Source organism: Bacteroides sp. ET489, from assembly GCF_030518095.1.
In the GTDB taxonomy this organism is placed as follows: domain Bacteria; phylum Bacteroidota; class Bacteroidia; order Bacteroidales; family Bacteroidaceae; genus Bacteroides; species Bacteroides ndongoniae.
Genome location: NZ_JAULLJ010000009.1, coordinates 1 through 57,671 on the forward strand (window position 1 = coordinate 1; position 57,671 = coordinate 57,671).

Annotated in this window: 43 protein-coding genes and 1 tRNA gene (1 of these 44 running past the window's edge); 8 read left to right on the forward strand and 36 right to left on the reverse strand. The window is 48.2% G+C overall.

Going from position 1 to position 57,671, the window contains the following annotated elements; all coding sequences use genetic code 11:
* The first annotated feature begins 26 nt into the window (after positions 1-26).
* The 3 genes from Q3C19_RS06970 to Q3C19_RS06980 are packed head-to-tail and all read left to right on the forward strand — an operon-like array spanning position 27 to position 2,151.
* Complete coding sequence (locus Q3C19_RS06970; protein WP_302728183.1) at positions 27-473, forward strand: hypothetical protein; 447 nt, start codon at positions 27-29, stop codon at positions 471-473.
* A gap of 18 nt (positions 474-491) precedes the next feature.
* The gene (locus Q3C19_RS06975; RefSeq protein ID WP_302728185.1) at positions 492-1,559 is read left to right on the forward strand and encodes a sensor histidine kinase; all 1,068 of its coding nucleotides are present in this window, start codon (positions 492-494) and stop codon (positions 1,557-1,559) included.
* Positions 1,525-2,151: a response regulator transcription factor gene (locus Q3C19_RS06980; RefSeq protein WP_302728187.1), complete on the forward strand. Its 627-nt coding sequence runs from the start codon at positions 1,525-1,527 to the stop codon at positions 2,149-2,151. Before Q3C19_RS06975 ends, Q3C19_RS06980 begins: the two co-directional genes overlap by 35 nt.
* A 95-nt stretch (positions 2,152-2,246) precedes the next feature.
* Here Q3C19_RS06980 and Q3C19_RS06985 read toward each other — a convergent pair whose 3' ends face one another.
* From Q3C19_RS06985 to Q3C19_RS06995, 3 genes are all read right to left on the reverse strand, one after another.
* Complete coding sequence (locus Q3C19_RS06985; protein WP_302728189.1) at positions 2,247-3,482, reverse strand: DUF4861 domain-containing protein; 1,236 nt, start codon at positions 3,480-3,482, stop codon at positions 2,247-2,249.
* 132 nt (positions 3,483-3,614) lie between these two features.
* Positions 3,615-4,418 carry a gluconate 5-dehydrogenase gene (locus Q3C19_RS06990; RefSeq protein WP_022162778.1) on the reverse strand — a complete coding sequence of 268 codons (804 nt, stop codon included), beginning with the start codon at positions 4,416-4,418 and terminating at the stop codon, positions 3,615-3,617.
* 409 nt (positions 4,419-4,827) lie between these two features.
* The gene (locus tag Q3C19_RS06995; RefSeq protein ID WP_302728191.1) at positions 4,828-5,031 is read right to left on the reverse strand and encodes a hypothetical protein; all 204 of its coding nucleotides are present in this window, start codon (positions 5,029-5,031) and stop codon (positions 4,828-4,830) included.
* 325 nt (positions 5,032-5,356) lie between these two features.
* On the opposite strand from Q3C19_RS06995, the gene Q3C19_RS07000 reads away from it, so the two are divergent.
* Positions 5,357-6,727, forward strand: a complete 1,371-nt coding sequence (locus tag Q3C19_RS07000; protein WP_302728193.1) for a leucine-rich repeat domain-containing protein — start codon at positions 5,357-5,359, stop codon at positions 6,725-6,727.
* 70 nt (positions 6,728-6,797) lie between these two features.
* Here the strand turns inward: Q3C19_RS07000 and Q3C19_RS07005 are convergent.
* A tRNA-Gln gene (locus tag Q3C19_RS07005) sits at positions 6,798-6,868 on the reverse strand.
* A gap of 150 nt (positions 6,869-7,018) precedes the next feature.
* Here Q3C19_RS07005 and Q3C19_RS07010 point away from each other — a divergent pair.
* Positions 7,019-10,273: a S41 family peptidase gene (locus tag Q3C19_RS07010; protein WP_302728195.1), complete on the forward strand. Its 3,255-nt coding sequence runs from the start codon at positions 7,019-7,021 to the stop codon at positions 10,271-10,273.
* 93 nt (positions 10,274-10,366) lie between these two features.
* Here Q3C19_RS07010 and Q3C19_RS07015 read toward each other — a convergent pair whose 3' ends face one another.
* The 21 genes from Q3C19_RS07015 to Q3C19_RS07115 all read right to left on the reverse strand — a co-directional run bounded on the left by Q3C19_RS07015 (position 10,367) and on the right by Q3C19_RS07115 (position 32,181).
* A complete protein-coding gene (locus Q3C19_RS07015) occupies positions 10,367-12,394 on the reverse strand; it encodes an NPCBM/NEW2 domain-containing protein (RefSeq protein ID WP_302728197.1) in 2,028 nt (675 codons plus the stop codon).
* 23 nt (positions 12,395-12,417) lie between these two features.
* Positions 12,418-13,779: a glycoside hydrolase family 43 protein gene (locus tag Q3C19_RS07020; protein ID WP_277121360.1), complete on the reverse strand. Its 1,362-nt coding sequence runs from the start codon at positions 13,777-13,779 to the stop codon at positions 12,418-12,420.
* A gap of 384 nt (positions 13,780-14,163) precedes the next feature.
* Positions 14,164-15,456: a tyrosine--tRNA ligase gene (gene tyrS / locus Q3C19_RS07025; protein ID WP_277121359.1), complete on the reverse strand. Its 1,293-nt coding sequence runs from the start codon at positions 15,454-15,456 to the stop codon at positions 14,164-14,166.
* Between the two features lie 79 nt (positions 15,457-15,535).
* A complete protein-coding gene (locus Q3C19_RS07030; RefSeq protein WP_277121358.1) occupies positions 15,536-16,180 on the reverse strand; it encodes a TatD family hydrolase in 645 nt (214 codons plus the stop codon).
* A 27-nt stretch (positions 16,181-16,207) separates the two neighbouring features.
* The gene (gene yidD, locus Q3C19_RS07035) at positions 16,208-16,429 is read right to left on the reverse strand and encodes a membrane protein insertion efficiency factor YidD (RefSeq protein WP_083380841.1); all 222 of its coding nucleotides are present in this window, start codon (positions 16,427-16,429) and stop codon (positions 16,208-16,210) included.
* Entirely contained in the window at positions 16,426-16,803 is a 378-nt protein-coding gene (gene rnpA / locus Q3C19_RS07040; protein ID WP_022163358.1) for a ribonuclease P protein component, read from the reverse strand. Before rnpA ends, yidD begins: the two co-directional genes overlap by 4 nt.
* A 162-nt stretch (positions 16,804-16,965) precedes the next feature.
* Positions 16,966-17,718 carry a uroporphyrinogen-III synthase gene (locus Q3C19_RS07045; protein ID WP_022163359.1) on the reverse strand — a complete coding sequence of 251 codons (753 nt, stop codon included), beginning with the start codon at positions 17,716-17,718 and terminating at the stop codon, positions 16,966-16,968.
* A gap of 4 nt (positions 17,719-17,722) precedes the next feature.
* The gene (locus tag Q3C19_RS07050) at positions 17,723-18,451 is read right to left on the reverse strand and encodes a DUF4271 domain-containing protein (protein WP_022163360.1); all 729 of its coding nucleotides are present in this window, start codon (positions 18,449-18,451) and stop codon (positions 17,723-17,725) included.
* Entirely contained in the window at positions 18,448-19,035 is a 588-nt protein-coding gene (locus Q3C19_RS07055; RefSeq protein WP_302728201.1) for a TIGR00730 family Rossman fold protein, read from the reverse strand. The genes Q3C19_RS07050 and Q3C19_RS07055 overlap by 4 nt, the downstream gene beginning before the upstream one ends.
* Positions 19,036-19,115: 80 nt before the next feature.
* A complete protein-coding gene (locus Q3C19_RS07060; RefSeq protein WP_302728203.1) occupies positions 19,116-19,625 on the reverse strand; it encodes an RNA polymerase sigma factor in 510 nt (169 codons plus the stop codon).
* A gap of 305 nt (positions 19,626-19,930) precedes the next feature.
* The gene (gene metK, locus Q3C19_RS07065) at positions 19,931-21,223 is read right to left on the reverse strand and encodes a methionine adenosyltransferase (RefSeq protein WP_302728205.1); all 1,293 of its coding nucleotides are present in this window, start codon (positions 21,221-21,223) and stop codon (positions 19,931-19,933) included.
* 266 nt (positions 21,224-21,489) lie between these two features.
* Positions 21,490-23,370, reverse strand: a complete 1,881-nt coding sequence (locus tag Q3C19_RS07070; protein ID WP_277121355.1) for a DUF3857 domain-containing protein — start codon at positions 23,368-23,370, stop codon at positions 21,490-21,492.
* 5 nt (positions 23,371-23,375) lie between these two features.
* Positions 23,376-25,409, reverse strand: coding sequence for a DUF3857 domain-containing protein (locus Q3C19_RS07075; protein ID WP_302728208.1), 2,034 nt, complete (start codon positions 25,407-25,409; stop codon positions 23,376-23,378).
* A 175-nt stretch (positions 25,410-25,584) separates the two neighbouring features.
* Positions 25,585-26,613 carry an endonuclease/exonuclease/phosphatase family protein gene (locus Q3C19_RS07080; protein WP_302728210.1) on the reverse strand — a complete coding sequence of 343 codons (1,029 nt, stop codon included), beginning with the start codon at positions 26,611-26,613 and terminating at the stop codon, positions 25,585-25,587.
* A gap of 27 nt (positions 26,614-26,640) precedes the next feature.
* Positions 26,641-27,105, reverse strand: coding sequence for a 2-amino-4-hydroxy-6-hydroxymethyldihydropteridine diphosphokinase (gene folK / locus Q3C19_RS07085; protein ID WP_302728332.1), 465 nt, complete (start codon positions 27,103-27,105; stop codon positions 26,641-26,643).
* A gap of 169 nt (positions 27,106-27,274) precedes the next feature.
* Entirely contained in the window at positions 27,275-28,333 is a 1,059-nt protein-coding gene (gene queA / locus Q3C19_RS07090; RefSeq protein ID WP_022164338.1) for a tRNA preQ1(34) S-adenosylmethionine ribosyltransferase-isomerase QueA, read from the reverse strand.
* 23 nt (positions 28,334-28,356) lie between these two features.
* Positions 28,357-29,109: a tRNA pseudouridine(55) synthase TruB gene (gene truB, locus Q3C19_RS07095; protein ID WP_022164337.1), complete on the reverse strand. Its 753-nt coding sequence runs from the start codon at positions 29,107-29,109 to the stop codon at positions 28,357-28,359.
* A 6-nt stretch (positions 29,110-29,115) separates the two neighbouring features.
* Positions 29,116-29,970, reverse strand: a complete 855-nt coding sequence (locus tag Q3C19_RS07100; RefSeq protein WP_071148552.1) for an undecaprenyl-diphosphate phosphatase — start codon at positions 29,968-29,970, stop codon at positions 29,116-29,118.
* Between the two features lie 5 nt (positions 29,971-29,975).
* The gene (locus tag Q3C19_RS07105) at positions 29,976-30,236 is read right to left on the reverse strand and encodes a DUF3098 domain-containing protein (protein WP_022164335.1); all 261 of its coding nucleotides are present in this window, start codon (positions 30,234-30,236) and stop codon (positions 29,976-29,978) included.
* Between the two features lie 118 nt (positions 30,237-30,354).
* The gene (locus Q3C19_RS07110) at positions 30,355-31,236 is read right to left on the reverse strand and encodes an ABC transporter permease (protein WP_022164334.1); all 882 of its coding nucleotides are present in this window, start codon (positions 31,234-31,236) and stop codon (positions 30,355-30,357) included.
* A gap of 33 nt (positions 31,237-31,269) precedes the next feature.
* Entirely contained in the window at positions 31,270-32,181 is a 912-nt protein-coding gene (locus Q3C19_RS07115) for a class I SAM-dependent methyltransferase (protein WP_302728215.1), read from the reverse strand.
* 539 nt (positions 32,182-32,720) lie between these two features.
* Between Q3C19_RS07115 and Q3C19_RS07120 the strand changes: the two genes are divergently transcribed.
* Positions 32,721-33,584: an AraC family transcriptional regulator gene (locus Q3C19_RS07120; RefSeq protein WP_302728217.1), complete on the forward strand. Its 864-nt coding sequence runs from the start codon at positions 32,721-32,723 to the stop codon at positions 33,582-33,584.
* A gap of 237 nt (positions 33,585-33,821) precedes the next feature.
* Here Q3C19_RS07120 and Q3C19_RS07125 read toward each other — a convergent pair whose 3' ends face one another.
* The 9 genes from Q3C19_RS07125 to Q3C19_RS07165 all read right to left on the reverse strand — a co-directional run bounded on the left by Q3C19_RS07125 (position 33,822) and on the right by Q3C19_RS07165 (position 53,898).
* The gene (locus Q3C19_RS07125; RefSeq protein ID WP_302728219.1) at positions 33,822-36,452 is read right to left on the reverse strand and encodes a TonB-dependent receptor; all 2,631 of its coding nucleotides are present in this window, start codon (positions 36,450-36,452) and stop codon (positions 33,822-33,824) included.
* A 67-nt stretch (positions 36,453-36,519) separates the two neighbouring features.
* Positions 36,520-39,171 (reverse strand): TonB-dependent receptor, encoded by a 2,652-nt coding sequence (locus Q3C19_RS07130; RefSeq protein ID WP_302728221.1) that lies wholly within the window; start codon positions 39,169-39,171, stop codon positions 36,520-36,522.
* 345 nt (positions 39,172-39,516) lie between these two features.
* Positions 39,517-40,443 (reverse strand): DUF4361 domain-containing protein, encoded by a 927-nt coding sequence (locus Q3C19_RS07135; protein ID WP_302728223.1) that lies wholly within the window; start codon positions 40,441-40,443, stop codon positions 39,517-39,519.
* A 40-nt stretch (positions 40,444-40,483) separates the two neighbouring features.
* Positions 40,484-42,493 (reverse strand): RagB/SusD family nutrient uptake outer membrane protein, encoded by a 2,010-nt coding sequence (locus Q3C19_RS07140; RefSeq protein WP_302728225.1) that lies wholly within the window; start codon positions 42,491-42,493, stop codon positions 40,484-40,486.
* Between the two features lie 18 nt (positions 42,494-42,511).
* Positions 42,512-45,598: a TonB-dependent receptor gene (locus Q3C19_RS07145; protein ID WP_287641346.1), complete on the reverse strand. Its 3,087-nt coding sequence runs from the start codon at positions 45,596-45,598 to the stop codon at positions 42,512-42,514.
* 60 nt (positions 45,599-45,658) lie between these two features.
* On the reverse strand, positions 45,659-46,942 hold the full coding sequence (locus tag Q3C19_RS07150) for an IPT/TIG domain-containing protein (RefSeq protein WP_302728226.1): 1,284 nt from the start codon (positions 46,940-46,942) through the stop codon (positions 45,659-45,661).
* Between the two features lie 837 nt (positions 46,943-47,779).
* The gene (locus Q3C19_RS07155) at positions 47,780-49,864 is read right to left on the reverse strand and encodes an alpha-L-fucosidase (protein WP_302728227.1); all 2,085 of its coding nucleotides are present in this window, start codon (positions 49,862-49,864) and stop codon (positions 47,780-47,782) included.
* 359 nt (positions 49,865-50,223) lie between these two features.
* Entirely contained in the window at positions 50,224-52,083 is a 1,860-nt protein-coding gene (locus Q3C19_RS07160) for a glycoside hydrolase family 127 protein (protein WP_302728228.1), read from the reverse strand.
* A gap of 36 nt (positions 52,084-52,119) precedes the next feature.
* Positions 52,120-53,898 carry a glycoside hydrolase family 43 protein gene (locus Q3C19_RS07165; RefSeq protein WP_302728229.1) on the reverse strand — a complete coding sequence of 593 codons (1,779 nt, stop codon included), beginning with the start codon at positions 53,896-53,898 and terminating at the stop codon, positions 52,120-52,122.
* Between the two features lie 343 nt (positions 53,899-54,241).
* Between Q3C19_RS07165 and Q3C19_RS07170 the strand changes: the two genes are divergently transcribed.
* The gene (locus Q3C19_RS07170; RefSeq protein WP_071148197.1) at positions 54,242-55,918 is read left to right on the forward strand and encodes a SulP family inorganic anion transporter; all 1,677 of its coding nucleotides are present in this window, start codon (positions 54,242-54,244) and stop codon (positions 55,916-55,918) included.
* An 89-nt stretch (positions 55,919-56,007) separates the two neighbouring features.
* On the opposite strand, the gene Q3C19_RS07175 is transcribed toward Q3C19_RS07170, so the two are convergent.
* A complete protein-coding gene (locus Q3C19_RS07175; RefSeq protein ID WP_022164320.1) occupies positions 56,008-56,811 on the reverse strand; it encodes a M48 family metallopeptidase in 804 nt (267 codons plus the stop codon).
* 25 nt (positions 56,812-56,836) lie between these two features.
* Positions 56,837-57,277, reverse strand: coding sequence for a DUF3592 domain-containing protein (locus Q3C19_RS07180; RefSeq protein ID WP_277120947.1), 441 nt, complete (start codon positions 57,275-57,277; stop codon positions 56,837-56,839).
* A 254-nt stretch (positions 57,278-57,531) separates the two neighbouring features.
* Here Q3C19_RS07180 and Q3C19_RS07185 point away from each other — a divergent pair, with 254 nt between their 5' ends.
* On the forward strand, positions 57,532-57,671 hold the 5' end (the start) of the coding sequence (locus tag Q3C19_RS07185; RefSeq protein ID WP_302728231.1) for an ATP-binding protein. It continues 1,411 nt past the right edge of the window; the window shows 140 of its 1,551 coding nt (coding positions 1-140); it begins with the start codon at positions 57,532-57,534; its stop codon lies off the right edge, out of view.

The following is a 57,671-nucleotide window of genomic DNA, read 5'->3' on the forward strand; positions in this document are numbered from 1 at the left end:
TTGATTCACATTTTTGTTATTAAAATGTGTCTACCTATATCAGTACAAGACACGAAGCAGCCCTGAAATACAAAGATGAAAGCTGGATCACACATATTTATAATAATGTATCGGTGTTCTATTTCAACATCCGGCAACTAAGCGAAGCCGAGAAGTACAACGAACTGGCCATCCAGCACGTATCCAAAACCGATGACGCTTACGTCAACTTTTCGGCCTGGCAACTTGGAGCCGGTATCAAAGCCGAACTGAACAAAATAGAGAAAGCCGAACAATTCATCCGCAAAGCCTGGCAGATAGCCTGCAACGCCGGCGAGAATGCCGCAAGCCTAAAGATAAGGTGCATGCCCTCGATATTAAGGGTATTCGAACGACAGGAAAAGCCCGACTCCGTAGACTACTACCTGCAAATGGGCAACCGGCTGCTGGCCGACATCCCTGCCAACTCCGTTCCTGCCATCGGATTCATATAGGTGCGTGCCTCGACCGAAATGAACAGAAAAAACTACAGCAAAGCCCTGAACGACCTGTTGTGGCTGCGGAACAGAAATATAGGAAGCGAACCCAAAACCCTGCTCACACAGATAGCACAATGCTACGACGCCACCGGAAACCATCAACTGGCCTACGCTTACATGGATAGCGCGCGCATGTGGACCGATACCCTGGCACAGCACAATCTGACGCAACAGATGGCAGAGTTCAACGTAAAGTACCAGACACAGGAGAAAGAGCTGCAAATAGCCCACCTGCAACAGGAAAAACTGGAGCACGAAACCTTCTTGCTGAAAATCACCGTGGCAGCGGGATGCCTGCTGACCCTGGCCTTCATAGTCCTGCTGATACTGTATTACAAAAAACGGATAGCCGACAAAAAAATAGAACTGCTGAAGCAGGAAAACGAACTGAACTCGGCCAAACGCTACATCGAAGGTCTGGAAGCCGAATGCAAATATTTTGCCAAAGAACTGCACGACGGCATTGCCAACGATCTGCTGGGACTGCAAATGAAGATAGAAAGCTCTGCTACAGCCGATAACCTCCAGAAACTGGGCAGTTTCGTAAGTCAACTGAGGAACAACGTACGCAACATTTCGCACGAACTGATGCCGCCCGAATTCGATCAGCTCAGTCTGGACGAGATACTCGGCCATTATGCTGCCAGCCTGACCGAGAACACTGGCAGGCACATTGCGTACACACCGACCGCCGGCAATGCATCGCGCCTCATCCCCAACCGCACGGCCTACGAACTGTACCGCATCGTTCAGGAACTGACCATGAACGCCGTCAAGCATACCGATGCCAGCCGCATAGACATCAACTTGCAAGCGGAAAGCCGGACAAGATATACCTTGCGGATAACCGACAACGGCACTCCGTACACAAGCCAATCGCCCCACAACGGCAGAGGAATAGGGCTGCGCACGGTAGACGACCGCATCAAGGCCATCCATGCACAAGTCAGCCAACAGGCATCGGACGGAAACAACTGTTTTACCTTACAACTGGAAATACCACAAAATGAACAAGAAGAAATACAAACTACTGGTCGTTGACGACCATCCCATCGTAGCGGAAGGGATCGTAGCCCTGGCATCGCGACAGGAAAACGTAGTATGCAAAAGTGCCGACTGCCTCGAAGAGCTGAAACAGGCTGCTAGCAACGAGCGTTTCGACCTTTGCATCATCGACCTGGAGCTGCCCGGCAGCAACGGATTTAAGGCCATCGAGTACCTGCACAGCCAGATGCCCGAATGCCGCATACTGATTTACACCATGCACGAAGAACCGTGGACCGTTGCCCAACTTTCCGATGTAGACATCGACGGAGCCGTCTCGAAGAATGACAGCATTGGCGAACTGGACACCGCCATCCGGCAAATCAGGGAAGGCGAACGCTACTTCAGCCGTGCGTTTGCCGAACTGAAACAGGACGATCCGAAACACGACATACATAAGGTACCTGTACTGTCGAAACGCGAGAAAGAAGTACTGACCTATCTCTCACAAGGACTCAGCACGGCACAGATAGCCCAGATGCTGTTTCTGAGCGTCAACACGGTGCAGACCTACCGCAAACGCCTGCTCGAAAAGCTGGAAGCTAAAAACGTGGCCGAGCTGGTGTGCAAAGGGAAGACACTTTTCTGAAAACAGAAAGGTGTGCCAAAATTAATATTCTTAATTTGGCACACCCTCGTTCTATCCAAGCACATCTTTGGGCAAGCACAAAGCCGCCTGTGCTTTTATTTTATTTCTACCTTCAGCGGATTACGCAACCGTTGGGCGAAGTCGGCCATATACTTGTTCCAGGCTTCGGGCGTCTTGATGTCGGCCTTATCCCAGGCGAAACCCCAGTAATAGACATACTCCGAACCGGGCTCGTAGTCGCTCACGGCTAGTACGTGTCCGTCGGCATTGTTACGCATCTTCTTTTCCTCGGGCGAGAAAAGCACGGTCTTCATCGATTTCACGTCGGCAGGGAAAGCCGCACCCATTAGTATCTTGCCGTTGTCCGGTCCGGTGGTAGGATCGACGTAAGTCATGTAGCCGCCCTCGGCCGAAGTAGTTACAGCTCCATTGGGCTCGTGAAGCACAATACCGGTAACGACGGGCATTGTCTCCTTCAGGCTGGTGTACGAAACAGCTGTGCGGTTGAGGTGCGAACCTGCATCGAGTGTGATGACACGGGTTTCGACTACAGTCGTGTCGCCCTTCACGGTCAGCGGATTGAATTCCAACTTCACGGTGAAACGCAGCGGGCCGTTGTCCAGCACTTCGCCTGTCTTATAGCACCAGGGATAAATAATGGTATCGTTCACCATCAGCGCAGCCACTCCGGCACCCAGTGTGGGGCCTACGGCGTAGCAGTCCATGCCATAACCGTGGTCTACGTGGTAAGAGAAAGTCTTCACCAGTTCGTCGGCAGCTTTCTTGTCGGTCTTGCGCAGTTCGTTCACCTTCTTCCACGATTCGGGATTCAACTCGCTGGCATAGAGGTCTTCCAGAATGGGTTCGGTAGTGTTGTACTTCGTAAAGAGGTCGTAGCCGAAGCCTTTCTCGCCACGAGCCTGCAAGGCAGGACCGTAGGCACGGAAACCTACAAGGTCGTTCTCCCAGGCCATGTCGTCGGCACGTTCGGGATATTGGCGTCCGCAGGCCTTCACGTCTACTTCGGCGGGTGTACCCGGCTCGATGGTATAGGCGGCTGTTGCGCCCGAAGCTACTGTGACGGGGAAGATGAGTTTACCGTCGTAGGTAATCTGATAGGGTATTTGTTCACCTTCCTTGTCCAGCACGACAATCTGAGCCGTATCGGCCAGTTTCAGCAGGTCGGAAACTTCGCTCATCGACACTTCCACCATCTCGCCCGCACGTTCGGTGGGCAGGGGATTGGTTACGGTGACAGTCAGCGTACTTTTGCTGTCGGCACATGCAAAGCAGAAGAATGCCGACATACAGAGCAGGAATATTTTTTTCATACGTAATGTCTTTTTCGTTTAGCAAACAATGAGGCGGAGACGGGTTACAACTTCCGGTTGTGCCGTCGGTGCCTAAAAGAAAGAGGATGTGCCCACACAGGACACACCCTCTGTTGTTTGTTGTTTCTTCGTTTATTTAGGCTGTTTGCCAATGTAAGCCAGGATACCGCCATCTACATAAAGGATGTGTCCGTTGACTGCATTCGAAGCTTCAGAAGCCAGGAATACGGCAGGACCAGTCAGTTCCTGCGGATCGAGCCAGCGGCCTGCAGGAGTCTTGGCGCAGATGAACGAATCGAACGGGTGACGGCTGCCATCGGGTTGCTTTTCGCGAAGCGGAGCTGTCTGCGGAGTAGCGATGTAACCCGGGCCGATACCATTACATTGGATGTTGTATTCGCCATATTCAGAGCAGATGTTGCGGGTCAGCATCTTCAAGCCACCCTTAGCTGCTGCGTAAGCCGATACGGTTTCGCGTCCCAGTTCGGACATCATAGAGCAGATGTTGATAATCTTACCGTGGCCTTTCTTCATCATGGCAGGCAGTACGGCCTTCGATACGATGAAGGGAGCGTTCAGGTCGATGTCGATTACGCGGCGGAAATCGGCTGCTTCCATCTCGTGCATAGGCACGCGGCGGATGATACCGGCATTGTTTACAAGGATGTCAATCGTACCTACTTCTTTTTCAATCTGGGCAACCATAGCCTGTACTGCAGGTTCGTCGGTAACGTCGCACACATAACCATGTACCTTGATACCCTTCTCAGCGTATGCGGCCAGACCTTTATTTACCAATTCCTGATTGATATCGTTGAAGCAAATAGTTGCACCTTGTTCTGCAAAAGCAGAAGCGATGGCAAAACCGATACCGTAAGAAGCACCTGTAACGAGGGCTACTTTACCTTCCAATGAAAAATTCAAATACTGATTCATAATGATAAATATTAAGTTTAAGTAAACAAGTTCGTCTTGTTGCGTACACCGTTTGCGTACACAATGCAAATGTAGCAAAAGTAAACGAAGACTGTGCACAATTTCGTGCGAAAACTGTGCCAATATCGTACAAATGGAGGAAAGTTTAACGATTAAGGAAGATAAGATACAATAAGTATCCCCCGGAAGGCGATGCCGGAAAACTCCCTGTCCGGAGGTAGATATACGGTTGGGAAACGGTTCGGAGCAAGTATACAATATGTCGCCGTTATGGTTGGCAGTAGCTCGTTCTGTCAGCAAAAACAGCATCCGGCTGCCACATCCATTTTTCATTATCGCCAAACTACGCATCGGGCAGTCAGAAACAAGTGCTGGTTTTGCATAAACATACGTCGGGAACAGCCCGATTTCACATATTTATGCCCGAAAATGCCTGTCCGCCGCACGAACAACGCTTGTGCCGTTCGGGCAGATTGCTTGTGCGGCTCGCGAACAATGCTTGTATGGCTCGGCCAGATTGCTTGTGGTGTTCGTCCGAACCGGTTGCGGCGACGAAAAACTCCGTTTTTCGGACGAATTCAGGACGTTTTTTCTCTATTTCAATTGTAAACATTTCGCTACCCATCTAAGCATCAGCCGAATACAGAAAATCGCTTTAAAATTTTCGGTCTTCCTGTCCGTCGGGTCGAAAAAACGCATTCTCGGCAAACAGAAAATACAAAGTGTCAAAACGATATATGTTATACAACATGTGCCACCCCCTTTTTCTTTTCTGTAATTGTCGTATCTTTGCGCCCTCTCTCTCAAACCGGTTCCTCTCGCCCGACGGCAGGAGGCAACCTACACCCGTCATGCAACAAACTATGCCGCACCCTCTGCTCTGACGCTGTAGAGTGAACAATCCGTATTATCCATTCTCAACAACAACCAGAGCCATTATGAACAAGATTACATTTCTGTCCGTAGCCCTGCTGACCTTTTGCCTGCTGCTCCAGAGCTGCGGCAAGGATGAGCCCGTAGAGCGCCGCGGCACACCTATCATCGAAGTCATCGTCCGCAATCCCCAAGGAGAACCGCAGGCGGACAAAACCGTCAAAGTATTCAACGCTTCCGACTACGAAACCTTTAAGAACAATCCGCAGACCAAAGCCTTGCTCGAAAGCCGGACCGACAAGGAAGGCAAGGCACGCTTTACGCTCGATGCCGAAGAGTGGTTTAAAGGTAGCCGCTCGGCACAAGACCTGTACGTCGTGGTCGAAGAAAACTACGACGTCCGCAACTACCGCTGGTGGAGCCAACTGGTAACCGTCCGCCCGGGCCGGAGACGCATAGTTCGCATGGAGACAGGCGACGAAGCCGAACACATCAGCCCCGATAGCCCGACCCGTCACAAATACCTGCTTATCAGTGACGGGGTAGTCACCGGACTACGCGACTCCAGCGTCACCCACCTCGTTTTTCCGGCCGAAGTCCGGAGCATCGCCGACGGCGCATTCCGCGACTCCCGCATCGAGTCCGTCGTGCTGAACGAGGGGTTGGAGTCCATCGGCACACAGGCTTTCGCGGGCAGCCGGCAACTGTCGGCCGTTACCCTGCCCAGTTCGCTGAAAACCATCGGCTCGCACGCTTTCGAAGACTGCATCGCCCTGACCGGCATCGACCTTTCCGCCACCGCCCTGCGCCGCATCGAAGACGAAACTTTCCGCGAAAGCGGTCTGAAGGTCGCCACACTGCCCCAGGCACTGGAAAGCATCGGGGCACAAGCCTTCATGGCAACCCGTCTCGAATCGGTCAGTCTGCCCCCTGCCCTGCGCAGCGTGGAAGACGGCGCGTTCAGAGAGATTGCCACGTTGCGCACCGTTACCCTGCCCGACGGCATACAGCAGATAGGCAGTTACGCCTTCTACCGTTGCACCCGGCTCGTCACCGTCAAAAGCCACGGCACAGCCACGACCTACGACGGCATCATTCACGAAGCCGCCTTCAGCGACTGCACCGCCCTGCAACACATCGCCCTGCCTCAAAGCCTCGCCAGCCTGAAGGGATGGACGTTCAGCGGATGCGAACAACTGAAAGAAATCACGCTGCCTGCCCACGTAAAGGAAATAGGTGACTACGCCCTGCGCACCGGCTTTGCCCTCGCCACCCTGCGCTTCGAAGGAAAGGAACCGCCCACACTGGGCAACAACGTCCTGCCCTTCCTTGGCCAACTCTCCGCCCTGATTGTTCCCCAAGGCCGGACAGAGGCCTACCGTACACGCTGGGAGGCCTACCCGAGTTATCACAATAAAATAAAAGAAGAAGGCTGATACTCCACCGGAGCACAAAAAAAGAAAACCCTCAAGAGCATCTGCTCTTAAGGGTTTCCTACGTTGGATGTTGGACTACCAGGATTCGAACCTGGACAAACAGAACCAAAACCTGTTGTGCTACCATTACACCATAGTCCAAACTTCAGGTGCTTTCTGTTAAAAAGCGGTGCAAAGATATGGGTTTTACAAATATGCTCCAAATTATTTATCTGTTTTTTTAGTCCGTTTCCCTATTTTCCTTATTTTTGCCCTTTATAGAACAAGTATTCATTTCAATTCTATCTTTTTATGAAAAAACTGACATGCTATCTGCTGCTGGGTATGGCAGCTACAGCTACCGCCTGGGGCGGGACTCCGTTGTGGATGCGCGACGTACGCATCTCGCCCGACGGCACCCAGATCGCCTTCTGCTACAAAGGCGACCTCTACAAAGTGAATGCACAGGGAGGCGAAGCCGTGCGGCTCACCTCACAAAGCTCTTACGAATCATCGCCCGTATGGTCGCCCGACGGCAAGCAAATCGCCTTTGCCAGCGACCGCTATGGCAATATGGATGTATTTGTAATGCCCGCCGACGGCGGAAGTGCCAAACGACTGACCTATAACTCGGCTTCCGAAGTACCCACCGCCTTCTCGCCCGACGGCAAGAAAGTCTACTTCAACGCCGCCCTTCAGGACCCGGCTTCGAGTGCCCTCTTCCCCACCTCGGCCATGACCGAACTTTATGCCGTTCCCGCAGCAGGCGGACGTACCGAACAGATATTGGCCACGCCTGCCGAAATGATTAACTTCCTGCCACAGGCCGACGGTTCCTTCCTCTACCAGGACCGCAAAGGCTTTGAGGACGAATGGCGCAAGCATCATACCTCGTCCGTCACCCGCGACATCTGGCGCTACGACGCCGCCACCGGCCGTCACACCAATCTGACCAACCGCCCCGGCGAAGACCGCAATCCCATTCTGGCCGATAACGGCACCGACGTCTTCTTCCTGAGCGAACGCAACGGCGGCAGCTTCAACGTATGGCGCATGAAGATAGACAACCCGCAGGAAGCCCAGCCCGTCACCACCTTCAAGACCCACCCCGTACGCTTCCTTTCGCAAGCCAAGGGTACCCTCTGCTATACTTACGACGGCGAAATCTACACACAGACTCCCGACGGCCGGCCGCAGAAGGTGAAAATCAGTCTGACCGGTGACGACACCGACGCCGTGGCACGCCTCAACTTCAGCAGCGGAGCCACTTCGACCACGCCTTCGGCCGACGGCGAACAGGTGGCCTTCCTGATACGCGGTGAAGTGTTTGTCACTTCGGCCGACTATGCCACTACCAAGCAGATTACCCACACCGCTGCCGCCGAAGCCGACGTCTGCTTCGCTCCCGACGGTCGCACCCTGGCCTATGCCAGCGAGCGCAGCGGTAACTGGCAACTCTACTTAGCCAAGATAGCCCGCAAGGAAGACCCCAACTTTGCCAACGCCACCCTGATCGACGAAGAAGTGCTGCTGCCCTCCACCACCGTAGAGCGTACCATGCCTACCTTCTCGCCCGACGGCAAGGAACTGGCCTTCATCGAAGACCGCAATCGCCTGATGGTTCTTAACCTCGACACCAAAAAGGTACGCCAGATTACCGACGGCTCCACATGGTACAACACTTCCGGCGGATTCAACTACCAGTGGTCGCCCGACGGAAAATGGTTCGCCCTCGAATTCATCGGTAATGGGCACGACCCCTATACCGACATAGGTCTGGTGAGTGCCGACGGCAAGGGAGAAATCTTCAACCTGACTGGCAGCGGCTACTTCAGCTCGTCACCCCACTGGGTAATGGACGGTAATGCCATTCTCTTCAGTACCGAACGCTATGGTATGCGCAACCACGCTTCATGGGGTTCGCTCGAAGATGCCATGCTGGTATTCCTCAACCAGGACGCCTACGACAAGTTCCGCCTCAGCAAGGAGGACTACGAACTTCAGAAGAAAGAGCAGGAAGAAGCCGATAAAGACAAGAAGAAAGAAAGCAAAGAAGCCGATAAGGACAAAAAAGACAAGAAAGAAGCCGACAAGAAGGAAGAAACGAAACTCATCACAGTGGAACTGGACGGCATCGAGGACCGTATCGTGCGCCTCACGCCCAACTCTTCAAACCTGGGTGATGCCATCCTTTCGGCCGACGGCGAAAGCCTTTACTACATGTCGGCCTTCGAAGGCGGCTACGACCTCTGGAAGATGGACCTGCGCAAGCGCGATACCAAGCTGCTGAAGAAGATGGACGCAGGTTGGGCATCGCTCACACTGGATAAGAAGGGCGACAACCTCTTCATCCTGAGCGGACGCAGCATGCAGAAGATGAACACCAAGAACGATAAACTGGAATCCATCACCTACCGCGCCGAAATGAAGATGAACCTGGCCGACGAACGTACCTACATGTTCGATCACGTTTATAAGCAGGAAAAGAAACGCTTCTACAACCTGAACATGCACGGTGTAGACTGGGATAAGATGGCAGAAGACTACCGCAAATTCCTGCCCCACATCAGCAACAACTACGACTTTGCCGAGCTGCTGAGCGAATGGCTGGGCGAACTGAACGTATCGCACACGGGCGGACGCTACTATCCGTCGCTCGCTACCGACGCTACTGCCAACCTGGGTCTGCTCTATAGCTGGACCGACCGTGGCGAAGGCTTGCTGATAGACGAAGTAGTGGAAAAAGGTCCCTTTGATACCGCCAAGTCCAAAGTAAAGGCAGGCGACCGCATCGAGAAGATAGACGGACAAACGCTCGACGCCAACACCGACATCAGCCAGTTGCTGAACGGCAAGGCCGGTCGCAAGATACTTGTATCCTTCTACAGCCCCGCTACAGGCGAACGCTGGGACGAGGTGGTGAAACCCATCACCAGTGGCTCACTGAACAGCCTGCTCTATCGCCGCTGGGTAAAACAGCGTGCAGCCGACGTAGAACGCTGGTCGGGCGGACGTCTGGGCTACGTACACATCCAGTCGATGGACGACGGCAGTTTCCGCAACATCTATTCGGACATCCTGGGTAAGTATAACAAGTGCGAAGGCATCGTCATCGACACCCGCTTCAACGGCGGCGGACGTCTGCACGAAGACATCGAAGTGTTGTTCAGCGGACAGAAATACTTCACACAGGTGGTGCGCGGACGCGAAGCCTGCGACATGCCCAGCCGCCGCTGGAACAAGCCCAGCATCATGCTGCAGTGCGAGGCCAACTACTCCAACGCTCACGGTACGCCCTGGGTGTACAGCCACCGGAAACTGGGTAAACTGGTAGGCGCTCCCGTACCGGGTACCATGACCAGTGTGTCGTGGGAAACGCTTCAGGACCGTTCGCTGGTATTCGGTATCCCCGTTGTAGGCTATCGCCTGCCCGACGGCTCCTATCTGGAAAACTCCCAGTTGAAACCCGACATTCTGGTACTGAATGCTCCCGAAACCATCGTCAAAGGTGAAGACACGCAGCTGAAAGCCGCCGTGGACGAACTGCTGAAAGAAATCGGAAAATAAACCGGCACATCCGTTGCCAGGCATACTGTTATAAGAAAAGAGGCTGCACCCCGCCGGGATGCAGTCTCTTTTGTATTTCCAAAGGACTGGTTATCAGCGTCCTTTCCGGAACTTATAAAGCAGTACACCATGAGCCGGGACTTCCAGTTCCAATGCTTCTTCTGATGTATTGAGCACTTTAATATCCTTCTGTCTCCAAAGGTCGCGAACCGTCTGCTTGCCCGATATGCCCAGCTTGTCGAAATCGCGGAAAGAAAGACTGGCCTTCTCGCGGTCGAAGTTGCAGAAGCCGACGGCTTTTCCGCCATCCTCCAAATCCTTCACATAAATGCGCAGGTCGCCGATGGAGTGTACGCAAGTGGCCTGTTTACCCAACGGGTCCTGGTTGACGGCAATCACTTCGTTATTGGTCAGCAGGCTGTAAGTAAAGTCATCCAGCTTCTCTAGGTCGCAACCTATCAGCAACGGGGCAGAGAACAGGCTCCACAGACTGATGTGCAGATACTGTTCATCGGGCTTCAGCTTTGTCGGATGAGCATTTCCCCATCCTACAATGCCCACTACCAACATATCAGGGTCATTCCAACTGCCGGGCTTTGCCCAAGCCGCCGAACGGTCTTGCGACAAAGCGATGCCTTTGACGCTTTCCCACGTATCGGTAATGTCATTGGTAGTACGCCAGCATTGTCCGCCAACGGCATTTCCCCACTTCCAGACATCGCCCATACCATATTGGCACAGGTTGTAAACGATGTCCCGAGGCTGCTGACGCAAGTAGTCGCCCATAATCTTGAACGGTTTTCTTCCTAAAATTGAGTCGCCACCTCCCTGAAACTCCAGCGAACCTACGCTATAGGGATCTTTATCCAAATCACGGTCGAGCACACCGCCGTAGCTGCACCAGTCGTACTTCAAGTAATCGATACCCCACTTGGCATACATCTCGGCGTCCTGTTTCTCGTATCCGTAACTGCCAGCACAGCCGCCACAAGTCCACGGGCCGGGCGAAGAGTATATGCCGGTCTTCAGTCCCAGCGAATGAACGTAATCGGTCAGCTCCTTCATGTCGGGGAACTTGGCATTGGGCAAGATGTATCCATTGTCGTCGCGTAACTTGCCGCCTCTGGTCGGATCGTTGGGATCGCGGTGGTGCTGCCACGAATCATCTATGTTGATGTAGGTCCATCCATAATTGATCAGTCCGCTTTCTACCATGGCTCTTGCAGCCTTTTTAATCTTCTCGGCAGAAACTTCGTGACCGAAGCAATTCCAGCTGTTCCAGCCCATCGGGGGAGTCAGCGCAATCCGGTCGCCGCACTCGATGCAGAACTTCTTCTTATCCGTACCTTTTTTGTTTTTTGCTTTCAAGGTTACTTCATACGTACCGGGCTTTGTCAGCTTGCCGGTTATCAGTCCTGTCTCCGGATTGATTTCCAGTCCATCAGGCAGTCCGGATGCCGAAAACTTCATCGGCCGGTCGCCCGTAGTGGCCACCAGGAACTGAAAGGGTGAACCGGGACGTACGCCGAACACCGGTGCACAATTTATTCTCGGAGTGGCAGGAGCAGGAGGAGTCAATATGTAAGGCTCCGTTGCTATAAACTTCAGGGTTGGGAAACTATCTGATCCCTTCGACAAAATCTTTGCATCGGCCCAGTCGGCATGGTCGTAATGCGGACCGTCACCGCCTTCCTTCACCAACAGTTCCAGCCGTTTTACGCCGTCCAGCGAAACAGAACATTCTTTGGGAGCATCGCCCACCCTGACTATTCCACTGGTCCACAACTGTGCACCGTCGCCTATCACGATGAACTCGGCCGCATTCTTGCGCTCCAGTACTTCATCATCCAAACCTACCTGGGCGGTAAAACGGGTTGCCCCACCATCCAGCTGGATAGCCACCTCGCTGACAGAGTGAGTTCCCACTCCACGTTCAAAGGTTTGCCCACCAATGGTAAGTTTTCGTCCGTCAATCGACTTGTTCTTCATCGGCATGCCATATCCCTGAGTCATGGCTGTCAGATCCAAATCGTCCAGCCATACAGTCTTCGACTGGGCACAGGCAGCCATCGTATTTGCCAATACCAGACTGGCAACAATCAAAAGTCTTTTAGTCTTCATACATTTGGTCATGTATCGGTAAATTATTTCTGTGCTTGAAACATCCAGTAGTCGAAATACATCAGACGACCGGGCTTCTTACCTTTACAAACAAAATAAAGGTCGTGTACACCACTCACCTTGGCCACGTCCGAAGACACCAGTGCCCAACGGTTATCGCCTCCCGTCATGGGAACTTTTACGGTAGTCAGCAAGTCACCCTGCGGACTATCCAAACGAACTTCCATCGTTACGCCTCCATTGTGAGTTGTTCCTACGCGGGCCATAAACTTCGATGCTCCCTCTTTACGGAAATCAACGCCTTTCACCTTAATATACGCTCCATCGTTCATGGCATTGACAAATACGCCTACTTCTTTATTCTGGCCAGCCTTCATGCCTTCCGAGAAAGCCATGGTCTCAGCCTCAGTCTTCCGATAGGGATTCAAGTTTTCCAGTTCCTTCTCTATACCCGCCGTCATCTTCATGGGTACAAATGACCCGTCTTTGTTGAATTCTGCTTTCTGCACACAAACGGAACGGGTAAACCCCCCACCGCCCGGCAGTGCACCGTTGTGATAGAACAGATAGGTAGAACCTTTATAATCAACAATACCCGGATGGTTGGTAAAACTGCCACCCTCGGTAGGCATCAGCGTACCACCATACTTCCAGGGGCCAACAGGACTCTTACTCATCGAATATCCCAAGTGCTCGGGAATGGGGCCTCCTGCCCAAAGCAGATAATACCAATCATTGTGTTTGTACAACCAGGGACCTTCTTCGTACAGTGTCGGGCGTTCGGCCACGTTTCCTTCCCGCTTGCCGAAAGACTCTTCGGTCATCGGCACCCGGACAATGTCGCCCGAATACGAAATCATGTCCTCATTCAGTTTCACATAGTAACAGAAAGGATTACCCCAATACAGATAAGCCTGCCCGTCATCATCAATCATGACCGTAGGGTCAATGTCTCCCTTTCCGCTGCTTACCAACGGTTTGCCCAACGCATCGTAGAAAGGTCCGTACGGACTGTCTGCCACAGCCACACCGATGGCACCTCCTCCTTTGTTCATCGTGACAGGTACATAAGCATAGAACTTTCCGTCACGCTCCACGCATTGCATGGCCCAGGCATCACCCTTCGCCCAACTGAAAGTCTTGTACGAAAGTACTGCTCCGTGATCGGTCCAGTTCACCATGTCGGTGGTAGTGTACAGTTTCCAGTCATTCATCACAAACCATGTGGAAGCATCTTCGTCATGGCTGGTATAAAGATATAACGTACCGTCGTATGCCATTGGTGCAGGGTCGGCCGTGTAGTGTGTTTGCACAATCGGATTCTGGGCATAAGTTGACGCAGCCAGCAGTCCGATGGATAAAAATAAAAATCCTTTTTTCATCATAGCTTAATGGATAATATAAAGTTTAACATATGGATTCTCTCTAAGATGATTCAGAAATAAGGGAAACAATTATTGATTGAATAAATAACTTTAAAAAGAATGATTATTACTAATATTAAAGGTTGCATTTAAGCGTTTATCGCCGTGTTTCTGTGGCTAAAGTTACACAGATTTATGATATTAGTGGCAAAAAAACACTAAAAAATAAACTTGCACCATGAAAATTGTATCTCAGCCATATTATATCCCTTGATTAAGACGAATAACCCAACCTGTTCCCACCATATATAATATCCATTAGCAACCTGTAAAAACATAAAAAACCGCCATTGAGGACAGATTCCTCAATGGCGGTTCATCTTTTCTATAAAGGATCTTATAGGTTTACTTTGCAATAATCAGGTAATAGTTCTTCTTACCACGTTGAACCAACAGATACTTATCATCCAACAGATCAGCAGTAGTAATTACCTGGTCAAAAGCAGTCAGTTTCTCCTTATTCAGCGAAACGCCACCACCTTGTACCAGCTTACGCATCTCACCCTTCGAAGAGAATACTGCAGCATTCTCAACAAACAAATCAACAGCTTTCACGCCGGCAGCCAAAGCATCGCGGGATACCTCAAACTGAGGAACACCTTCGAATACAGAAAGAAGCGTCTGCTCGTCCAGTTTCTTCAAAGCCTCCGACGTACCACCGCCGAACAGGATATTCGAAGCTTCAACTGCTGCATTGTAGTCTTCTTCAGAGTGTACCATGATTGTCACTTCCTTAGCCAGACGCTTCTGCAAAGCACGCAAATGCGGAGCTTGCTGATGCTCGGCAATAAGAGCTTCTATTTCCTCTTTACCTATCGAAGTGAAGATCTTAATATATTTCTCAGCATCCACATCGCTGACATTCAGCCAGAACTGATAGAACTTATAGGGAGAAGTATAACGAGGATCAAGCCAGATATTACCACTTTCAGTTTTACCAAACTTACCGCCGTCGGCTTTTGTAATCAAAGGACAGGTCAAAGCATACACTTCACCACCATTCGTACGACGTATCAGTTCGGCACCGGTTGTAATGTTTCCCCACTGATCACTTCCACCCATCTGAAGCTTGCAGTTCTTGGTTTCGTACAAGTGCAGAAAGTCGTAACCTTGCAACAGCTGGTAAGTGAATTCCGTAAACGAAAGTCCGTCACGTGCCTCACCATTCAGTCGTTTCTGTACCGACTCCTTTGCCATCATATAGTTCACAGTAATGTGTTTTCCTACTTCACGGGCAAAGTCAAGGAATGTAAAGTCCTTCATCCAGTCATAATTGTTCACCAATTCGGCATGATTGGGAGCATCAGAATCAAAATCCAAAAACTTGGAAAGCTGCTTTTTGATACATTCCTGATTATGACGCAATGTCTCCTCATCGAGCAGATTACGTTCCTGCGATTTACCCGAGGGATCGCCAATCATTCCCGTAGCACCTCCAATCAGTGCCAGCGGCTTGTGTCCACAACGCTGGAAATGACGCAGTATCATCACACCGCACAAGTGTCCGATGTGCAGAGAATCGGCTGTAGGGTCGATGCCCAAATAAGCCGTAACCATTTCTTTAGATAATAACTCTTCCGTACCCGGCATCATTGTGTGGAGCATGCCACGCCATCTTAATTCTTCTACAAAATTCATCGAATGATTGATTGTTTAATGATTTGATTTATAGTTATACTTTTCGCAAAAGTACGACCTTTCTTCGAAGTAACAAAACTTAATGTCCAAAAAAGACACGATGTATATTACAAGAAACAGCTTCTCGAAGTTCGCTACAGGACAGGCCTCGCAGGCGAGCAGCCTCTTCGTACAGGCTGGCAATGGAAACTTCGCTTTCGTCCGTCTCCAAAAACAATCGGTCAAGAGGTATCTGCCTCAAGGTTTCTGCCTGGTACCTGGCACCGAACGAAAGGTACAGACCGTGGCGAACCAAATCCTGGGCCAGCTGTACCTTCCCACGGAAGCCATGAATAATCCAAGGCACACGAGGCTTCAGCTCGCGCTTCAGCTGTATCAGTTCGGCCTGTGCCTTCACTGCATGAATGACCAGCGGTTTGCATACTGCTTCGGCCACACCAGCCTGATAACGGAAAATATCCGTCTGGCAGTCGAGTGATACGCGAGACAAATGGTCGATACCGGCCTCACCCACAGCCAAAACACGCGGGTGAGATGCCATCTCCTCAAAACTGCAACAGAAAGAATCAGCCTGCCACTCACATTCGTCTGCATACCAAGGATGAACGCCCACGGAATACCACTCATCCTGCAATGGCGCAAACATATGAGGCTGACAACTGACAATGGCCTGTCCCGCTTCAGCCGGAAGTTTATGGGTATGTATGTCTATAGGAAGTATCATGGCAGAACTGAAAAGACATCCCTCCTCCTAAGGCACAGGATCATAGCCTGATCCTCCCCAGGGATGGCAACGCAAAATACGCCGTATAGCCAGATACAATCCCTTAAAAGGGCCATGCTTCTTGATAGCCTCTACTGCATATTGCGAACAGGTAGGAGTAAAACGGCACGAAGGAGACAGCATAGGCGATATGCACCGCTGATAAAAATAAATAGGAAGTAACAATAACCAAGACAGAAGCCTTTTCATAACTTCTCGGCTATACGCGACAAGGCAATCTTCATACGTTCTTCGATGACCGAAGACGGAACCAGCTCGTCCGACAAATAGATAAACGCAACCGCCAAACGGGTCTGACTGCCAGATAATGCATCGGACAGCAAGTGTTTGTTCAACCGATAGGCCTCACGGATCTGACGTTTCACCCGGTTACGCTTCACAGCCCGTTTGAAACGACGTTTCGATACGCTAACGAGTATGGAAACCGGAACATCCAGTTCCTCGACAGGCAGGTACACCACACGTAACGGGAAGACGGAAAACGAACGCGAACCGCCCGCAAACATCTTCTCTATGACCTTTTTCCGGTCCAGCCGTTCCGATTTATGTAATGTATTAGCCAATGAAAAACTGATTTACAAAATTCTTATTCAACCCGATAAAAAAGAAAATCCATTAAAACCATCAGAAAAACAGAGAAGGTAAAGTCTAAAATTTGCCCCTCCAAAAGCATCACAGTTTTTTCAGACCTTACCTTCTCCGATTTCGATATCGGGCTTAACCTATTATTTTCCCTTGTTATTCTCCTTAATGAACATATCGAGTGCAGCAGTCATCGAAGGAGCTTGTACGCTCGGCGCTTCCAGATCCAAACGAAGTCCGGCATCGCGCACAGCCTGGGCAGTAGTCGAACCGAAAGTACCAATCTTTATATCTTTCTGCTCGAAGTTGGGGAAATTCTTCTTCAGTGAAGAAACACCTGCCGGGCTGAAGAATACCAGCATATCATAATCGAATGCCTCATCGGGAGTAAAGTCATTGCTCACCGTACGGTACATTATTGCTTCAGTATGCTGTATCTTGTTTTTGTCGAGTGCATTCTTTATCTCATCGGTGTGCACATCAGACATCGGAACCAGATATTTCTCGGTCTTGTGCTTAATGATAGCAGGCAGCAAATCATCAAACTTACCAGTATTTCCAAAGAATATCTTACGCTTACGATACTGCACATATTTCTGGATGTACAATGCAATAGATTCCGTCACGCAAAAGTACTTCATCGTTTCGGGTATGGTAACACGCAACTCTGTACACAAATGGAAAAAGTGGTCGATGGCATGACGCGAAGTAAATACCACAGCTGTATGGTCCAGAATAGAAACTTTCTGTTGTCTGAATTCCTTCGCTGAAAGGCTTTCTACCTTAATGAACGGACGAAAATCGATTTTTACGCCGTATTTCTCTGCTATGTCGTAGTAAGGAGATTTCTCTGATGCCGGTTTCGGCTGCGACACAAGTACTTTCTTAATTTTCAACGTCCTAAAATTTTATTATCAAAAAATCGTTTAGCTTAACCATACCCTCGTACAACATGATACAGGGCACAATTTCAAGGGCACAAAAGTACAAAATTAAAAGGACATAGCCATATAAATTATTACAAAAAAGCTTTATCCACTTATATAGCATCAATATTTTAGCAAAAAGCCAAAGAAACAACCCGATTATTAACGTAATTTGCAAATCTAAATCGAAATAGACAATAAAAAGAACAAGCGGAAAAAGCGCCAACCCCAAGTAATAAAGAAGTGTAGAATAGGACTCAAGCCAAAGAGAAGTACGGCTTTCGTCAAAAAAAATCCAACCAAGACTTGAGTAAACAAGCCACTTCAGGAACAAATAGGCCAAACAAATGCCGATATAGATAGCCAGAAGCCAGAGAGGAGGAACATAAGTTACCAGATCGGGCCTGACCTCATTGAAATAATTGAAAAAGAAAACACCCGACAGCACACAAGTCTGTAATATAAGTAACAGCAAATATCGCATATCTGCTGCCGTCGATGTAGCAAAAATACTGGTACGCTCGCGATGCAGCAAGAAGTCTTTCACCAACTGAAGCAAAAACTTCCGGCTGCGTGAGAGGACATAAGCCGACAGGAAAAAGCATCCCAGCAGAATAGCTGCAACCGCATCATCCATACGTGGAGAATACGGGATAGGAATCCCTTCCGTCCCAACCAGCCATACCGTCAACAAGTTCATCATATAGCGGCAAACTTACGGATAGATACATCCCACAACGGTGTATTATATATCAGTTCGATAGCTTCCTGCGAAGTGTGGGCCACATGCCAGATTGTGCTGTGCTGCGCCCGCATAAAGTTTTCTTCTACCGATTTCTGCAACATTTCAAGCAGATGATCATAGTAACCTTTAATATTCAGAATTACAATTGGGTTCAGGTATAAACCCAATTGTTTCCATGTAATGACCTCCAACAATTCCTCCAATGTGCCACATCCGCCGGGCAAAGCAATAACGGCATCACTCAAATCGGCCATTTTCTGTTTGCGCTGGTGCATGTTTTCTACTTCGATCAGTTCCGTCAGCCCCGTATGATGCCAACCTTGTTCTACCATGAAATGAGGTATCACGCCTGTCACTTCTCCTCCTTCGGCCAATACGGCATCGGCCACAGCGGCCATCAGTCCCATGTTTCCGGCTCCGTTGACAAGCCGGATGTGTTGTTTTCCCAACAAAGAGCCCAGTTCGCGAGCCGCATCAAAATAAACAGGATCAATCTTTGTGCTCGAAGCACAGTAAACACATACAGAGTTTATCTTATTCATTGTTACTAGCCATACTACTTGTTATCACGGCGACAAAGGTATGGATTTTCAACGCCATTGGCAAAAGATAAACCTGAAACTTACCTGAAGTCCTTCAGTTCCTGCTGCAATTTCTGGCGGGTACAGAAGATACGGCTTTTGACAGTGCCTAAAGGTAAACCAAGTTTCTCGGCAATCTCGCGATACTTGAATCCTGCCACGTGCATGGAAAAGGGCACCTTATATTCGCTCGGCAAAGCGTTTACGACACGGTGCATTTCCTTCAGGTCATAAGCCTGGTCGGTACTTTCATAAGTAGGTTCGGTCGATGAATTCAGATGATACAGATTATCCGTCTGGTCCACAAATGTCTGTTCACGGACTATTTTCCGGTAGTTGTTGATAAAGATATTGCGCATGATCGTATATGCCCAGCCTTTAAAGTTGGTTTCGGGCATGTATTTATCTTCATTGTCCAATGCCTTGAGCGATGTTTCCTGCAGAAGGTCGTTAGCGTCCTCACGGTCGGCAGTCAGCTTGTAAGCGAAGCGCAGCAAGTCATCCTGTATACTAAGAAGGTCCTTTGTAAAGTTTGTACTGTTGTTGGTCATAAATTCTTTTAATTAGGTGATTAATAATTCTTGTGCTTTCCAGCGATGCAAACATATGGAAAGGTGAAACACGAAGCAGGATACAGGCTGGCAATAAAAGGGGGAAAAACTAACAATTGACAGATATTGGCCCCTATTTGTCTGTTTTCAGGTGGCCTATGTACGTAAAAGGACAAAAAAATCACGCAGATTCCGGCAACTAACAACCGAAATCTGCGTGATAATAATGGATTGATGTAAATCAGAGGAGGCCGAAACACCCCTCAGACTACACAGAACAGATGTCTAAATCAGAAACATGGGGCTTACAGACCGAAAGTTGCTTTAACCTTGTCGACATAATCCAGCTTCTCCCAAGTAAAGAGTTCTACGGTTATGTCCTTATTGCCCTCGTAACGGCTCTTGAAGTGCTTGGTTATCACTTGCGGCTCGCGACCCATATGTCCGTAAGCAGCTGTTTCCTGATAAATCGGATTACGCAACTTCAGGCGATCCTCAATTGCTTTCGGACGAAGGTCGAACAGCTCGTCAATCTTACGGGCTATCTCGCCGTCACTCATGTTCACATGGCTGCGTCCGTACGTATTGACATAGATGTTGATAGGACGTGCTACACCAATGGCATACGACACTTGAACCAACATTTCATCGGCCACACCGGCAGCCACCAGGTTCTTAGCGATATGACGTGCGGCATAGGCAGCCGAACGGTCTACCTTCGAGGGGTCCTTACCCGAGAAAGCACCACCACCATGTGCGCCTTTACCGCCGTAAGTATCCACAATAATTTTGCGTCCGGTCAGACCTGTGTCGCCGTGAGGGCCACCGATCACAAACTTTCCGGTAGGATTCACATGATACTTGATGTCGTCATTGAACAACGCCAATACCTTTTCGGCATGAATCGAAGCAATGACACGGGGCATCAGGATGTTAATCACATCGTGACGGATAATGGCCAGCATTTCTTCATCAGCCTTCAGCTGGGCTTCTTCTGTATCATCGGCAGGCTGGATGAAGTCATCGTGCTGCGTAGAAACGACAATGGTATCGATACGCACCGGCGTACCGTTGTCATCGTATTCAATGGTCACCTGGCTCTTGGCATCGGGACGAAGATAGGTCATCTGCTTGCCTTCGCGACGTATCTCGGCCAGTACCAGCAAAATGCGATGTGCCAGGTCAAGCGAAAGCGGCATGTAATTCTCAGTTTCGTTGGTCGCATAGCCGAACATCATACCCTGGTCGCCTGCACCCTGTTCCATCGGGTCCTGACGTTCTACTCCGCGGTTGATGTCGGGGCTCTGTTCATGGATAGCGCTCAGCACACCACACGAATTGCTTTCAAACATGTATTCGCCCTTCGTATAACCGATTTTCTTGATAACTTCACGAGCAATCAGTTGGAGGTCTACATAAGCCTTTGTTTTTACTTCACCGGCCAGCACTACCTGTCCGGTAGTTACCAGCGTTTCGCAAGCTACTTTCGAACTGGGGTCATAAGCCAACAGTTTGTCAAGCACAGCGTCCGATATCTGATCGGCCACTTTGTCGGGGTGTCCTTCTGACACCGATTCGGATGTAAACAAGTATCCCATACTTTTACAATTAAGAATGAATAATTAATAACTAAAAGTTTAATGGATGGGAAATGCGTGAGTAGAGGTACCGGAATGCACCGGCCTGTTCAGAAAAGTATGTGTTTTAGCATTTTTTTCTGTGGTTGCAAGCTACTCAAATCTTTCCACATTTAAAATTCGGCTGCAAAGATAAGCCTTTTCCGTGAAACACGGATACGGGCATCAAGAATTAACATTCATAAAGGAGCTATTAAATGCCTGCCTGTCCTGATAATGAACACGCATCACAAAATCTTCCGCAAAACGAGCTTCCCATCATACTGTCCGGCTACCTGCTTCCAAAAACGGACAAAATCAGGATACGTACCCGCCGGATAAGTTCCTTTCCTGACTGCCAGTCGTTGAACTACATATATTTCTCCTTTTTTCACTTTTATCTCCGAGCGAAACTCGCCATACGGACTGTCAAACGAAACAGATGCCGGTACAGCCTCAATCTCGTATCCTTCAGGAAAAGAAATGTGCAGACTATCTGTATCTACATAACCATGCCCTATATATATAGGATAGTTCCGCTCTTCTTCTGCTGAAAAGCCTGGAACTTCCCCAAATACGTTCAAAGGTACAAACAATCGGTTACCAGTCTGACTACCGTATTTCTCCACATGTATTTTATAGCCGATGTCGACAACAGGAAATGCTTCTTTCCGTTCCGAGATATTCCAGTCTTCCACTTCCACCTGCGACAACTTTACCTTCGAACGAATCATCTGTTTCTGACGGTCGGGAGTAGCCAGCACATTGGACATATTCTCCTCATAGCGCGCCAAACAAGAGGTTTCATCGACCTGCACATCAGCCTTGCCTGTAGGGTATAACCGTATATCAGCACGAATAGCTTTCGTATGCAAAGAATCTGGATAATCGGGAATCCGGCACAAGCGCCCGCCCGAAGGTTCTATCAGCAAAGCATCGTGACCAGCAATTTGGCTATGTATGTACCCGAAAGGCAAATGCGCATCTGTACATTCCAACCACAACGTATCGCCAGGAAGAGATACCTGCAAAATCACATGATTCATTTGACTAGCTGTTGCAAAATCAGGAATCAGTCTTTCATTTTCAGTACTCACCACTGCATAAGTGGAAGAAATACCCAGTTCCTTCAGCATGGCAAGCATATAATTCGACAATCCTTTACAATCGCCAAAACCCAATCGGCATACCTCAGACGCTGCTATCGGCTGTAAACCTCCAATCCCCAACTGGATGCTAACATAGCGGGTCGTCGCAGCCAGATAATCATAAATTACTTTCACCTTTTCACGGTCAGTCCGGCAATCAGCAACCAATTCGTGTAAACGCATTTTAAAATCCTCATCCAACACATCCCTTCCTTGCAACAGTTTATGCTGCCACACTCCATAATCTTTCCAAGTATCCAAGTTTCCTGCCACTCCGTCGTACACAAAATCAGAAGGAACAAAATAAACCATCGGCAACAGTTCGTTCCACGATGGAGCAAACTTTTCCTTGTATACAGGAAGCAGATTAGTCGCAACAACATCGATTTGCTTTCGCCCATCCTCATCGGTTTTCTCACGAATCGTCACTTCCTTTCCCTCTATGTTTCTGGCATAATACCTGCACGACTGTCCTGCCGGTACAGAAATTGTGTACGAAGCCTTCTCAACCAGCTGTCCGGTAGCTATTTGCGGAATAAAAGGAGGGAAACCGATCACTCCGTTACGGCATTTCACTTTCCATTCATATCTGATTGTATAAGGAAAAGAAGGATACTTACTGAGATAATAATAGCGATAATCATCGGTCAGGAGCGACGAAGAATACTCCGACCTCTGTAGATCCGACTTCTTGATTTTCCTTACCCGGTTACCTTGTGCATCCAGAATCTCACCAGAAAAGTTCTCCAACGAAATAAACTTATCACAAAAACATACGAAAGTAGCATTCTCCTCTCCTTCGCGGTCGAATACGGTAACCTCCATCGTATTGTTCTCGACATATTGGGACATTGAAGTACATTCCACTTCCTTTCGGGCCTCTTTCACAATCGAATGAAGAACCTTCTGTGCCAACGCTTCCGTTATTCCGGTCCAGTTTAGGCAAAAAGCACACAATATAACCGTCCAATACTGTTTCATACTCTTTACTGTTGTTTCTTCAAAACAATCAGTGCATTATTCTTCTCCACAGCCTTGTCCCACATTTCCTGCAACTGCGAATAGTAATCTGCCGGAAATAAATGGGCCTTGACAGCAAATTCATATTTCAGATAGACCGTTCCCTCTTCTCGGCTGATCCAATAGGTGAACTGCAACTTATTATCTTCAGTCGTAACCCTACCCGGCTGCGGCATTTCTTCCACCTGATAGCCTTCAGGAAGTTTCAGTTCACACGTCAGACTTATCTGGTAAGGATAGTCAAACTCGACAGGTAACTCGCGTTTGGTCTGAACAAAAGGTGACTCCCTCAGTTGTGGGAAAATCATCGGATTGACGTACAGCATGTCACCAGCCTGTTCCAACTTCATTTCATAGTCAGCTTCTTCCAATAAGGCTCCAAAGCGTGTTTCCGGCTCCCTGACTTCGACGTTGCTAAGCACTACGTGCCCATCGTCCAGCCACGGCACAGCCTCACCACGCTGTTTCTTCCAACGATATTCCAGTCCGTATTGCCCCTGCATAGTCACCTGCCTGTGTCCTTTGATGCTTCCCTCAACTACCTCTGCTGTTGTTCGGATAGTCAACAGATTCTTCGCCACCTGCATCAGGTCTACCCAACGCTTTTCTTCGGGTACATTCGGAGCTAACAGACGTCCTTTCTCTACCAACAATTCACAAGGAAGTACATTAAATAGCGGTAGCGTCATCGAACTGTCCAGATACACAAAACGTTGCTTCTTAGTATCATAAACAGCCACCACAAATGTATTAAGCTTCTGATAGGTCGGAAAGTTTACCGGCAACATACCCATCGAACGCCGGCTGATAACAACGGGATAAGCATTGATTCCAAATCCTCGTAGAATACTGATGAATACAAAATTCAGCTCCGCATTATTACCGCTTTTGTTCTTGACAACTTTATCCATGTTGTCGCAGTAAAGGTCATACTTCCCGTTCCAGGCCAGCTTTTCCTTCAACAAGTTGAAAGCAGCTCTGACCTTGGTATCGAAATCCAACGCATCTCCTTTTTCCTGTTGCAGCTTTTCCACCGCACTTCTGGTTTCATCAATAAACGGATTGGGCATTCTTAACCAACGCCCGAATCCCAAATGTTCATCACTCAGTAACAGTTTATCCACATCTGTCCAATTCTTGCTGAGCGCTTTATAGCCTTCATCCGGATAATTAGTCCCCTGCAAGTCGAAACTTGCCTGTACCCGATAATCCTCCGGACACCAGCAATAAGGTTCATCCTGTGCCAAGGCTGGTAAGTCGTACGCACTCAGTATATATCTTTCAGCCTTAATCCCGAAGTTGCGTGCCACCCTGCTGGGACCACTTTCCAGCACAGAGGTAGCCGTTATCGAAGCTTCCTCACGATCTACATGAATATACTTCTTTCCACGAAACTCTATATTATAGACCAGGACACTCGGAACCGTCACTTCATACTTATTATGTACTACAGGAATTTCTTCCTGCATCACCCAGTTTTCAATCTGCGAGAAATACGTCGAATTCACTTTATAACTATACTCTATTACCGTACCTTTCCGTACGTTCGGCAGCGAAAACTTCCGTACTTTATACGTCTGATTGATACGTTCATCCGAAACAATGTCTTTCTTCAACCGGCTTTTCGTAACTTTTCCATTCTCCAGGTTGTAAGCACAGCCTTCCAGATCCAGCAACACATCCTGTTCTTTTCCCTTTTCATCAGGTGCATAATACGGTATCATTACATCCGCATATTTCACACCTTCCTGCTTCAGAATCTTGATGCGTACCCAATACTCTGTACTCAGCGTGAATCCATCCTTATACGTAAAGTAAGTCTTTCCTTCCCGAATCAAACAAACAGCCGAGGCCGTAGTATCTTTCTCGTACACATCCATTGACAACTCTTCTTTCGAAGGTTTGCCGTACTTCAAGTTTGGTTCAATGGCATAAACTGAAGAAGTATACCCAAACACCAACAATACGATCCATAAAACGAAACAGCCAATGTTTTTCATGATTTATTGTTTTTAATAGTATTCTTCCAACAATATCAAATCAGATCTCCTGCCCACAAAAGCCCATTTACCTCCGGACTCTTGCCAATATCAAAATAAATCTGTGCTCTCTTCAACAAAGATAACACAAAACTACTATATAAAAAACAATAAATACTTTTTTTCAAAAAAACTGTCAACGGATGCCGAACGTCACCAGCACCCCTTTATGATCGGTCGGCCACACACCTTCCGGCAGCAGATATTTGTCATCCGATTCATTCGGAACACGTTTGCTGTTGACGATGCTTCCTTTCGGACCGAAAATCACGGCATCCTTCAGGCTGATAGCCGGATGAGGATAGTAAAAGACGTAATCAATGCGGTCGCGCTCGTCAGCTTCCGGCGCCCAGGTCAACTGTTCTACGGGTACCAGCGGATTATCAATAGGGAAAGTAAAGCCGGGATATTTCAACACATCCGGATAAAGCGTACGGTAAGTATCCACAAAGCCTGCGTTGTCGAGCAGCAAAGGCACCGTCCAGGGGACAATCAGCCCGTTATGGTCGTACAGGTCCTTGGTCTCGCGTATCCAGTCCAGATGCGAAGGTTCGTTGAAGTCGCCTCCCAATATCACAATGGTGCCTTCGGCAATGTCCTTACGCGCCTCGGCAATAAAACAACGGATGGCATCGTCGCGCTGCGAAGCATCGTTCAGTTGCAGTACTTCAAGAACCGTCTGCGGCACAGGAATCTTCTTCCAGGTAGAACCGTCATAACCACGGACATTGTAGTATGCGTCACTCAGATAGTCAAGATGCGCCGTATAAACGGCAATTTTGTGCCCTTTCACACGACTCGTCATCTTATAGATACTGCCATGATCGTCTTTTTCGGGGAATACCGTAAGAGAATCGGTTATCGGATGGCGGCTCAACAGCCCGGAGTCGTAACTGTAAAAGGAATAATACGTTTCACCCTTTTGGCGCAATGACTCTACAATACGGTCGCAGAAACGCGTATTATTATAATTCCGCACTTCGCTGAAAGTCACAAAATCGGGTTTCAGACGAACGATTTCGTTCACAATGGCATCATAGCCACCCTTCACTTTTGTTCCTTCCTGCCAGATGTTCCATTGCAATACGGTAAATTTATCGTTCTCCTGCGCTTTTACCCCTATAAAGGCCGCCAAAAGCAAGCAAATACAAATAAGTTTTTTCATAAAAATATAGATTAAAATGGTAGAGATTCATTCAGAAAAAGGTAATTGCCGCACCACTTCCGGTGCAATCTCCCGCAAAGGATTCATCACGAACTCCCGTTCCTGCATCAGTGGATGAGGAATTACCAGTTGCGGAGTCTGTATACGGACAAGAGTACCGTTAGCATCGAAGCAAAGCAGCAAGTCGATGTCTATCAGGCGGTCGGAGTATACTCCATCCACAGATTTGTGTGTACGCCCCAGCTCTTGTTCCAATCTCTGGGTCACTTGCAATACTTCCAAAGGAGGCAGTCCGGTCCTTACACAAACCGCTGCATTCAGAAAACTGTTTTCCGAAGAGAATCCCCACGGAGCTGTCACATAAAAGGAGGACAAGGAAACCACCTCCCCTATCCGTTCGCCTATCAGTTCTACTGTCCGTTGCAGATTCTGTTGTTTGTCTCCTAAGTTAGTACCCAAGCCCAGATAGTAGGTAAATGAAGAATGAGGAATGAAGAATGAAGAATTTGCTTGCGGTTCGGCTGCAGCACCGGACATAGATTCATCCCGACCTTCACCGAAAACGTCTGATCCTTCTTCATCAGCTTCGCTCACCCCCCTTTTTGATTTTCTACACAAAGGTATAGTCTTCATTCTTCGTTCTTCATTCTTCATTTAAAAGTTATCTGTCGGTTATCAGCATCGCATCGCCGTAAGTACCGAAACGATAATCTTCTTTCAATGCCACATCGTAAGCTTCCATCACCTGCTCGTAGCCTCCGAAAGCAGCCACAATCATCAGCAGTGTAGAAAGCGGCATGTGGAAGTTGGAAACCATAGAGGTAGCCACCGTAAAGTCGTATGGCGGGAAGATGAACTTGTTGGTCCATCCGTCGTACTCCTTCAGGTGTCCGTCCGTACTTACCGTACTCTCAATGGCACGCATCACGGTTGTTCCCACCGCACATACCTGCTTGTTCAGGTCCTTGGCATGGTTCACAATACGTACGGCTTCTTCGTTTACAATCATCTGCTCGGAATCGGTCTTGTGCTTGGTCAGGTCTTCCACGTCTATATCACGGAAGTTGCCCAAACCGGCATGAAGCGTGATGAAGGCAAAATCGATACCCTTGATTTCCATACGTTTCATCAGCTCGCGACTGAAGTGCAGATTAGCGGTAGGGGCGGTAACGGCTCCCTCGTTCCGTGCAAAAATAGACTGGAACCGTTCAGCGTCTTCCGGCTCTACCGGACGGTTGATGATGCTGTGTGGCAGCGGTGTCTCGCCCAACGCATACAATGCCTTCTTGAACTCATCATGAGGTCCGTCGTAAAGGAAACGAAGCGTACGGCCACGCGAAGTGGTGTTGTCAATCACTTCGGCCACCATCGAATCATCATCGCCAAAATAAAGTTTATTACCGATACGGATTTTGCGGGCAGGATCGACCAGTACGTCCCACAAACGCAATTCTTCGTTCAGTTCGCGCAACAGAAACACCTCGATACGTGCACCGGTCTTTTCCTTGTTGCCATACAGGCGGGCAGGAAACACCTTTGTGTCGTTGAAGATAAACACATCCTTGTCGTCAAAATAGTCCAGAATATCCTTGAACATACGATGTTCAATTTTACCCGTCTTTTTGTGAAGCACCATCAGGCGCGACTCGTCTCTATACTTTGTCGGATGCAAAGCAATCTTCTCTTCGGGAAGTTTGAATTTAAATTGCGACAGTTTCATATCTTTCCTTTTTTATATGAGGTTTATTGAATATTCTTTTCCGCAGCCGGAGCTCCATCCTGCTGCACCGCTTCGTCTGATGAAGAAATCTCCTGCTGGTCTATCCACTGTCTGAAATCCAGCGGATCCAGGCAGTCTTCGATACGCACATCGCCCACACGGGTACGCTGCAATGCCGTCAGGTGCGCCCCGCTGTTCAGAGCCTCTCCTATATCACGTGCCAAGGCACGGATATATGTTCCTTTGCTGCACACGACCCGTACTTTTATTTCGGGCAGGTTGCATTCCAACAGTTCTATTTCATCAATCACCAGCAATTTGGGCTTCAGTTCCACTTCTTTCCCCTTGCGGGCAAGGTCGTAAGCCCGTGTACCGTTTACCATACAGGCCGAAAAGGCCGGCGGCACCTGTTGTATTTCGCCTACAAACTTTTTCAGCGTCTCCTCCACCAGTTCTTTCGTAATGTGTTCGGTAGGATAAGTGGCATCAATCTCATGTTCCAGGTCATAAGAAGGAGTCGTAGCTCCCAACCGGATGGTAGCAATATACTCTTTCGTATGATATTGAAACTCTTCGATGCGTTTTGTCGCTTTACCCGTACAGACAATCATCACGCCCGTAGCAAGAGGGTCGAGCGTTCCGGCATGGCCTACCTTCAGCTTCTTTATACCCAGCCTCCGGCAAATGTGGTACCGTGCATGACCCACTACCTTGAACGAAGTCCAGCCCAACGGCTTATTGAAATATAATACTTCTCCTTCTTTAAAATCCATCATTGCTCCTTATAACACTTCCAGTGAGTACCCGCACAACAACATAACCAAAATACCTCCCCCTACAACAATGCGATACCAACCAAAAGCCTTGAATCCATATTTCGTTACAAAACTAATAAAGAACTTGATAGCCAGCAATGCCACCACAAACGCAACCACGTTGCCTACAAGCAAGGCAGGCAGGTTGTTGACAACAATCTCTGTTCCACCTTCCAAAAACAGTTTCAAAACCTTATAAGCCGTAGCCGCAAACATGGTAGGGACAGCCAGGAAGAAGGAAAACTCTGCTGCAGCTTTGCGTGTAAGTTTCTGAGCCATACCACCTACAATCGTAGCCATCGAACGGGAAACTCCGGGTATCATAGCTATACATTGAAACAGACCGATGAGGAAAGCACGCTTTTCCGTCAGCTCCGTCTGCTCGCTTCCTTTGGAGAAAATACGGTCACAAAACAGCATGAAGATACCACCTATCACAAGCATCACGGCCACCACCACCACACTTTCGAGCAACGCATCTATTTTGTCGCTGAACAAAAAGCCCAGTAAAGCAGCCGGTATAAAGGCAACAAGCAGTTTCCAATAAAAATCGAACTTATGTAGCAAACGACGCAAAGATGATGCTCCTTGAGGAGCAGGTGTATGATTCAGACGGAAAAAACGCTTCCAATACAGGCACACGACCGAGAGGATAGCCCCAAATTGTATAATTACCGTAAAAGCTTTGACAAACTCAGTACTTTCCACTCCCAACATATTCTGGGTTATAATCATGTGTCCTGTAGAAGAAACAGGCAAGAATTCCGTCAGTCCTTCCACAATGGCAATAACGATTGCCTCCCATATAGTCAAATCTCCCATATAGCTCATTCAGTCAGATGATCTTTCTCCTGCGACACACCCTTATCCTTGGGGGAGCGAAGCACTGCATATATCATAAACACAAAGCCCAGCAGACACACTACTGGAGCTACCTTAATCCGTCTCACACTGAAAATGTCCGGTTCGAAGTTCGTCGGTGTAGACGAAGGACCGGTCATCAGGATAAAACCCACAATCACCACCAGCATACCGATAGCCAGCAAAATGAAATTAGTTTTATCGAAAGCAAATTTCCGTTTATCCATTTCTTTTATTTTATTATTAAGTTTCTAAGTTTGTAAGTTTATGAGTTTGTAAGTTCATCAGTTTGCGAGTTATTGCTTTGCATCAACTAAAAAACTCACAAACTTAAAAATTCACAAACTATATCTGATACAACGTGCCTGCCTTCATCCTCAGGTATTTGTTGATGGACAACAAGGCACACAAATAAGTTATCAGCACCCCAAACAACAATACTGCAGCCGATACCAGCATCATGACATCGGGAGTAACCACCCTGATCAGTTCCGGTTCGTACGACACCAGCCAGTAAGCAGCCGCCCACAGAATACAATCTGCTACAAATGCCGCCAGCACACCTATCCAGAAGTTACGCCGCAGGAAAGGACGCCTGATAAAGCCCCAGCTGGCACCTACCAGCTTCATGGTATGAATCAGAAAACGTTTGGAATAGATAGCCAGACGGATGGTATTGTTGATAAGGGCAAACGATATAAGAGCCAGTATAGCTGCCAGTCCGAGCAACAACAGACTGATATTCCGTATGTTATCATTCACGGCATCAATCAGCTCCTTCTGATACAAAACTTCCTGAATATTGGAGTTCTTCTTTATCAGTTTCTCTATCTTGGCAATGCTGTCCGAATTGGCATAATCGGAATGCAGTTTTATCTCAATAGAAGCTGTAAAAGGATTATAACCCAAAAATTCTTCAGGATCAGTCCCCATTGCCTCAGTCTGTTCGCGAAGTGCCTGCTTTTTCGAGATATATTCCGTTTCCTTCACAAATGCCTCTTTATCAAGGCGCTTCTGAAGTTTCAGGATATCCGCTTCCTTCATCTCGTCACTGATAAGAATAGAAAAACTGATGTTTTCCTTCACGTATACCGAAAGATTATGGGCAGCCAATACGAAAAACACAACCAGCCCCAGCAACAGCAAGACCAGCGTCGTGCTGATGCTCGACGTGACAAACTGCATGTCGAAGCCCGAAACCAAATTATTTTTAGATTTACCTGCCATTCTCCTGTTTCCTTTCTTTTTATACTGTCCGCATCATCTGTCCGTCTCTTTTTTCTTCCGGAACACATAAATCATCGAACTGCTCCGCTCCTTCCTGACCAGCGAACTGAACCACGCCAACGTACCCGTAAACATTCCACGCAGAAATGCACACGAATGACGCATATGTTTCTCGGTAAGCATCGACACATAGAAAGCATCAAAAGGCATAGGATGTCTTTCGGCCATGATAAAACCATGATTGGCAGCCAGATGATGAATCGTAGAAGGCGTAAAATGCCACAAATGACGGGGCACATCGTAAGCAGCCCAATAGGCGCCGTACTTTTGTGCATCGTACGACGAACAGTTAGGCACAGCCACAATCAACACTCCCTTCTCTGTCAGCAACGAATACAGCCGTTCCCACGTCTCGTTCAGGTGCTCCAGATGCTCCATCACATGCCACAGCGTAATCACGTCGAACGAAGCGGGTTCGTAGTCCAATAAAGCCGTATCAGGCTTTACATCCAGATTAAAATGTTCTTTAGCAAACTTCCGTGCTCCCTCGTTCTTCTCTACCGCTTCCACCTGCCAGCCCTGACGGCGCATGGTGTCGGCAAAGTAACCGGTACCGGTACCTATATCCAGCAATCGCCCTTCCCGCCGGTGTGCTTCGTGCATCACCAGCCTCGCCTTACGCTTCAGCATGTAACTGCGCACCCAGTGATAAACCGAGTTCATCGCCCCTTTCCGGGTATCAGAATGCGAAATATAGTCCGGAGTTTCATAATAACGGCCTATCTCCGCCTCAACAGGAAAATCCTGTGTCAGCAGAAAACCGCAATTCTGGCAACGACATAAGTGGAATACCTCGCCCGAAGCGTAATGGTCAACGCATGTCAACGCACGTTCCAACTGTGTGCTGCCGCATACCGGACAAGATTTTATAGTGAGTTTATTCATCGAACGTTCTACCAAATAACGATGCATCCCAAACCGTCAGGCTGCAATACACCTAAATTTGGTGCAAAATAACAAATAAAAAGTGATTTACAGGGATTCTGTTAAGGAGATTTAAGGATAATGTAAGCCCGAAGCACATCTTTAGCAATGCCGGAGATCCTGTCTGACGATCTAAACCAAGCATTGCATTGTCCCTGCCCGAAACCCGCATCAGCTTCCGCAAGTCCAAAGGGAATTTTTAGGAAATACATCCTGCATTCAGCTGAAAAACGGATAACGAATCTTGTCAAAACAAGCCAATTTTGCCGTAAAAATCCATCCATGACAAGCTATGTATTATCTGATACATTCACTCTACTAAAACACTTTTTTACCCCTTCATTCATGATTTAAAGGCCACGTTTTTACTTCCATTAACAGTATATTACCTTTTTTTTGCCGTGATGTTACGTAGTCAAAGGTTTTTGTTACACTATTATGAGGCAAACAATCTCCAAACCCTTAATTTTGTGATATCACTTAAACCAATAATTTATACCATGAAAAAGATTGATATTTTCCATCCATTGACGCTCAACGTCGGATTGGCCATTCACAATGCCGACTGGAACTGGCAAAATGTCACCAGTCCTTTCACACGAATCTATTATGTAACCAAAGGACATGCCAAAATCATTCTGCCTTCCGGAGAGTATCAGCTCAAACCAGACCACATGTACATGATTCCTTCGTTTACCTTGCACAGCTATAGCTGCGAGGAACATTTCGAACATTATTATATACATATATACGAGAAACTGGAATTTGAGTCAAGTTTCATGGACGACTACAATTTTCCCGTCGAAATTAAAGGAGAATCCATCGACCTGGAACTGGTAAAACGGTTATGCGAACTGAATCCTTCCATGGCATTACCCAAATCCGATCCCAGATCATACGACAACGACCAGACTTTATCCAAGTACATCACACGCAATGAACAGCGGGATATTACTCTGAAACTGGAATCAAGGGGCATCCTGTTCCAGCTCATCGCCAAATTTATGAAGGAAGCCAAACCCAAAGAGGACGATATCGACAACCGCATCAAAAAGACGCTGATTATGATACAGAAGAACCTGGACAAGAAGATCAGTGTCGAAGACCTTGCTAAAGAAGCCTGTCTGTGCAAAGGCTATTTCACCCGTCTGTTCAAGGAAAAAATGAAAACCCTTCCAACCCATTACATCATACAACGGAAAATAGAAAGAGCACAGCAAATGCTTACCATCAAGGACATATCCATCAGAGATGTGGCTGCAGAGCTGGGATACGACGACTGTTCACACTTCATCAGCATATTCAAAAGGGAAACCGGTATCACTCCGCAAGACTTCAAGATGCATACCGCCGACCTGCACTGATACCAAAGTGAACGAAACCGTATCAAAGACAAAATGTCTACTATTATAGTTTATAAAATAAAAAAGCGTCTCGTTAAATCAGGAAAAGACAAAAGACACACGTCTCCAGTATACTATTTTTTTCCCAGTTAGGAAAAAGTAATTTCCTAGTTAGGAAAAAACAATTCCCCAGTTAGGGAACTTCCATTTCCTAACTGGGGAATATAATATCCGTATGCTGTTGTCAAGGTTTAACAGTTACTCAGGAAGCATCGACGAACTGGAAGAGATAATCATACCGTTCTTGCACACACCTTCCACTACCACCCGGTAGTCGACGGGCGAATCGGCCGCATAAAATTCCACATGTGCCCTGCCTTCAGCATCAGCCACTACCGACGGATTCCAATAGATGGTCGAACGCAAATCACGCGAACGCGACTCCAGCTTCTCCTTCGTATCATACACCGGCGAGTAGAACTCTACCTCCTGCTGATAGCCCAGCGGCGTCACAATCCCCATGTTCTTGTTCAGCGTATTCTTTTGGACGAATCCTTTTTTGGTCGTGATGACAATAGCGCCCGACATGGCACGCGCCCCGAAAATGGGACCGACCGTAGTAGGAGGTGAAAAGAAAATATCAGCAATATTGTCTACATCCAACCAATCATAACTAAAAACTTCGGTTGGTGCATTATCAAGCAGTACCATCGGTGTTCCTCCTCGATATGTCACGTCAGTACCACTTACTATAATACCCGGCAGGCGTCGCACAATATCCAGTACAGAAAGGAAATGTCCTTTCTCTATTTCTTCCGATGTTATGACTTTCGAAGTCGAAACGGAATAGTAAGGCGAACTGGTTTCCACTACCGGTTTTCTCCGAGCCGTAATCAACACTTCCGACAAATTGTAAACCCGCATTCCATTTTCAATGGTATACTTCATATCCATCTTCTGCACATAATTGTGTTCTACTTTCATTTCCAGCCGTGGAGGCAAGAGCTTCAGATCAGACTGCGGGAATGCCCTACACGAATCTATTTCAATAAATACGTTCCGTGAACCTTTTGATTTCTGAGCTTGTATAATGTATTTTGTATCTTCAGGATATTCCAACCCATCAAAGCGAAATACCCCTTCTGTATCAGCCTTGGTCACGGTTGTTCCTATCACAGAATCATTCAGTGCAAGCAACGACAGATAAGCACCTTTTGATGCCGAAAAAAAACCTTCTACTTTTCCGGTCACCACGTCACCCAGTTCCACCGGATAGGGAAGTGTTTCCGTCGTATGTCCTTTCAGGATTTCCGGTACATTGTATCGGCGCCATCCCTGGGTCATCATCAGCAAGTCCAGGTTGTATTCGGTTTTCCTGTCTTTCTTCAAGTAGCTGGCAGGTTGTTCGATATAGCCTTTCAGCTCTGAAGTCAGCAACAATGTAGAGACGATGTTCGACGTTGTGTCAGGTTGTACATCCGCCTTGTCCACTACCGACATCGAAAAGTTACCTTCCAACGGATTACCATACACATCTTTCAAGGTCAGGTCAAGTGCCACTTTCTGACGCGGAGTATAATCGGACTGATCAGGATTCAGTGTTACGGCTGCCACTGCATTATCCTGCCGCGAAAACACCAGACGTTCGCTCAGAATGTTGCGATTCTCGTCTATCAGGATAAAGTGTATAATACCCGCCGGAAAAAAATCTCTTTCAAAGTCGATATACCTGCGACTGTTGTCCCACGGCTGGGCATAAAGTACCAGCCCGCGCAGCTGGGCCACCAGCGTCAGGTCCTGCCGATTTGCATTGAGAGGCGAACGGTTCAGGCTGACACGCAACACGTCGTTGCGCCACAGCGTGTTAACGGCGATGGCCTGCTCCGAAGCTACCGGCAGTTCAAACAGCTTCTCTACCCCTTCACGGGTCTTGCAATGGGCAACATACCGCTTGCCGGGCATACAGTTCAGCGTAAAGCTACCCATTCCCAAGTGTGTACTGCGGAAAGTGGTGCACACCTTTCCTTCCTCGTCTTTCACCTCGCCTTCCACGTCCACCGACAATCCGTCGGTACCAATGGCCTTGAAAGCGATCTTCGACTGTGAAGAAAGAACGGCCGTTCCTCCTTCCGGGAAGAATGTCACGCTGAAATCGCTATCATCGAAAGGCAACGACAGATAACGTTCGGCTATCTTATTATTGTAAATGGTCTGTAACAGATATGTTCGGGATGTATTGACTTCTTTTTCTTTGAATGTATATTCAGCCACTCCGTTTCTGAATTTCAGATGATCCCCCTTTCCATCCGGGTCACCATCGGCAAAAACGAGTACTTGCTGTGGTACGATTGTGTCCGTGTTGTCTGTCTCGCTAGAAAAATAAATGCGGGTTTTCAGGTCTTTCCCATGCTCCGTAATCACTACGTGAGGCTTCAGTTCCTGCGCAGCGGGTGTCGAGATAAACACCGACTTGTGCGCAAAATAATCTTCACCGACGTTCCGCATAAACTGTGTATAGGCCCTGATGGTGTAATATCCCTCCGGTTGCTCCTCATCAATGTCGAGATAGCCGCCGAAACTTCCTTTGTCATCGGGTCTTATCTTGATACGTTTTATCAAGCTCCCCGTAGGGGCTGTCAGTTCTACATAAACGTAACGGCTTGCATTGGCCTGCACCATTGTCAGCGCATCCACTACATGCACTCTGAACCACACCCGCTCACCAGCCAGATACACACCCCGATCGGTATGTATGCTCATCTTCTCCTGCGGAAAGTGAGACAGTTCCTTCTCGAAAAGACGAACAATCGTGTCCGGCACTACGCATCGGGCGTTGAGATCCGTCAGCAACATACATGCTAAAAAAAATACAGATACAAGTCTTTTCATCTTATGATTTCTAATTAATTATAATTTCAAAAGCCCAACTTATTACTCGCCACCTCGTCCACTAAAATCACTCGGGAACCATCGACGAACTGGAAGAGATAATCACCCCGTTCTGGCACACACCTTCCACCACCACTCGGTAGTCGACGGGCGAGTCGGCCGCATAGAACTCCACATGCGCCCTGCCCTCGGCATCGGCCACCACCGACGGATTCCAGTAGATGGTCGAACGCAAGTCGCGCGAACGCGACTCCAGCTTCTCCTTCGTGTCGTACACCGGTGCGTAAAACTCTACCTCCTGCTGATAGCCCAGCGGCGTCACAATGCTCATGTTCTTGTTCAACGTATTCTTTTGAACGAATCCTTCCTTAGTTGTGATGACAATGGCACCTGCCCGGGCGCGCGAGCCATAGACAACAGTCATTGTTAACGGAGACGCAAAAAACAGATTCTCGATATCGTTTACATTCAGCCGCTCGTAGTTGAAGTCATCGTAAGGAACGTTGTCAAGCAACACCATCGGCGAAACGCCCTTTGCCGTTTCCCTGTAATACTTCACCTTGCCTTCACTGTCTATCGTCAGTCCCGGCAGGCGGCGTACCAAGTCGAGCACAGAAAGAATATTTTGCCTATCAACATCTTCCGACGTCAGTACCTCCGGCTCAAATATTTCGGAATAAAAAGGTGAAGAGGGCCTTTCTTTGGTCTTCCGGCGGGCCGTAATCAGCACCTCCGACAGATTATATACCCGCATACCGTTTTCGATAGTGTATTTCATGTCCATCTTCTGCATGTAGTTATACTCCACCTTCTTTTTCATGCGGGGCACCAACAACTTCAAGTCAGGTTGTGGAAGGGGTTTGCACGAATCCAACGCAATATACAAGTTACGCGAACCCTTGGGCTTCAATGCCTGTACCAGATATTGGGTATTTTCAGGATATTCCAGCCGGTCGAAGCGAAACATTCCTTCGCTATCCACTACCGTCATCTCCGTGCCTATCACCGAATCCTTCAGGGCAATCAGCGAGATATTGGCATTCTTCGATGCCGACACGAGTCCTTCCACTCTACCGGTCACCACGTCGCTCAGTTCTACCGGATAGGGAAGCGTCTCCGTCGTATGCCCCTTCAGAATCTCCGGTACGTTGTACCGGCGCCATCCCTGCGTCATCATCAGTAGATCCAAATTGTATTCGGTTCTCTTATCTTTCTTCATGTAACCGGCAGGTTGCTCGATATAACCTTTCAGCTCCGATGTCAGCAACAGGGTCGAAAGGATGTTCGAAGTCGTGTCGGGTTGTACGTCCGCCTTATCCACTACCGACATCGAAAAGTTGCCTTCCAGCGGATTGCCGTACACATCTTTCAGGGTCAGTTCAAGTACCACTTTCTGACGCGGAGTATAATCGAGTTGATCAGGATTCAGTGTTACGGCTGCCACTGCGTCGTCCTGCCGCGAAAACACTAAACGTTCGCTCAAGATGTTGCAATTCTCGTCTATCAGGATAAAGTGCACAATGCCCGCCGGGAAAAAATCTTTAGAAAAATCGATAAACTCACGCTTGTTGTCCCACGGCTTGGCATAAAGCACCAATCCGCGCAACTGGGCCACTAACGTCAGGTTTTGCCGATTTGCATTGAGAGGCGAACGGTTCAGGCTGACACGCAACACGTCGTTGAGCCACAACGTATTAACGGAAACAGCCTGTTCCGAAGCGACAGGCAGTTCAAACTCCTTCTCTACCCCGTTGCCGGTCTTGCAGTGGGCAACATACCGCTTGCCGGGCATACAGTTCAGCGTAAAGCTACCCATTCCCAAGTGCGTACTGCGGAAAGTGGTGCACACATTTCCTTCTTCGTCCTTCACCTCGCCTTCCACATCTACCGACAATCCGTCGGTACCGATGGCCTTGAATGCGATTTTGGATGGAGAAGAAAGAACGGCCGTTCCTCCTTCCGGAAAGAATGTCACGCTGAAATCGCTGTCATCGAAAGGCAGCGACAGATAACATTCGGCTATTTTATTATTATAAATGGCCTGTAACAGATATGTTCGGGATTTATTGACTTCTTTTTCTTTAAATGTATATTCAGCCACTCCGTTTTTGAATTTCAGATGGTCGCCCTTTCCACCCCGGTCACCATCGGCAAAAACGAGTACCTGCTGTGGCACAATCGTATCTGTTTCGTCTGCCTCGGTCGAAAAATAAATGCGGGTTTTCAGATCTTCCCCCTGTTCCGTAATCACTACGTGAGGTTTCAGTTCCTGCGAAGCGGGGGTCGAGATGAACACCGACTTGTGTGCATAATAGTCTTCACCCACATTTCGCATGAACTGTGTATAAGCCCTGATGGTGTAATATCCTTCCGGCAGATTTTCATCAATGTCGAGATAGCCGCCGAAACTTCCTTTGTCGTCGGGCCGTATCTTGACGCGTTTCACCAAACTCCCCGTAGGGGCTATCAGTTCCACATACACGTAGCGGCTTGCATTGGCCGGTAGCAGCGTCAGCGCATCTACTACATGTACCCTGAACCACACCCGCTCTCCGGCCAGATACACACCGCGATCGGTATGTATGCTCATCTTCTCCTGCGGGAAGTGCAACAATTCTTTCTCGAAATAACGAACAATCGAATCCGGCACCACCTGCCAGGCGTTGATATCCGTCACAAATACCAATACCAGAAAGAATGCAGAAATAATTGCTCTCATGTTAAAAAATAAATTAGGTTTTACAATCCATGAATTAGTCAGAATAAAATCCAGATTTTCTAACTCAAGAGCTCAATAAAAAAAGGGAAAGAATGCCCAACAGAAAAAATACTTCGTTTTCATAATTACATATTATTTTAAAGGTAAACAAAATAGAATGAAAACTCACTCCGTCGGATCCGCAAATCCAGTACATCCTAAAAACAAACAATCGTATCCGGCATTATTGCCACGCACTTACATTCATCACAAACACAAATGCTAAAATAATGCAGATACGATTGTCTTCATCTTAAAAAAAGGGTAATAAAGAATATAAAAACTAATACCTGTCCCTTATATCAATCAATTATCGTATACGCGATGCTCTTCCATCCAGTCGGTAATCTCGCGTAACTCATCGTCACCCTGACGGTCTTTGTAGAGGAAACCACGGGTTATCCATTCCCGGCCTTCGTCTCTGAACTTATACCACAGGTCGTAGACTTCCATATCTTCGTAGTACGTACCACCACCTTCTATCAGGTCGAACTTATCCCACGGTTTCAGAGTCAACGAATTGTCCTCGTTTACCGTGATGTTGAAGCAGTAACCCGGACGATAATCCGTAGCACCTTTCGACCACTCATTTTTCTGGTGATAAACACGTACCGTGTTTCCATCAATCACAGCCTGTGCATTACGGTTAGTCTTGTAAATAAGAGAATCCTTCAAGTTATCCAAAGGCTTGATGACACCATCCATGTAGTACAGTCCGGAATACTTGTTCATCAGGTTCAGACGGATCTTCACCACGGTATCTTCCTCTGACTTAGCAAACTGCGAAACCGATTCCAACTTCAGAGCAATCATGTAGAGCGAATCAATATGCAAGGTAGATGGATCAATCAGAATGGGATAAGTACCATACACCTCTCCTTTTTTCACCACTACGTTCTCCTGAGGGAAGGAATAAATTCCTGCCCCCGGATTGCGGTAATGGATATCGTCAGAACCCAGTTCCTTGTTGTTATAGGCATCTACACTCTCGGGCGATTCAACAACGGTAGCTACCACATCGCTCGGTGTAGAAAGCGAACCGCTCACCGCCACCGATGCATAAATGGTGTCAACATCGTAACCGATGTTCAGATCACGGTTGATCATCGTTTCACCGGCACCCACCAAATATACCGATCTCGGATACTGTTCCTCCTCCATAGGTATTCTATTGTCGCATCCGACCATGCTTGCTGCTAACAGCACAGCCGATAAAAAAGCCAATTTTTTCATATCTAATTATCTGAATTTGTCACACTATTAATATTGTTAATTACCAGCCCGGATTCTGCACTAACTTACCGTTTCTCTGCAGTACGTATCTATCCAAAGGCCACAGGTACATCTTGTTGTTGAACACGCGGTTCATGGTCTTCTCGGTGCTCCATACACGCTCGGTATAGAACTGATTGCGCTGAGCCGAGGTTGCACTGACGTCGAGGCCTCTTACCGGTTTGTTATAAGCATCGTAAGCATCCTTCCAGCGGCGCAGATCCCAGTAACGGTGCCCCTCGAAGGCAAACTCTATCTGGTACTCGTGCTTGATGATCTTACGCATGTTATCACGATCTTGGGCATCAGCAGCCGTTATACCCGGCTGTCCGGCACGGTAACGGATCATGTTGAAGTACTTCACCATTTCGTCCACGTTGCGCGATACGGTGATACCGGTCGCCTCGTCGGTATACGAGCCTTCCATTTCGTTCATTGCCTCCACGTAGCCCAGTAACACTTCAGCATAACGAATCACCGGGAAAGTCTTGGCCTTAATTGAACCGTTCCAAAAGACACAGTCGTCCTGATGCACAAATTTACGGCTTGTATAACCCGTACGGTTATGATAGTTATTGTTATTCAAGTCGGAACCCGAACCACCACTATAGTAATCGCACACATAGTTACGGGTACCAGCACCAGCATCGCGGTGCGAAGTAGTAGGCCATACACAAGCATTGAAACCAACAGAAGCGTAGAAACGTGGCTCACGGTTCCAGTCGCGTTGTGCACATTGATCAGACACCAGATAATCGGACGAGAAAGTCAGACCCTGTCCGATAGGATCACCGGATTTTTCAGCATCGGTCGCTTCGCTGAAGGGACGTCCGTCGGCCATACGGAACTCATCAATCATATCCAAAGTTACACTCAACGTAGCATTACCACCTAACTTGGCAGGCATCACCATACGATAATCACCGCAACCGGCTCCTGCGGCCATTGAACTTGGATTATACAAAATGTACTCCTTTACCTGATAAGCCTGATAAGTACCGTCAAACAACGTCTTATATGACTTATAGGGATCGATATCGCCAGCACCGTCGGGGAAATTGGCATCGGACACCGTACTGGGCAATGGTAAAGTACCTGTACCCAAGGTATTCACAATCTTATCAACAGTATGAAGTTCATATTTACCCGTATCGATAACACGCTTGAACGAAGCCGCGGCCTTTCCCCACTTGCTGTTATCTACTTCCTGAGAAATAAAGTGTTTACCTTCCTCTGTCTGCCAATCGGAATAATAGGTATTACCATTGAACAGCGGACTGGCAGCAAATAATTGCACGCGAGCTTTCAACGCCATTGCCGCACCACGGGTCGGAATGTATTGCAACGACTCGATACGATTGTCGGACAAATATTCGATAGCCATATCCAGGTCGGCACAAACCTTCGCTACACATTCATCGTACGTAGCACGCGGAAAAGAAGTTTCCTCGGAGTCGGTGTCGATCGGAGTATCGGGCACAAGAACAACCGGACCGTAAAGACGCATCAGATAATAATAGAAGTAAGCACGCAGGAAGTAGGCACGCCCCCGGAAGTCTCGCATCTCCATTTCTGTCAGTTCTTCGTTACGGTCGATGTTCTGTAAGACAATGTTTGCCCTGCGGATGCCCTTGTAACAATTACCCCAAGGATTAAATTTAACATCCAATTCAGTTACTTCGTCGTACAAGATGGCATTGGCCGGCATCACAAACGGAATAATAAATTCATCGGTACCCAATCCGGAAGGAAGACAGGCTCCCATACCCCAATCATTACCCGTCAGCGCAGATTCGTCAGGGATCAAGGATGCCGCACCGTTGATATATTGTTCGGTTCTTTCACGTGAAAGGAAAATGGAGTCAAGGGTCGTCTGGTCGTAGACATACTTCTCGATATCGAGGTAGTTCTCGCAAGAACCCATCATCATGCTGGCAGCTGCAAAGGCTATCAGGGAAGCAGCCTTGCCCACCTGCCAAAACTTTTTCTTATAGATAGTAAGATTTACCATAATGCTCTGTTTCTATGTTTAGAAGTTGAGGTTCAATTGTAATGTATAAATTCGCTGGATAGGATATTTGGTTCCATTCTCACCAGCCTGAGAGGGATCAAGCAGTTTTTCCTTCGACCATACAGCCAGGTTTTCACCTATCAGACTGATGGTAGCCTTCTGCAGACCGAGTTTCGAGAAGAACCGGTTCTTCAACGAATAAGAGATCTGTACGTTCTTCAGACGGAGGTAAGAACCGTCGGTCAACCAGAACGTAGATTTCTGGCTGTTGTTGTTGCTACCTCCATAGTACAGACGCGGATACTTGGCATTCGGATTCTCGGTTTCGGCCGTACCGGAGATTTCACGGGAAATCCAGCGGTTGGCAGGATCAGCAAAATCTGTAATCACGTTACCGATTGTTCCACCAGAGAAGGGTTGGTACATGGAGCCGCCATGGAAATAAGTCACACGGCTGACACCTTCGAACAGCACACTGAGATTGAAGTTCTTCCAGTTAAACTCCGTAGCAAAACCGTACTGAATCTGCGGAACGTACGAATACTTCAAAGGTACTTCGTCATCACTGTTCACATAACCGTCACCGTTCACATCCTTGTACTTGATGTCACCCGGCATATAAGTACCAAACTGCTGGATCGGACTGTTGTCGATGTCTGCCTGATCCTTGAAGAGTCCCAAAGCAATCAGACCACGACTGATTTCGCTCTGATAACCAACCTTTGTCTTATACGGATAACGCTGGATGGCTTCCTCATAGTTGGTAATTTCGTTCATGGACTGGGTATAATTGGCACGTACCACCAAGTACTTGTCGTTGTCGCCCAACGGCTGGGTATAAGAGATGTGACCATCGGCACCCCAACTTTTCATCGCACCCACATTGGCCCAAGGCATTGAAGGCAGACCTACTTCATCGGGAACACTTTCACGGCGCTGATAGATACCCGAACGAATATCTTTGAAGAAGTCGACCGTCATGTCGAAACGCTCGTGGAAGAAACGCATATCGATACCTAAGTTATACTTCTTGGCTTTCTCCCAGCGCAGGTTGCTCGAACCGACCTGGGTCTCGATCAAACCACTTCCGTTGTTCCAAACACCAGAACCACCCGTTCCCACCAACGTCAGGTACGGGAAACGTACAGAATCATCCCACGTCAGTTTATCGTTACCAACAACACCATACGAAGCTCTGATCTTGAAATAGTTGACAAAGAAGTTACGGTCCTGATACCACTTGTACTGCGTGGGCGACCAACCCAACGATATGGCAGGGAACCATCCGAACTTCTTGCCTTTTTCGAAGGCCTCGGAACCGGTGTAACCCATGTTGAATTCGGCCATATAAATATCGTTGTACGAATAAGAGAAACGGCTGGCGTAACTGTTGTAGCGCTTGGGGATGGCAGTCAGTAACTGCAACCATTCGGATTTAGTGTAATCCTGCCAATAAGCGTTGACAAGGGCACCGACACGGTGAACTTTGTTGAACACACGGTCGTAGTTGACTCTGAACTCGAAGTAGTATTTACGATCGACATACATACCACGACTGAAATAAGGTTCTATAGCTTCGGAAACTTTCTCCAAATTGAGCGAACCGTCGCGATTACGTCCGTTGGCATAATAAATAGCAGGCTGCTTTCCACGGGTTTCCGTCATGTTGCTGTTACCATCGAAGTTGAACAGACCCATCACGGACAGACCCGGAGTAATGGCCTTCAGATCCTGAGTCAGCTGCATCGTAATCTTGTTGTTGTTGGAATAGAACTTCTGGTAACCCATCATGTTCATCAGTACATAGGGACTGATTGTATTCTTTTCGGAACCGTAACCGGGTGCCTGACCTCCGGTATACAACATCGGCACGGTGACCGGTGTCAGATTGGCTTGTGCCTGCCACAGCACATCGCTGTTATTGCCACCGTAACCCGGATAATTCTGTGTAACGATATAAGTCTCTTCGTTCAGCGAGAGGGTAGTTGTCGGGGTGACGTTCACATCGACATTGGCACGGAAGTTGAATTTGTTGTATCTCACATTCGTATCGTATTGGTTCACACCCTTGTCCTGCTTGAAGATGGCATCTTTGGTCGTAAAACCGGTACTGATGTAGTAGCGTGCTACCTGTCCACCGCCCGAAGCACTGAGGAAGTACTGCTGGTTCCAGGTATAGTCTTTCAGAATAACGTCACGCCAGTTAACGTCGGGATGCAAGTCGGGGTCCATGTGGCTCCGGAACAGGGCCAGATCGACGTCGGAATAGATGGGCACACCGCCACGGGTGATAGAGGCTTCGTTAGCAAGTTCGGCATAGGTAGCGGCGTCTACATACTCCGGCATACGCGGCGAGTAAGACAGACCGGCATTCATCTTGACATTGACTTCCAGTTTACCGGCTTTACCTTTCTTGGTGGTCACCAATACAACACCGTTGGCACCACGGATACCGTAAACAGCCGTTGAGGAAGCGTCCTTCAGGATGGAGAAGCTTTCGATATCCTCGGGGTCGAGGGTATTCAGGTTGCCTTCGATACCGTCAATCAACACCAGAGCACCGGAACCGGCACCGAAAGTACTGATACCACGTACCCAGAATTCGGAGAAGTCGTTACCCGGCTCACCACTACGATTGACAGAGATGATACCCGGCACACGGCCACCCAGCATGTTGCTGACAGAAGTTGCCGGCGCCTTCAGTTGGGCCACCTCGACACCAGTGACGGCACCTGTCACGTTGATCTTCTTCTGTACCTTACCGGAAGAAGTAATCACGACTTCGTCCACCATGGTAGAGCTTTCTTTCAGCGCTACCCGCATCTGGCTCATATTTTTCGTTATTTTAAATGTCTGTGTCTCGTAACCAATGTAAGAAACTTGCAGCGTTTGCCCACTCTTGATACCACCTAATTTAAAGTGTCCGTCCACATCGGTGATAGCACCCAGCGAAGGATTTTCCTTTACCGAAATAGTCACACCGATTAATAACTCTCCCTTTTCGTCCATCACCGTACCGGAGGCTGAAAGGGTCCCCTGTGCATGTAGCGCGCCATACGAAGCGATCAACGCTACCAGGAACATGATGATATGTTTTATTTTCATTTTGACTAATTGTTATATTGATAATAAGTTTGTGTTCAACCCGAGTGTAGTGTAAGCTTGTTATTCAATGGTCATCTTACGTATTACACCTGTATTGTCTTCACCAATAAAGAAGTTTTCCTCACCGTCAAGAGCAATGCAGAGCGGATTGTCGAAGTAAGCCTCGGTAGGCGTACCGTTTACTCTACCACTCTGATTAGGATGACCGGCTACGAGAGAAACCTCACGGCCTACAATCTTCACAATGCAGTGCGCACCTTGCAGAACTACATAAAGTTCACCTTTACTGTTGACACACATACCGCATGGATTCTTCAGCACAGCGTCGTTCAGACGGTCGCCTGTCACGTTGTCACCTTCCCAAGAAGCCTTGAAACCAGCATAACGTTCTACTTTCCAGGTTCCATCCGTTTCCTGCCAATATTTGAAAATAGCATTGTTGTCAGGATAAGAACAGAAGAAAGCCTTGTCATATTTACTATAAGTAAGGTAGTATCTCCATTGTGATGTGTTGATACCTGAAAATTCGGCAGAGAACTGATTGACGTTGAACATCATTTCAGTCGTTTTGTTTTCCAAGTCAATCTGATGCAAGCCATCGGCACCCATGACGTAAACATAACGGTCGTCTTCGGCAAAGCTCATGTTACCCTGATTGTTACCTCCGGCGAACGGATAAGTAATACCGGTAGCATTCAACGTCCATCCGTCGCTACGTTTAGCGGTGTAAATCTGTCCATCACCACGGGCAACAATCGCAACTCCGTCGCGCGAATTGTTGGTAGCCACACTACCCATGTAACCGATACCGGTAAGCTGAACCATCATATTGTCGTCGAACGACACCAGATAGATTTTGTCGGCCCAACCACCGCAGGATACAATCAGGTTGTCGCCATCCTGTCCGGCCACAGCTGCCAAATGGGATGTACTGTTCAGACGGGCCTCATCAAGCGTACCTGTCACGTGCGGGTCAACTTCACCAAACTTACCGACTACGGTAGTTACTGATTCAGTCAGATAATACTTGAACGTAAAATTGTCCAATGTATAAGTCTGTCCGTCTACTTCCATAGTGATTTCTTTCACTCCCGCCGGTTGCTTGGGCACCAATCCATACAAGTCGCGTCCGTCGCAGTTGACCAATACCGCTTCTACGCCACCAAAAAAGACCTTGATTTTACTCAAATCGAGCGGGAAATTACCGGTAATCACAAAATTGTTATTAATTCGCCCCCAATTGGGAGACATCGATTCCATCGCAATCGGCTTGCTTGGATCGTAATAGTTGCCCTTTTCAGGCCACTTCTCAATTTCCTCCTTTCCATTACATGAGGTTATCATTAGTGAAAAAAGAACGGAAACACAAAATAAGATAGCGTTAATTCTCATAATGTAATTTTTAAATGGTTAACATTATTATGGTTTCTTCGATGCAAAATTAAATAATGTTATACCAAATGAATAGGGGTAAAAATACTTTCGATAGGGGTAAAAGTACTTTTTAAGGGTAAAAAGGACACTTTACCCACATTTATCCCTGATTTCATAAGGGAAAAACAACTTTTGAGCTCAACCGGACACAACAAAAAAGAAGACGATTCACCACAGAGGGCACAGAGAAACACAGAGGAAGAAGTGGAGGCAATCTGTGAAATCGGCGCAATCTGTGGTGAAACCAAGCGTTTAGAGGTAAAGTTTCACCGTAAGCAAATGAGCGTGAGCAAGTTGAGGTGAAAGATGGATACACGGAATAAGCGAATGAAACGCAGATTTTAAATTTTTAATTGAATCAGCGTGAAACGTTATCTTTCACCATATCTTGCTGTATACCAAAATGAAAGTTTCCTGGTGAAAGCGTGAACCCAATTTTTCTCTTTCTACTTTTTATCCGTGTAAATCTGTCCTATCTGTGCTGTCCGTGTATCCATCTTTCACTCATTCTTCATTGCGAATGTTTCACTTTTCGTTCTCAAAGTGCCACTTGGCGGACGTAACTACCTACTTCAGCCTGGCAACATTGATGATGGGTTAGTAAGTTTTGTCCGGACCCTCTACGAGCATTGCCTGAATACCCCGTCTGTAATGCAAGTACGGCTCGCGAGCCGTGCAAGCGTCCCACAAATGGAATGCAAGCGTGGCTCACGAGCCGTACAAGTGTCGAAGAAATGCCTCCCGGAATTACTTGGAAATCAGTACGTCGAATTCGGAATAACCCGCCACTTTATCGCCCTGCGTATTGTTCAAGGCACGGAGCTTGACGAAACGGGTCTTGACGGGAGCAAACTCTTTCATCTGCCACGAAGGATTGTTGCGGATGTTGGAGAACTCGCCTTCGCTGACCAGCTTCCACTCACTGCCGTTGTCGGAAACATAGAACTCGTAGAAGGTGATGATGCCCGACGGAAAATAGTCGCTCTGGTCGGGAAGGTATCTGAAGCCTTTGATTTCGAGGGATTCACCAAGGTCGATAACCAGGTCGGCAGGCATCATGCCACGCTGGTGCCATCCGGGCCAGGCTTCACCATCGATCACACGGGCGGCGTTCGCATCGGCAGCTATCACTTTCCACTTCGTGCGCGACACGCCGAACTCTTCGCGGCTCACTGTACTCTGTTTGCCGGTAGCCATATCGACCGAAACGGCACTGACAGTAACAACGCCGTCGGCCATGAACGGACCGGTGTAACGGAGCGACTGGGTAGTGGGGTCAGTGCCGTCGAGGGTATAGAACACTGCTGACTCGCCGTCGGCGGGACGGATGATGACTTCACCATTGGGATGGCGTACAATCTGCGGTTCGGTGAGTACCTGCGGTGCATTGTAGATGCCGATGTTCGAGATGAGCGGACATGCCTTGGCATCGAGGATGGAGATGCGGACTTGCGTAGCCGTAACAGTGGGCAGGCGCAGGATGCGTTTGTAGCCGATGGTGGTCTCGCGGGCCAGTTCGCGCCACTGTCCGTCGACGTTGGCTTCGACCTTAAATGACTTGACGCGCTGTCCCAAACGGATATACTCTTGCAACAGAACGCGGTTCAGCGTAGTAGGTTTCTTAAACGTAAAGGTGATGTCGGACTGTGTAACGCCGTCGTCGGTGGCCCAGTAGGTGTCTTTCTTGCCGTCGATGGCTTTGGAAGCAGCATACTTTTTGCTGCCACCGCGCACGTTGCCGGCTTCAGCTTTGGCTTTGCGGGCCAGATCGTCGGCAAAGGCTTCGTCGAGCGCCTTGCGCAGTTCGAGCACGGCACGCTCGTCGTTGGCATGAATACGGCCTTCCTTATCAATAGGGAAATTGAGCAGCCATGTACCGTTGCGACCGATGGAGTTGTAGAAGATGTCGAGCAGTTGGGGCAGTTTCTTCACCTTGGCATCCTCGTACTTGTGGTAGAACCAGCCCGGACGGATGGAAACGTTCACTTCGGAAGGAATCCACTGCTTGCCGTCCTCGATACCTACGCGAAGCTGTTTGAAGTCGGGTTCGCCGGGAACAAACTGCTTGTAGTTGTAAAGGCTCCAGTTGGTCTCGCCCACCGAACCGCCTTCGTTGCCACACCAGCGGATGTCGGGACCGCACTCGTTCCAGATGATGGCCTGCGGTTGCAGTTCGCGGATAAGGCTGATGGTGTTGTCCCAATCGTAATAGGTGGAGCGATCGATGTTGCGGTTTTCGCGTGCACCGCCGTAATAGCCCCAACCACCGTTGGCACCGTCGAACCAGACTTCAAAAATATCGCCATACTGGGTGAGAAGTTCCTTCAGCTGGTTGCGGAAATAGGTGATGTAGCTGGGCTGGCCGTAGTCGGCACGGTTGCGGTCCCACGGCGAAAGGTAGATACCGAACTTCAGCCCATACTCCTTGCAGGCATCGGAAAGTTCGCGAACCAGGTCGCCTTTGCCGTCTTTCCACGGCGAGTTCTTGACGGAATATTCGGTGTACTTCGTCGGCCAAAGGCAGAAACCGTCGTGATGCTTGGCGGTGAGGATGATGCCTTTCATGCCGGCTTCCTTGCAGACACGTGCCCACTGGCGGCAGTCAAGATTGGTGGGATTGAACATCTGAGGTGTGTTGCCACCGTCGCCCCACTCCTGGTCGGTGAAGGTGTTGATGGCAAAGTGGATGAAAGCATAGAACTCCATTTCGTGCCAACGCAACTGATTTTCGTTAGGCAGCGGACCGCACGGAGCAGGTGCGGTGGTCTGTGCCTGTGCTGCGGACAGGAATATCCACAGGGCAGAAAGTAAAAATAAGGTTTTCTTGATCATGGAACTTATGATAATGGTTAATGGTTAATGGTTAATGAGCTGCAGAAATTCTTCATTCCTCATTCTTCATTATCTCGGCTTTAACTCCTAAAAAAATGTATCATCTGAAGAGGTTGTGTCAAAACCAAGTGATGGTATCTGGCTCCCCTCCTTCGGGAAGGAGGAGAGTTTCAGATACTTCTGTTTTGACACACCCTCCAGATACTATATTAAGTTAAGGAACTGCTTTCCTTTTAGGCACGGATTACACGGATTTTCGCGGATGATTATTCTTCTTTCTCTGCGTTTTTCCGCGTAATCCGTGCCTAAAAATAACAAGATGTCAGTCACTTTTAGTTTTTATACACCTCTTAAGTCATTTACTCCGTCAGCTTACGGGTCCGGACATATACGCTGTAGGGTTCGTCGGTAACTTCGAACAAAGGCTTCAGGCGATACGTGGTGCCACCGTCGTCGAGCGAAAAGACGAGATTCTGCGCATCAGTTACTTTCAGCCCCGAAACTACGTCGGACGCCGAACCTTTCAGCCAGATTTCATCGGGCGACTGGAATGCCAGCAGCATGGGGCCGTAGAAGACAGCAATCGTACGGTCGTCGTCGGGCATAGGCTCGATGCGGAAACCGAAATCGAAACGGATTTCGATGCGGTCGCCGTCGCTCCACTTGCGCTGAAGGGTGAAGAAGGAACCGGGACTACCCGTACCTGCCCGCTCACCATTGACGAAAATGGCTGTCTGCTTGCTCCAGGAAGGAATGAACAGGCGGAGAACCAACTTGGATGACTTCTTCATGGACAACGTGATGCCTGCCTTGTGATCACGAAGCAGGTCGCCAGTCTGGGTCAGACTGACACGACGGTCCTTCCAGTTGAGCAAGGTAGGAATATACTGATTGACCCAAAGCGTATCACCACTATGGAAGTAGATGTTGTTGTTCAGCAGCGAAAAGGCTTCGATGCTGGAACCGTTGCAGCACTTGAAGTCGGCCTGACTGTCGAGATACTTCTTCTGCCGCGGCGAACCCAAAGGAAGATGGTAAACACAGGCTCCGGTCTCATGGTTCTGAAGAGCCATCACGGCATTGTAGAAAGTATTCATGTAGGCATCGGCATACTTCGGGTTGCGGGTCCAGGTAAACAGGTGTGCCGTAAGCTTTTGGGTGTTGTGCGAAACACAGCTTTCGGCTATCTCGCGGGTGAGCGTATTGCCCAGATGCCCCGGCAGTCCCCAGTGTTCGGAAGTGAGCGAAGTGGGCGTAGTAGCATTGGGACGCGGACCACTGCTCGAACCGTTGACATAGGCATGGGCCGAGAGAAGCATCTCCCAGAAGTTGGACACCGCATCGTAGTACAGCGGATTGCCGGTCTGGTCGTAACCTTCGACAAAGCCGTTCACCAGCACGAGGTGGGTATTGGCGTGCAAGCCGGAAAGAATGTCTTCGTTGGCAGCAAGGGGACGGAGGAACCAGTCGCGGTCGAAGATACGGGCAAGCTTCAGGTGCTTCTCGTCGTGCGAGATGGCATAAAGCTCGTAAAGGACTTCGTTCATGGCACCCGCCTCGTTCGAAGGATTGGCCTGAACAGTGTAGAGCATCTTGGAGATGGTGGCCTCGTCGAGCCGGCTCATGCGACGGTCTACATAATCGGCCATCCCGAGCAAGATGTCGTAAGCCTGTCGGTTGCCGGTGTTGCGATAGACATCGAGCAGACCTTGCATGATTTTATGATAAGTATAATAAGGTGCCCATACGCCACCAAAAACTGTTTCGAGCACATCGAAGTCGGTGGCAGGAAAAGCGGACAGGTAACCATCACCTAACACCGACTGGCACTTGGCAAGTTCGGCAACCATGTAGTCGAGGCGGTCGTGCAGGAACGAATCGCCATACTTCCGTACCACCGAAGAGGCCGCCGACAGATAGTGACCTACAAAATGTCCGCGCAACCCGATGTACGGTGCTTCCCACCCGCCAAGCGGTTCGGCCGACGAAGGAAGCCCGGCATTGACTCTGAAGTTGTGGAGCAGACGGTCGGCATCGAGCGACTTTATCCAAGCGATGTTCAACGATTCGCGCTGCTGCACCCAGGAGGGTTGCAACACAACATCTTCAACCGGAAACGAAAGGGCACGGGACTTATCGTCCCCTATGCCCTTTGCGCTGAGACTACCGACCATCAGGGCCGATAACAGCAATAACAGAATTTTATTACTTGACTTCATTTTTAAAAGCGGACTTGACTGTTGCGTTTATCAGAATTACTTCCGGGCAGGCTTTACACTGATACCTTCGGTAGTCAGCTTAATGGGCTGAATAGTGCCGTCGGGATTGAAGTAGAGATATTCTACGCACACATGACGGCGACAGTCGCCACCCGGAGTGCCGTCCAGCGGATAAGAACCGTCGTGGTAGAAGAAATACCACTGTCCCTTGAACTCGACAACAGAAGGATGAATGGTAAAACCGTGATTGGCCGGGCCGGTAATGTAGCCACGGAACGTCCACGGACCTTCGATGTTCTCGGCAGTAGCATAACAGATCTGCTCGGGCTGTACACCGGGAGCATCGGCAGCATATACATTATAATATAGGTTACCACGCTTGAACAACCAAGGACCTTCGGCAAAGTTACGGAAAGGAACCTTCTTGACGGGACCGTCAAGTTCGATCATATTCTTCTTCAGTTTCACCATGTAGCAGTCGCCATTACCCCATGCCATCCAGGGAGTTCCGTCATCGTCGATCAAGACAGTCGGATCGATATCGGCATTGGGACGGTGCGAGTCAGGTGTCATGTCGTCAGTAATCAGCGGAGTACCATCCTTACGAGCCGGCTTGAAGGGGCCTGTAGGCGAATCGCTGACAGCTACGGAAATCATGTGCTGTCCATTGTCTTTCCGGTCCAGAGTAACATAATAGTAGTATTTGCCATCTTTCTCGACCACTTGTGCAGCCCATGCTCCGTAAGGACTTGCACCGGGGAAGTCGGCAGCACGCAATACGGGACCGTGTGCCGTCCAGTTCTTCATATCGGAAGAGGAATAGCAAAGCCATTCGGGCATGTTGAACCATCCACCTGCACCGGCTCTGTCGGCTCCGACGTAAGCATAGGCTTTATCGCCAATGATGGTGACTGCCGGATCGCCCGTAAACGAATCGCGGAACAAGGGATTCTGTCCAGGCTTAAACGGTTTTTCTTCTCCGCAGATGGAAACTTCGTCAATAGCTCCGTCGAGTACGGAAAGACTGTTGGGGAACCCACCCGGATAACCGCGTCCGATGACCCACATACCGGCATTGTGGCGTACAGCCAAGCCTTTATACTTAAGAATGGAAACACTATACTTCTGTCCTCCGGAAAGACGGACACCAAACTCCAAGACAGTTTCATTCTTCTTCTCATTGTATCGGGCACGTGCATAAACATCGTACCACCGCCCGCCTTCTACATGACTGCCTGCGGCAAGACGTTGCGGCTGACCATCGACATCGGCCACCTGGACGAAAAAGCGTTGCTCCATCGGGTCGAAGCCAATGGATATATCGGCATAAATGGAACCTTTGGTACCTTCCTTGCACAGATAAACCTGCTCGGTACCCAGATGGTTGCACTTCAGACTGAAACTGATGTTCCATGCCTGCTGTATGTCGTAGAACGGTAACGAACGATTGAAAGGAACTACATACTCGCGTCCTTTCAACAAAAGAGAACGGGTATTGGGACGCCCTTCAATGGAGGTAACCGGCACATCGTCGGAAAAAAGATTCGGCGAAGGCATGTAATCGTTACACTGAATCAGATTACCGTTGCCGGTTTCGTCGTAAACGTAAGGCTGTGGCTCGGCCGGTTTTCCTTTATCCGACGTAAGCGGCTGCCCGACCACGGAAGGCGAAACAGAATCACCCGACAGATGCTGTACTTTCTCGAAACTCCAATATGCCAATTGTTTGGCTTTATCTGTGTCGCCGGCACTTGCTGTTGTAGCAAGTAAAAATAACAAAGGGACACCGTTTGCTAAAATAAATCTTCTTTTCATTAGTAATTCATTAATTATACAAATCTAAGATCAACAGATTTGCAAAGTTTTGATTAAAATGCTACATTTCCGCCCTGTTTGCTGACTTCTGTCAATCTCCAACAAGGCTTTATACAAAGAACGGCAATTATCATAGAAGATATATCAGCCAATACTTACTTTTAATAGCACAAAAACGACTTTTTTCAGGCCAATTACTCCCAATTCGACAAGAACTGAGGGGTTTTCAGCAAAAAAGCATATCACATTAGCAAGTTTTTAGTCTATTTTACCTAAATTTGCAACCTCTTTTCAAAATGACAACAAACATCAATAGGTAAACAAAGTTCTACAAATCAGAAAAATGAAAGCGTTCGAATTCAAGCCGAAACTCTACACGGCTCTTAAAAATTACTCTAAAGAAATGTTCATGGCCGACCTTATGGCCGGTATCATTGTAGGAATTGTGGCCTTGCCGCTGGCCATTGCTTTTGGTATTGCATCAGGCGTATCACCCGAAAAAGGTATTGTAACAGCCATCATTGCCGGATTCATCATCTCGTTACTGGGTGGAAGCAAGGTACAGATAGGCGGACCGACGGGAGCATTCATTGTGATTATTTACGGCATTATCCAGCAATACGGCGAAGCAGGCCTCATCGTGGCTACGCTGATGGCAGGTGTCATACTGGTATTGCTGGGCGTGTTCAAGCTGGGAGCTGTCATCAAATTTATTCCTTATCCCATCGTTGTGGGCTTCACGAGCGGTATCGCCGTCACTATCTTCACCACGCAGGTAGCCGACGTATTCGGTCTGCAATTCGGCGACGACAAGGTGCCGGGCGACTTCATTGGCAAGTGGATGGTTTACTTCCGCCACTTCGACACGGTGAACTGGTGGAATACATTGGTCAGCATCGCCAGTATCGCCATCATTGCGCTGACACCCAAGTTCTCGAAAAAGATTCCCGGTTCGCTGATTGCCATTATCGTGGTGACTGTAGCCGTATGGTTGATGAAAATGTACGGCGGTATCGACTGCATTGATACCATCGGCGACCGCTTCAGCATCCGTGCCGAACTGCCTGACGCTGCCATCCCTGCCCTGGACTGGGAAGCTGTGAAGAATCTGTTTCCTGTAGCAGTAACCATCGCCGTACTGGGTGCCATCGAATCGCTGCTTTCGGCTACAGTAGCTGACGGTATGATTGGCGATAAACACGACTCGAATACGGAACTGATAGCTCAGGGAGCTGCCAACATCGTAACTCCGCTTTTCGGAGGTATTCCTGCAACGGGTGCCATTGCCCGTACAATGGCCAATATCAATAATGGCGGTAAATCTCCTGTTGCCGGTATTGTACATGCTGTAGTGCTGCTGCTCATCCTGTTGCTACTGATGCCGCTGGCACAATACATTCCGATGGGATGTCTGGCCGGTGTGCTGGTAGTCGTATCGTACAACATGAGTGGCTGGCGTACGTTCAAGGCACTGCTGCGCAATCCCAAGTCGGACGTGACGGTACTGCTTATCACTTTCTTCCTGACAGTCATCTTCGACCTGACCGTAGCTATCGAAATCGGTCTGGTGATTGCCTGTGTACTGTTCATGCGCCGAGTTATGGAAACAACGGAAATATCTGTCATCAAAGACGAAATCGATCCGAACAAAGAATTGGATATTACAACTCATGAAGAGCATCTCATCATTCCCAAGGGAGTAGAAGTATACGAAATCAACGGTCCTTACTTCTTCGGCATTGCTACTAAATTCGAGGAAATGATGGCACAAATGGGCGACCGTCCTAAAGTACGTGTCATACGAATGCGTAAAGTACCGTTCATTGACTCAACCGGTATTCACAACCTGGAAAACCTGTGCCGCATGTCACAAAAGGAAAAGATAACAATTGTCCTCTCGGGTGTCAACGAAAAGGTACACAAGGTGCTCGAAAAATCCGGATTCTACGAACTGCTTGGTGAAGAAAACATCTGTCCGAACATCAACGTAGCACTGGAAAGAGCACAGAAACTGCTTTAAGTCGAAAAAATGGCACACAGATAACGCTGACCAGCGGTCTGTGTGCCATTTTTCTATTGTTATAGTTCTTTACGAAGTGCGCTTAGCTCTTATTGCGCATCGGCAGGTTTTTCGATACCTTCGCTTGTCGCACGCTCTTCCATACGCTTGATGCGTTCGTCAAGATCGGGATGAGTAGAGAACAATTGATTCAATTTACTGGTTTTCTGTGCACCGGCTTCTTCCTGCAACGACTTCAGCTTGCGGAACGACAAAGCCATTGACCACGGATTCTTGCCCGACTTCTTCAGAAATTCATAACCATAATCATCGGCTTCACGCTCCTGCTTCTGCGAATAAGTAGCGTTGACCAACGCTTCGCTCAAATCACCCAACTGCGAATCGGTCAAAGCAGCCACTTTACCTCCCTGTGAAGAAATACCGTCTTTCAAAGCCGAAGTGAGTAAGGCAGTGCGGAATCCGCTTTTCGAATCACGATGGGCTACGTGACCAATCTCGTGACCAATCACTCCCAGCAATTCTTCATCGGTCATAATATCCATCAGGGAAGAAAAGACACGTACACTGCCATCGGCACAAGCAAAAGCATTCACATCGGTCACATAGTAAACTTTGAAGTTCAAAGGAATACCGTCGGCATCGCCTAAACCTTCCGTCAGTTTCTTCAACCGTTGAGTGTACGGATTGTCATCGGGGCAAACCTGATTATGCTCATCCATCCACTCAATGTACTCCTTGACATATTCCGTCATCTGCTCATCGGTCAAGGTAATGGCTTTTGCAGCCTTCGCTGCACCACTCAGCGCCTTTTTCAGATTAAACTGAGCCATGGCAGGCACTCCAACCGCCAGGCATAGCAGCAGAAGAGCTGCTTTTAATAGCATTTTTTTCATCATATACATTTATTAATAAGAACCATCAGTTACAATTCTGTTCTTCACCTGGCTTTTGCGGACGAAGCATTACCCAAGCACCACCGGCACAAACCAAGCCACAAACCAACATTATGCCCCATATCCAGCATTCATCGCCCGGCAACCGAACATCATTCGTATATTGCGGACGACAGAGCACGGTTACTTCATCGCCCACTTGCCTGAAAGGCCAATAATATTTCTTGGAAACGTAACAATCGCCATACTTGTCCGTGGAATATTTTATCAGCATTTCATGCTCAAACCTCACTTTCCGATGACGATGTACCCGCTCCGTACTGGTTTTCTGAATCACTCCGACAACACGTTCATGAGTACTGTATGCATGATACAACGACCAGAAGCCATACAATGCACCTCCAGACAAAGCTATTCCTCCCAATATCAGCAGAAAGCAAATCAATTTTTTGTGTAAAGGATCCATAAATATTGACTTTACTACAAAGGTAATATAAAACCTACGAAATGCAAAGCGAAAAAGATGGTTTATAAGTATCTGAATGGGAAGTGCAACGAACCACATTCAGAATAAATATTTATCACAACTTCTCTACTATCCTGCAGAACTGTTGTAGGAAAGAAGGAAGAATAAGAATACCGTTTGTATATGACATAAAAATAGTTATCTTTGTAACAGATACTATCTCTGATTCATTGGCAAGTAAACCCTGACGCATTATGAAAAGAAACTATCCAGTAGGCATACAGAACTTTGAAAAAATACGTAGTAGAAACTATTGTTATATTGACAAGACTGAACTGATTTACAAACTGGTAAAATCAGGACAGTATTATTTCCTGAGCCGCCCCCGCCGATT

Coding starts and splice junctions, on each gene's coding strand:
- Q3C19_RS07080 (WP_302728210.1), bottom strand. CDS start 26,613: ATGAAAAAACTTATTTGTATTTGCTTGCTTTTGGCGGCCTTTATAGGG.
- Q3C19_RS07165 (WP_302728229.1), bottom strand. CDS start 53,898: ATGAAAAGAAGATTTATTTTAGCAAACGGTGTCCCTTTGTTATTTTTA.
- Q3C19_RS07030 (WP_277121358.1), bottom strand. CDS start 16,180: ATGATACTTCCTATAGACATACATACCCATAAACTTCCGGCTGAAGCG.
- Q3C19_RS07150 (WP_302728226.1), bottom strand. CDS start 46,942: ATGATAACCTCATGTAATGGAAAGGAGGAAATTGAGAAGTGGCCTGAA.
- Q3C19_RS07145 (WP_287641346.1), bottom strand. CDS start 45,598: ATGAAAATAAAACATATCATCATGTTCCTGGTAGCGTTGATCGCTTCG.
- Q3C19_RS06980 (WP_302728187.1), top strand. CDS start 1,525: ATGAACAAGAAGAAATACAAACTACTGGTCGTTGACGACCATCCCATC.
- Q3C19_RS07135 (WP_302728223.1), bottom strand. CDS start 40,443: ATGAAAAAATTGGCTTTTTTATCGGCTGTGCTGTTAGCAGCAAGCATG.
- Q3C19_RS07160 (WP_302728228.1), bottom strand. CDS start 52,083: ATGAAGTCAAGTAATAAAATTCTGTTATTGCTGTTATCGGCCCTGATG.
- Q3C19_RS07180 (WP_277120947.1), bottom strand. CDS start 57,277: ATGGATCCTTTACACAAAAAATTGATTTGCTTTCTGCTGATATTGGGA.
- Q3C19_RS07125 (WP_302728219.1), bottom strand. CDS start 36,452: ATGAAAAGACTTGTATCTGTATTTTTTTTAGCATGTATGTTGCTGACG.
- Q3C19_RS07100 (WP_071148552.1), bottom strand. CDS start 29,970: ATGGGAGATTTGACTATATGGGAGGCAATCGTTATTGCCATTGTGGAA.
- Q3C19_RS07105 (WP_022164335.1), bottom strand. CDS start 30,236: ATGGATAAACGGAAATTTGCTTTCGATAAAACTAATTTCATTTTGCTG.
- Q3C19_RS07070 (WP_277121355.1), bottom strand. CDS start 23,370: ATGAAACAGTATTGGACGGTTATATTGTGTGCTTTTTGCCTAAACTGG.
- Q3C19_RS07120 (WP_302728217.1), top strand. CDS start 32,721: ATGAAAAAGATTGATATTTTCCATCCATTGACGCTCAACGTCGGATTG.
- Q3C19_RS07050 (WP_022163360.1), bottom strand. CDS start 18,451: ATGATGAACTTGTTGACGGTATGGCTGGTTGGGACGGAAGGGATTCCT.
- Q3C19_RS07010 (WP_302728195.1), top strand. CDS start 7,019: ATGAAAAAACTGACATGCTATCTGCTGCTGGGTATGGCAGCTACAGCT.
- Q3C19_RS07075 (WP_302728208.1), bottom strand. CDS start 25,409: ATGAAAAACATTGGCTGTTTCGTTTTATGGATCGTATTGTTGGTGTTT.
- Q3C19_RS07060 (WP_302728203.1), bottom strand. CDS start 19,625: ATGACCAACAACAGTACAAACTTTACAAAGGACCTTCTTAGTATACAG.
- Q3C19_RS07000 (WP_302728193.1), top strand. CDS start 5,357: ATGAACAAGATTACATTTCTGTCCGTAGCCCTGCTGACCTTTTGCCTG.
- Q3C19_RS07020 (WP_277121360.1), bottom strand. CDS start 13,779: ATGATGAAAAAAGGATTTTTATTTTTATCCATCGGACTGCTGGCTGCG.
- Q3C19_RS07015 (WP_302728197.1), bottom strand. CDS start 12,394: ATGAAGACTAAAAGACTTTTGATTGTTGCCAGTCTGGTATTGGCAAAT.
- Q3C19_RS07110 (WP_022164334.1), bottom strand. CDS start 31,236: ATGGCAGGTAAATCTAAAAATAATTTGGTTTCGGGCTTCGACATGCAG.
- yidD (WP_083380841.1), bottom strand. CDS start 16,429: ATGAAAAGGCTTCTGTCTTGGTTATTGTTACTTCCTATTTATTTTTAT.
- Q3C19_RS07055 (WP_302728201.1), bottom strand. CDS start 19,035: ATGAATAAGATAAACTCTGTATGTGTTTACTGTGCTTCGAGCACAAAG.
- Q3C19_RS06995 (WP_302728191.1), bottom strand. CDS start 5,031: ATGTTTACAATTGAAATAGAGAAAAAACGTCCTGAATTCGTCCGAAAA.
- Q3C19_RS06975 (WP_302728185.1), top strand. CDS start 492: ATGAACAGAAAAAACTACAGCAAAGCCCTGAACGACCTGTTGTGGCTG.
- Q3C19_RS07155 (WP_302728227.1), bottom strand. CDS start 49,864: ATGATCAAGAAAACCTTATTTTTACTTTCTGCCCTGTGGATATTCCTG.
- Q3C19_RS06990 (WP_022162778.1), bottom strand. CDS start 4,418: ATGAATCAGTATTTGAATTTTTCATTGGAAGGTAAAGTAGCCCTCGTT.
- Q3C19_RS07115 (WP_302728215.1), bottom strand. CDS start 32,181: ATGAATAAACTCACTATAAAATCTTGTCCGGTATGCGGCAGCACACAG.
- metK (WP_302728205.1), bottom strand. CDS start 21,223: ATGGGATACTTGTTTACATCCGAATCGGTGTCAGAAGGACACCCCGAC.
- Q3C19_RS07140 (WP_302728225.1), bottom strand. CDS start 42,493: ATGGTAAATCTTACTATCTATAAGAAAAAGTTTTGGCAGGTGGGCAAG.
- Q3C19_RS07175 (WP_022164320.1), bottom strand. CDS start 56,811: ATGAAAAAAATGCTATTAAAAGCAGCTCTTCTGCTGCTATGCCTGGCG.
- Q3C19_RS07170 (WP_071148197.1), top strand. CDS start 54,242: ATGAAAGCGTTCGAATTCAAGCCGAAACTCTACACGGCTCTTAAAAAT.
- queA (WP_022164338.1), bottom strand. CDS start 28,333: ATGAAACTGTCGCAATTTAAATTCAAACTTCCCGAAGAGAAGATTGCT.
- Q3C19_RS07130 (WP_302728221.1), bottom strand. CDS start 39,171: ATGAGAGCAATTATTTCTGCATTCTTTCTGGTATTGGTATTTGTGACG.
- Q3C19_RS06985 (WP_302728189.1), bottom strand. CDS start 3,482: ATGAAAAAAATATTCCTGCTCTGTATGTCGGCATTCTTCTGCTTTGCA.
- tyrS (WP_277121359.1), bottom strand. CDS start 15,456: ATGAATTTTGTAGAAGAATTAAGATGGCGTGGCATGCTCCACACAATG.
- truB (WP_022164337.1), bottom strand. CDS start 29,109: ATGATGGATTTTAAAGAAGGAGAAGTATTATATTTCAATAAGCCGTTG.